Raw genomic sequence first — 57,671 nt, 5'->3', positions numbered from 1 at the left:
GTGTTGTTTTGATATTGTCGCCAACTGCTATTGGTATTTACCCACTCTTTAGACCAAGCCAAAATAATCTGTTTTTGTTCTTTCGATACTGAACCTAACCACCGTTCTGCACGCTCTTCAATTCTGCTTCGGTATCGCTCTCTCGAATCGTCATCGTTCAACGACAACCTTTCTTCATAATAGTCTTGCTGCTTTTCACGAAAGTTCTTTAAAAACTCTCTGTCTTGCTCAGGGCTAAGCTGCATACTCAAGGCGTAAATATCTGGAGCGAACTTATTGACGATTGAGCGAATATGCTCTTTAGTTTGTTCACTTTGACCCACAATAAAAGCGGGGGTCATATCCGACCGATCTACGTTTTGAATCGCTTCTAATTGCGAGATATACAGAGGTAGCTGAGTTTCTTTATGCCATTTCTGCAATATATCTAATCGCTCTTCAAGCTCGGATTCTTGGCTATTTGAGAGGGAGACAAAATCTTCTATATAGCTAACAACAAACCAACCTATATTGTTATAGGCGAACTTGGTCCCGCACCCAGTAAATAGAAAACAGATCACTAAAACTAACCACCGGCACTTTCTCATTCTACCCTCTCACGACATTCAACAAAGCCATAAACCGATTAACTCATCCCTTTAAGGTTAGCCCAGTTCTTATAACGCTAATTCTAGCTCTTATAAAAGTAGCCTTAATAAACAGTGGTCGTAAAAACTTTGAGATAAATTGAGACCCAAACTTGCTAATCTAGCTATTTAGGCAAATGATTAAACTAAAAATAATTAACAGCAGTGATGTAACTTGATTTTTATTACTCATTTGACGTAATACGACCCTTTAAAAGAGTTAGGGGAACGTATTTTCAAATGATTGATATTTGGGAGGGAAGCTATGGCCGCTATTCCTGATCATACAGGCGATTTAGAATATGAGCTTTGTTATTTTGACGATGGATCAATAACCACAATCACGATATTCGTTCACAATCGACAGGAAGCGATGACTTGGTATCTTAGCGAAGGAAAACATATCAACGATCTTTATTCGATAAGACCCGATGAATAATGCTTTGGTATAGAGGACTAGGTCGATAAACCTAAGAGAAGAAACTTAAGTGGCATTTTGTGGAACACCCTTTACTGCAATGCCATTAATTAGCAAAGTCGTTAATTAGACATATCGCAGCAAAGGGATTCAGTCTCGAATTACTTCAGGATTCGGGCGCGGAATTGACGACCCTTCATTTTACCTGATTCGATTTTGTTCAGTGCTTTCTTTGCCACAGATCTTTCTACCGCTACGTAAGCACGCATTGCAAACAGATTGATCTTACCTACTGATTTACCATCAATGCCGCCTTGGCCCGTCAGTGCGCCAAGAATATCACCAGCACGAAGCTTAGCTTTCTTACCGCCATCAATTTGGATGGTAACCATGTTTGAGTAGTACGGCTTAGCAATTGGTTTTGCTGGCAGTTCAGATGGCTCGATTGGCATGTCCATGTACTCATCGATTTGAGCAACACGGTACATCTCTTTTTCGCTAAAGAAGCTGATCGCTACGCCTTTGCTTCCTGCACGGCCAGTACGACCAATGCGGTGTACGTGAACTTCAGGGTCGCGAGACAATTCAAAGTTGAACACAGCATCTAGGTTATCAACATCAAGACCACGAGCCGCAACATCTGTCGCCACAAGAATCGAGATGGTTTTGTTTGAGAACTGAACCAAAGCTTGGTCACGTTCACGCTGTTCCATGTCACCATGAAGTTCGATAACGCTGAAACCACGATGGCTTAGCTCATCGTTTACGTTCTGCACTTCTTTCTTAGTGTTACAGAACACAACCGCAGATTCTGGTTGGTGATGAAGTAACAGCAACTCTAGAGCGTCATCACGAGCTTCAGTACCTTCAACCTTATAAAAGTGTTGCTGGATGCTTGAGTGATCGTGCGTTGATTCAACCTTCACCATTTCAGGGTTATTCATGATGCGGTCTGCAACAGATTTGATCTGTTTAGGGAAAGTCGCACTGAATAGTAGAGTTTGGCGTTCTTTTGGCGCTGCTTCAATCACAGCATCCAAAGCGTCTTGGAAGCCCATTTCTAGCATGCGGTCAGCTTCATCTAACACAAGTGTGTTCAGCTCAGACAGATCAATACGACCTTTCTCTAGGTGGTCAAGGATACGACCAGGTGTGCCCACAAGAATGTGTGCGCCATGCTCTAGTGAACCAATCTGTGGGCCCATTGGCATACCGCCACATAGTGTCAGCACTTTAATGTTGTGAATACCACGAGCAAGAGTACGAATCTCTTTTGCTACTTGGTCTGCAAGCTCACGAGTCGGACATAACACTAAAGACTGAACACGGAAACGCTTAACGCGTAGGTTCTGCAGCACGCCTAAACCGAAAGCAGCTGTTTTACCTGAACCCGTTTTACCCTGACCGATAACGTCCTTGCCATTTAGGATAGTAGGAAGACTTAACGCTTGGATAGGCGTCATTTCAGTATAACCAAGAGAATCTAACGTGTTTAGAAGCTCTGGTTTAAGGGCGATTGAAGAGAATTTTGAAGTGCTCAATGGAAATATCCAACTGGTGAAAAACAGAGTGCATTATGAGTGTTTTTGAAAATTATTCCACCTTAATCACATTTTTGGAGAAACATGTTAGGCGAACACAAAAAAGCCAGCGTTGTTAGCTGGCTTTGACTTCTATACGAATTGCTTTCTATGGCACACCGTGACCTTTAGATGCAACCCATACTCGATACCACTGTTCGCGCGTCAGCTCGATTTTTAGTGCATCAACCGCAGTTTTCACACGCTCAATCTTACCAGAGCCAATAATGGCAATTGGGTTAGACGGTAAACGACGAACCCAAGCGTAAATCACTTGGTCAATGTTGTCTGCACCCACTTCTTGACGAATCGCCTCTAGCTCATCACGAACGCGAACCGCTTGCGCTGAATCGCCACTAAAGATGCTACCACCACCGAGACAAGACCATGCCATCGGGCGAATACGGTTCGTCTGCAGTTGATCTAACGTGCCATCATGAGCCACTTCGAAGTTCAATGGGTTGATTTCAACTTGGTTGGTCACTAGCGGCTTACCGAGTCGAGATTGAAGCAGTTCGAACTGACGCGGTGAAAAGTTAGAAACACCGAAGTGCTTAACTTTACCTACTTTGTGTAGCTCTGCGAACGCTTCTGCTACTTCATCTGCATCCATCAATACGTCTGGGCGGTGAATCAACAATACATCGATATCATTAACACCTAAGCGCTCTAGTGAATTATTTACTGATTGGTAAATATGCTGCGCGCTGGTGTCATAGTGATTGATCTTACGATCAGGAGTGTGGTCACCACATAGGTTGATATCGCACTTGGTGACGATTTGAATATCATCACGAAGGCTTGGTTCAAGCACTAACGCCTCACCAAACAACTTTTCACATTGGTAGTTACCGTAAATATCCGCGTGATCAACAGTTGTGATACCAAGATCAATATGTTGCTTCAGGAAAGTCAGGCGTTGTTGCGGGGTCATGCCCCACTCTGCTGTACGCCAGTATCCTTGCACCAGCTCAGAAAGTTCTGGGCCTTGTGGCGCTACCGTTACTTTTGCAACCATGGGTTGTCTCCTTTATCAATACTGAACGTATCCTAAGCTCGTTTTACCGAAGGCTCAACGTATAACAAATGGCAAAGGTAAACGCTTACTAAAAATGTGAGAGCCACAGAAAAACGAACACTTAAATGAATTATAACTTGCTGTCTGCCCGTGAGCCGTTCTCCTGAAAGGTTTGTTTACTCTGATGAATGACGAAACCATCTATAAATTTGAGCAATTAAAAGCGATTTAGTTCAACCGTTAAGTTGTCACCATCACTATGTAACTGAATCCAAGGGGCTGAAGAACTAGAAGAAGATGAGGAAGAGCTAGGCACATTCCATACACTCATTTGCTCAGAGGAATGATGTGGTGAGTTGATGAATTCTACGAGTTGTTTATCTACCTTGTCGTAACCAACTCCCTCACGTTTCGCTTGTTCGAGTTGAGCGAGGACATCAAAATCATCCTCTCCAATGCGAATTGAACTGAGAGCAAAGCCATCTTGACGAAGATATGCCTGAAGCTTTGTGTACCTTAGGTTCGAATATGGCAGATTAAGGCGAACCACTTCGACGCTTGAGTCACCCAACTCCAGTTCAACATAAACATCCAAATCGTAATATTGGGTTAAGTCACTGCACAACAGAGTGCCTTCAACTTCGCCACAATCCATAAGATCGATATCGTTAATATAGTTTTGAGAACTCGGTTGAGTTGGGTTGCTATTGAATACCGTCCGTAACCACCAGCTTTCACTCGCCTGCGCAGAAAATGAAAGGGTATTCAGAGTCAATAACAAAGGTAGGATTAAGCTAGGAAGAGTTCTCATTATTTGTGCTTATTTCACGCGGTATGGAGCGTGCATTATACGTGACCAATCAACAAACAACTGCTCGATTTACATCTATAAAACTAAAAATATTGCTCAACGATAAGATTAACAAACTTGATACTAAGAAGAGTTGCACTCTGTTATATCTGTCGTCACACAATACACCCCATGAATGTGTCATAATGTTGAAATTAATGAATAATTCACAAGGAACGTCCATGACTGCAACGAACTATCTCAACCAATTGAACCAAAAGTATCTTGCGACTCATAAAGCGAAAGAAGACTTCTTTTGGGATACTTATATGGGGATCAGTGACGACCATGATGGCTCGACACTCGCGCAGACCCAATGGACTGAATTTCTTAGCTCTGCCGAGCAAATTGCTGCTATCGAAACGCAGCTAGCTACTATCGAAGAAATTCAAGACCCTCAAGAAAAAGAGAGCACGCTAACAGGCTTAAATGGTTGGTTAGCGACCTTTAGATCTCACGCTATTGAGTCTGAGCAGTCACAGAAGCTTAAGGCCGAACTCATAAAGTTTGAGGCTGAACTGTTTGAGAAAAAACAGAATCATGTAATGACTTACGTGAATGAAGCGGGCGACGACACTGAAGGGTCGTTACCGGTTCTAGGTTCAACAATAAGAACCAATAGTAATGAAAAAGTTAGGCTTTCAGCTCACCAAACACTACTAGGTTTAGAGCAGTGGCTGCTGGCTAACGGCTTCATTGAACTCATCAAAAAACGCAACCAGTTTGCTCAATCGCTGGGTTTCAAAACCTTTTTTGACTATTCCGTCGTTAAAACCGAGCAGATGACAACTGAGCAACTGTTTACAATTCTGGATGACTTTGAAGTTCGCACGCGAGATAACCATCAACAAAGCCTAGAGAGCTTAACTCAGAAAAAAGGTCAGAGCGCTCTAGAAGCCCATAATTTCACCTACTCTTTTGCAGGTGACGTCATGAATGACTTAGACCCTTATGTTCCATTTTCAAAGTCACTAAGGCGTTGGGTTGAGTCTTTTGGTCGTCTTAATATCGAATACTCACAAGCAGCATTGAAATTAGATTTGCTTGATCGTAAAGGAAAGTATCCAAACGGTTTCTGTCATGGGCCAGTTCCTTCTTTCTACGATCAAGATACTTGGGTAGCTGCACAGGTCAACTTCACGAGCAACGCCAAGCCCGACCAAATCGGCAGCGGTTATGATGGTATCAATACGCTGTTTCACGAGGGCGGCCACGCTGCACATTTCGCTAATGTTAAAATGAATGCGCCTTGTTTCTCTCAAGAATTTGCACCAACATCGATGGCTTATGCCGAAACTCAATCCATGTTCTGTGACAGCTTATTGAATGACGCCGATTGGCTAAAACAATATGCCCTGGATTCAGAAGGCCAAGCAGTACCTGATGAGCTAATCAAAGCCATCATAGATAACAAACAACCGTTCAGAGCCTACCAAGAACGAAGCATTCTTGTTGTTCCCTATTTCGAACGAGCACTTTACGAATTGGCGGATGAAGATCTGACACCTGAAAAGATCACTGCTCTTGCTCGTAGCAGTGAGAAAACGATTCTTGGATTGGCTTGTAGCCCTCGCCCATTAATGGCGATCCCTCATCTATTGTCGGATGAAGCCTCTTGCGCATATCAGGGTTACTTATTAGCTCATATGGCCGTGTATCAAACTCGTGCATATTTCACCGATAAGTTTGGTTACTTAACGGATAACCCGGAGATCGGCCCTTTGTTAGCTAAGCACTATTGGCACCAAGGAAATAGCGTGAATCATAATGGGACAATCGAAAGCCTGACTGGGGAAGGTTTTAATGCCAAGTACCTCGCTGACGAGTGCAACTTATCGCCAGAAGAAGCTTGGGCTATTGAAGATCAAAAAATCAAACAGCTGTCGACAAGAGAGCGAGCACCAGTCGCTGATTTGAATGCGAAGATATCGATCGTCGATGGAGCAACTGAATTAGCGAATAACGACAAATCAAATTCTCAAATGTGTGATGAGTTTGAACACTTTATCGTTGGGCAATACGGCCGATAGCGGGTGCTGAGCATCTGTAAGCAAGGTTGAACCAAAAAACTCAAACGAAAAAAAGGACGATATTTAATCGTCCTTTTTATTTACAGCATCGACCCTACACAGTGACACAATTTAAACGAGATTGAACATCAAAAATAATGTCGACAGAATCAAGGCTTCTTAGTGATTTCCTATGAATACCACATATCTGCCCTGTCAAAACAATATAAAACTTTTCTGTTTTGAGTAAATTCCAAGCTTCATCAAGAGATTCAGCATAAACCTTGTTCTTGAGATCTTGCGGGCGAGTACCTGCAACTCTTCCATGTTTACGCGCCAATTCAAATAATCCATTTCGATTCGGTTTACATGTAAACAGAGTGTCATTTCCGTAAATAACACCCTTGGCAGTAATGCTCTTAACCATTACATTCTCCAGATTATCATTCCACTCATAACACTGAGTGCCAAACCACATATCGGTTGGATACTTAAACGGCAAAACGAAGAGAACATGGTGTAACGACCGGGCATGCGACACACCATAGCAATCAGATTTAAAGTTCTTAAGCTCTCAAAGCTATTAAGCTATTAAGCTATTAAGCTATTAAGCTATTAAGCCATTAAGAGCTTAGAAGTAGTAGTAAGCTGCTGCGAATACGTGTGTTTCTTCGTCGTACTGTGCGCTAGTTGAACCCATGCGTGCACCATCAATATCTTGTTTGATATCAATACCCATGTCAGCGTTGTCTGCAATACGGTACATTGCCGCGATGTTGATGTAAGAAGCATCTACGTCCGCTTGGCCATCAAGTTCATTGCTGTTAGAGGCGTAACCAGCTGCAATTGTTAGGTCTTCAGAAACCGCGTAACCACCTGAAACGTAGTAACCCGTGTCTTTCTCAGAATCTGCGTCATCAATCCAAGAGTTCATACCTAGTGTTAGGTCACCAATTTTTACGTTACCAGTTACCGTGTAAACTTCGTAATTAGCTTCGTAATCACGGTTTTCGTAACCTGCGTATAGGTTGAATACTTCTTGCTCTAGACCGATGTAGCCGTTCACACCTTTGTCGAACTTATCATTGTTACGAGAATCTTTCGTTTCGAAGTAAGAGATACCGTAAGCGATACCGCTTGTTGCACCCTGGAACTTAACAACATTGAAGCCGTCAGAAGCATCACCAGCAGAAGCGCCAAACTCGTAAGTGTTATCACCAGCACCGTCAACTTTATCTAGTGCTGTATCATTTTCCCAACCGAATGAAGCGATACCGAAACCAGTGTCAAAACCAAGCCAAGCTTTGTCTACATCAGCAGCAGGGCCAGTATCGATGCCATTTGTCCACTTGTAGTTAACTGAATCATTCGCTGAAACGTTATTGTCTGTTGTGTAGTTCACCATCAAGTCTGTTTCGAAGTAACCAACAATACGGTTGTTACGGTAGTTTACTGCAAGTGTTAGGCCTGTAGCCCAGTCATCGTAGAATGCTTTAGAACCAGTGTCGTAGTAACCGCCAACACCCATAGCACCAGATACTGAGAATTGATCTTTATGCATTGAATCAAATGCGAACATGTCTTCATTCTGGCTGTTTTGGCTGCTTGTATTTACCGCGAAAGCTGAACTTGAAATGCTTGCAATCGCAAGTGCTACTAATGTCTTTTTCATAATAACCACTACCTATATATTGATTCGGCCTTGTTAGTCCGGCCTTTTGGAGTAGCGCTATTGTTCAAAAATTTGTGTTGTGGATATACCGTAAAACTACTGGAATTTTATCGTTGCGATGAATTTAATTACATAATGATATGTTGATATTACTTTTATATTGAGAAGCGCAACCCAATCGTAAACCCAATATCAGTGCTGTTATCCATATTGCGAATATTCTCTGTCATCAAGGCTTCTAAACTAAACCTATTGAATCGGTACCTATAACCGAGCACCACTTCATTAGACGGCTCTGAAAAATCTGGTTCATCCGTTGCCCACCCTTGATAATTTAAAGACTCAACTAACAAACTGTGCCGAGCATTAAACATATACTCATACCCTAATGCCCAACTTGCGCTGAACCCCTCTAAACTAACTAAGTAGTCATCACCGTTACGGTGAACCAAACCTACCGTTGAAAAAAAGTTATGCCTTAAGGTGATAAAGCTGTAGTTAAGTTGGACGCCTTGTTCGAAGCTAGTTCTGGCAAACCGGCCACTTTTTACGTTGTTGTAAAATAAAGAGCCACCAGCAGAGAGCGACATCGGCCCTCTAGAATGCAACAGAAGCTCATTGTAAAAAGTCAGCGCATTGGTTAAATCATCCCCCTCAAAATCAGACACATGAACCCCTGCATGATTAAAATCCATGGTGAACTGATCTTCAGCCACTTCATCACGGCCATTTTGTCCAATACCAAACAGATCGTGAAAACCCATCACAAAACTGTCTAAACCATTATCTTTTGCAGTCACAACTCGATAATCCAGCTCGGTTTTCCAAATTGGAGATGCTTGCCACTCAATCGCAATATTTGACTGGTTTTGATAATAGTCGAGCGAATACGCACTCGTGTGTGCCCATATACTGGCTTGGGTATAAGAGGACTTGAACTCAATAGTCCCCACCCTTTTGGGCTGAGCAGAACGAAGTTGTGTTGAAAGCACATTTGAATGAATAGGTGACTGCGCATAGACAAACATTGGGGATGCGTTCGCGCTTGCAGTAGGATGAAAAAAAGTCAGTATCGAGACTGAAATACTCAGTAACGCCCTTAAACTTATCACAGTGTTTACTCGGTTGTATAAATGCCCGATTTTATTAAAAAACACCGTTCAATTAATGCAGTAGATCTACCGCTTATCATCCTAACATTTAGATTAAAGAGTTATAAAAAAACGAAAATTAGAACCTCTCGAAAATGTAAACATCTTATCTTGCACTGTGCTTTACGAACGCATAGTCTTCGGTATATTAACCTGATGAATATATTGATAGAGGAAAGGTATGTCGGCTACTAACCTAAATTTTGAACAATTGTTGATGAAGCAATCGACGACTCTCATCAATAGCGATCCTCAGTGTTTTCAAGCTACTTGGTCAGAAGCGAGCTTTGACGTACTCGATTGGTTTGGGATGGATCGTTTAACACTCTACCCTAACTCAATGGTCTTACTGGAAGACGGAAAGACTTGTTCAGTATCGAAAGCGAACATACCCCCGGTCAATAAACAGAATCTCATTGGTGGCAACTATCTTGATTATTTAAAGCTGCTAAAGACCAAAAAAACTTATCTCGCGTTTTCGAAAGACGACCTCGAGAACACTCAGAATTACGTATTAAAGCAGTTATACAAAGAAGGGGGGCGATGGCACTGCATCATTCCTTTGCAACTCTTTAACCAACGCTGGGGAGCACTGTCTTTTACTAACTTTCACGACAACGATACCACTTTCGATCTCGAAGACATCCAGCGCTTAAAATTAGTCTGTGAGCTTTGGCTCTGTTATTGGCAGCACTCAACACTAGCCAGAACATTAAAGCAAAATGAGAATCGGCTAGAAGATGACAGTGACAAATTACTCTTACTCACCAAGAAGCAGACCAAAGTGTTGGCCCTTATTGCTCAAGGCCTAAGTGCAAAAGAGTGTGCGGAACAGCTCCATCTAAGCTCTCGAACTATAGAATCGCATAAGTACAGAATGCTTGGATTACTCGATTTGAACAACCACAATGACCTTCTTCAGTTCGCGTTGCGTAATGGGTTAGGTATTACAGAAAACCTGCACACAACGCGTTAAAGCAATCTGTTGACCCTGTAAATCATTCTGTGTTCGATGACCTTCAGCTCTTTATATCTCAAGGTTCTGTATTTCTTGAGTTTAAGGACACTGGTTACTCGTTACCTTCACTCAGAGCAAATTTAATTTCATCCGACGAAAAGCCTTTTCGACTTAGCATAGCGTAAGCTTTTGAGCGCTCTTTGTGATCGTTGAGGTCATAAGATTTCTTTTGTAGTTGTTCTAAACACGAAGAGTAAAAATCCAGTTGCTCTTCGTTAATTAACCGATCGACTAACGATGACAGTTCGCTCGTGTCTATTTGTCGCTGTCTAAGCTCTTGCTGAATAGCAGTCAAGCCTTTGCCTTTACGAGCATACTTAAGCACTTCTTTTTCCAAATCGGCTTTCTCTGCCTTAATTTGAATATTGCTCTTCAGTTCATGCGCTTGTGGGTGCTGGTCAATCGCTACCTTAACTTGTTGATAGCTAAAACCACGCTTTTGCAGCGTCGCAACCAGCTTTTCACGGCTCATGGTAAAGCTTGTGTAGTAATGGTTGATTCTGTCTATCAAGATAGTTTGTTCATCAATAGGCTTTTCGAAAGACACCTTATGGATAGCATCAGAAATCACTGAATCCATCAGGCCTTTCTTTTTCAATTTTTCAACAATATACCGAGAACCAAATTCACCTGAGAACGCTTGTTCTACGAATTGTTCAGCAAACACTTGGTCAGACTTGAGATACCCAAAGCCCTTCAAAGTATTCAACGTTTCATCGATCCATTCTTGATTGTCGGTTTTCACTTTCAGCTTCGCTACCAACTCACTTTCCGTCATATCCCTCTGAGTTAAATGCCACATCGCAGAGTTCATAACACTTTCAATTCGCGTCGCTTTTCTTACCGTTGTATTTCTACTATTCGTTTTTTGCTGTGAATCATTCATTCGCTTTCAACTGTCCAAACTAAGCCTACCTCATCATAACTTAATTCTAAGGCGGTTGAGTGACATAAAAGAATGAAGATCAACATAAGCGGCAGCCAATAAAAATGGACGCTTATTCAGCGTCCATTTGATATCACATTAAGTAGAAATCGACCTTAAGCCGTACTTAGTTTTTTTGGATTAGCTCTCTTCGTGATTGTAAACATGTACATCACGTTGAGGGAATGGAATCGTGATGCCCTCTTCATCGAAGCATTTCTTCACGGTTTCCGTCACATCCCAATACACTTCCCAGTAGTCATCTGTCTTAACCCAAGGTCTTACAACAAAATCAACTGAAGACGTATTCAAGGTGTGAAGCTTGATCATATGCTCTGGTTTTTTCAACACTAGAGGGTGAGCAAGAATGATGTCGTTCAATACCGATTTTGCTTTATCGATATCATCTGAGTAACCGATACCAAAAACCATATCAACACGTCTCACACGCTCTGCTGTGATGTTGTTGATCACGTCACCCCAGATCTTGTTGTTTGGGATCACCAAGCGTTGGTTATCGATGGTTTGAACGGTTGTCGATACTAAGCTCATGTCTTTTACAGTGCCTTGAACACCAGCGACTTTGACCATGTCGCCAACATCGTACGGACGGTAGATCAAGATCATCAAGCCCGATGCAAAGTTAGACAGCGTATCTTGCAATGCAAAACCAATGATGACACCCGCAACACCGAAACCCGTTAATAGTGGTGCTAGCTCAATCCCTATTTGAGACAGGGCGATCAGCAAACCAACAAACACGACCGCTTTAGATGCAATTGATACAAAGAAGTCCTGCATCAATACACTGAAGTCCATTTTAGAGTGCGAAACACTCTTACGAACGGTTTTACGAGCCACATTAGCAATAAGGCGAGTTACATACAAAATACCGAGGAAAAGCGCGAGTTTAACGATAAATGAAGGGGTATTTTCAAAAGCCCATGAACTGAATGAACGAAGCCAACCATCCAACAACTCCAGTGCAACATCAACATCCAATACATCAGCGTTAATGTCGCCGGTGGTCGCTAATAGAATACGCTTGTACGAGGTGACATCCACACCAAATGGCACCATCATGGAGATACTTTTCTCTAAGCTGGCAACCATAACGCTGGTTCGTTCTCTGAAACGTATTAATTCAGTTTTTATCGTCGCCTTTTCTTCTTCACTCACAAAAGACAAACGGCGCTCTAAATCTTGACGCTGCGTGTCTGTGTAGAGAATCGCATTTGTCAGATATTGCGAACGAGAAACTAGTGCGGTTTTTAACTGACTTTCCGCAGCCGATACATCAACGCCTCGATCTTTTGACCAACTTAAGGTCTTAGAAAGTTGCTGATAGTAGTCATCCATCATTCCGATACGTTTTTGAATCAACAATTCAAGACGCTTTTTTGCATCCCCTTCAGCCGAACGGTTGTCTTTGCTCATAGAGACAATTTTAACTTCGTTCAATGACAGTAAATGCTGTAAAAGCTCTACTTGCTGGGCAAGAACAGCGTCTAAGCCTTGCTTCTTATCAGATGATAATTGGGAGGATATCTCTTTGCGTAGTGCTTGGTTCTTTCTTCGCAATATGTCTTCTAGAAACGGCTTTTCAGCATCGTGCGCTGTTTCTAATGTGGCTAGGTCCAGCATTAGCTGGTCTTGTACTTCTGCTATTTTATCGACGCTTTGCGCAAAACTTCCAAATGCGACAAACGCCAACATTAACAATAGACAACGCCAAACCTTCATCATACTAATTCCTATTATTGTCTAAATTGACCCTATAAATAGTAGTAAAAAGAAGATGGATAACAAGCATTTAAACGTATGTTGTGTTAAAACTTTGCAAATTATCAGCCTGTATCTAATATTTGAGAGTTCCAATCCCCTCTTATGACCTGTAGAGTACGCAACCAACAAAGAACAACAGCCAATATCGTCATTTAGGTGCATGTACTAAATCGCCTTAAATCCTATGTTGGCTCACAGCAAAAGAGCATAAAAATGAACAACGAACTTGATGTTATTGAGTCTCTAGAAGAGCTAGAGCAATTCCTAATTTCAGTAGAAGCAGGGGGCTTAGGTCTTGAAGACGTTGAAGGCGTAGGTATGGCCACCAATAATTCTGATGGTCGTCATTTCGTTGCAGTATTCAACAGCAGTCACAAGGTTTTACTCGCTCGCTGGATCACTAAAGAAATCTTTGAAAATGGTAAAGACCTTGTGCGCAACGGTCCTCGCCGTTCTCACTAAATCTTTCCAATAGCACCAATGGTTAAAGCCCAATATGTCCATCTGCGATCTGTTGGGCTTTTTTGTATCTCCTCATGATGAATAGAGCATTCTATACAGGATAAATTAGCGATAACTTCCAGTTGTTGTGAACTTTATCTAGAACTCAATGTCGTATTCGCGTGAGTTGTTGTTTATGCATCGTGTATCTACGGTATATCGCGTTTATGCATCGTTTCACTTTAACAATTTCATGACTTGTGACTCGAAGAGATCTTATTTAAGCTAACCACAATTCAACAAGCTCGCTTGAGCGACTAACGACTAACGACTAACTGATTCGACTACTGACTGATTTGCTGAATACACCATTACTTTTCTTATCTCAACAGAACCGCCGACAAAAGCATTCGCTTTGGGCGCTGTTCCTTACCGGACTGGTTATCGTAACCTGTCTGGCGAGTACGCTTTCTACAAACAAAGTAACTTCTTCAGCTTCCTTAATTGGACAATCAATACTTGTCGGCGCAGAAACCAGCCCCCCACAAGCAATCGTCGCATCTTTCGATAAAATGTCTGAGCTCTATGCCAGCGTTTTTGGTTTAGAAGCTTCTAAAACTCTGTCAGCGCCAAACTCTAGCGCGTGCAGCCTAAGCTCCAAAATGCTCACATTCGCGACACCTAAAACAGGTTGGCTGATTCCTTTTATCCTGTTTATTGCTGTTGCGTACAGCCTATCACCGCACATATCGAGATTGTCTAGAGATAACCATCGCTCTTCTCGACCTACAAAACACCGCTTACATCTAAAGCACTGTATATTTAGAGAGTAAATAACCGGGCTACTACACCCTTTTATTTATTTTTTGGAGATACATTTGTGTACAACACACTACTAACTAAGTTTGTCGATTCGTTGGCATTCTGCATGCGTACATGCGCGAAAACGCTAGTCACTGCCCTTTTGGTTATGACGTCATTTACTGCTTTGGCACAGACGACGGGCTGGCTCAGCGTGCCTGAACATCCACCAGTCAAGATGCGAATGATGTCGACGGGTGAACAATCGGACGACGGCTCTAAGATCCAAACCGTGCTCGATGTCGTGCTCGACGGCGACTGGAAGACCTATTGGCGCAGCCCAGGCGAAGGTGGCATTCCGCCAAGCTGGGACTGGTCTGGTTCAACAAACATAGAGTCGGTAGAGTGGCATTGGCCGATCCCTAAGTACTACGAACAACTCGACGTGATGACGTTAGGCTACAAAAAACACGTCAGCTTTCCCGTTACGTTGACACTGAAAGACAACACGAAGCCAGCACTGTTCAAGGCGTCGTTCACCTTTCCGTCGTGCACCAATATCTGTGTGTTAACCGATTACGACATCGAATTGCCGATTGATCCGCAAACATTAGAGCTCGATGAAGAAGCGATGTTCTTGTTCAATCAAGGCATGAGCCAATCTCCACGAGAAGCTAACCGCACTTCAGTAAACGGCCTGTTCTGGGATAAAAGTAAGCAACAACTGGTGACTCAGCTAACAAGTAAGGAAGGCTGGGATAAACCGATGGTATTGATTGATGGGCAAGAAGTGCTTGATGACTTCTTCTCTCCACCAACCGTCCACATCACAGACAATACAATGACCGCGGTATTTGATGTGAGCAACTGGATAGGTGAAGTCGACTTAACGGACCGTACCGTGAGTGTCACCGTTTCAGACACTAATTTCGCCGAAGAGATGACGGCCCAAGTTGGCTCAGAACCGATCGCTTACCAAACAAGCAACAACGGCTTTTTGGCGATGATAGGCTTCGCTTTAATTGGTGGTTTGATCCTCAACATCATGCCATGTGTGTTGCCAGTATTAGGAATGAAATTAAACAGCATCATTCAAAACCAAGGTGCATCTAATCGTCATATCCGACTCTCATTCTTAGCTTCTGCTTCAGGTGTCATTACATCATTTGCGTTGTTAGCCCTAGGTATGACCGCTCTAAAAATGGGGGGTAATGCGATTGGTTGGGGAATCCAATTCCAAAATGTTTGGTTCATCGGATTCATGCTGATCATCACTTTGCTGTTCTCAATTAACCTGCTTGGGTTATTCGAATTCAGACTACCATCAGGTTTAAACACTTGGATGGCAACCAAAGGCGATGACTCACATTCAGGCCACTTTGTTCAAGGCATGTTTGCGACGCTGTTAGCTACGCCGTGTAGCGCGCCATTCCTAGGCACTGCGGTTGCTTATGCACTTGGAGCAAGTTACCAAGAGTTATGGGCTATCTTCATCGCGCTTGGTATCGGTATGAGTGCGCCTTGGTTGATCTTTGCGCTATTCCCAAGCCTAACCAAATTGCTTCCAAAGCCTGGGGCATGGATGTTCAAAGTTAAGCTGGTATTCGGCTTAATGATGTTCATCACCAGTCTGTGGTTAACAAGCCTGCTGAGCCCATTCGTTGGCAAGTTCCCAACCATCTTGTTGTCACTGTTTATCGTCGTTTCAGTGTTAATTTGGATTGGCATGAAATTAGGACGCAAGGTACTGATTCCTATCATGGCAACCACAACCTTGGTATTTGGTGCTGCATTGATCGTCGGTAGTGTTACTGCTGATAACTGGGCAACGCCAATTTTCGATAACCTTGATTGGCAGAAACTGGATGCGAAACAAATCCCTCAGTTGGTCGAGCAAGGAAAAACAGTCTTTGTCGACGTGACTGCTGAATGGTGTATCACCTGTAAAGCCAACAAAATTAGCGTCATTCTTCAAGATCCTGTCTACAGCCACCTACAACAAGAAGACATTGTTTTGATGAAAGGCGATTGGACAACACCAAGTGAAAGTGTCACTCAATACTTACAAAGTAATGGGCGATTTGGTGTGCCATTTAACATCGTCTACGGTCCGAGCTATAAAAGCGGTATTCCACTGCCTGTCATTCTCAACAGTGACACTGTCGTTCAAGCCATCGACGCTGCGAGATAATTGATGAAGACGCCCAACAACGAACAAAAGCCAAGCCGTCTTAAGAAGTGGGGAAAGGAACTCGTTTCAATGATACTGATCGTTGGCGTGGTTTCGTTTGCCATGGATTTTTACCACAGCAGAAGCATGCCTCAAGGAGACGCGATTCCAATCGTGGGTCAGTCGATCCAAGGGGAAGATATTGATGTTATCGAGCTAAGCAAAAACGGTAAGCCCGTTATTGTCTATTTTTGGGCGACTTGGTGTAGCGCGTGCAAATTGGTGAGCCCGACGGTTAATAGCTTCAGCGACTCCCATCAAGTAGTTTCTGTCGCACTTTCATCTGGCCCTGACGAACGTGTTCAGCGCTTCTTAGACGCCAAAGAGTATGACTTCCCTATTATCAATGATCTCTCTGGATCGATCAGCAGAAGTTGGGGAGTCAATGTCACGCCAAGTATTGTCATCATCAAAGATGGAAAGATCAGCAGCATCGCAACCGGCGTTACTTCCCCTATCGGCCTGTGGTTAAGAACCTACTTTGCATAACTCGCTCACTAAGAAAAACAGAGCAGAGCAAATGAACCGATTAAAGCCAATTTAACAAACAATAATACCGTGAGCGCGACCCAAAACGTGCTCACGATTATCAAGAATTAGAGAAAAACAACATGAAAAAACATCTGATTAGCACACTTATTTTAGGCTCACTAATGAGCACAAGTGCCTTCGCAGAGTTAAGCACAGAACAAACCCAGCAACTCGAAGAAATTAACCAGTTCCTGAAGGAGAATCCTTCTACTATTTCACGATTGCATACCAGTTTAGAGCAGTATGTCGCAGGCCAAGCGCAAGCAAAGAAAGATCAAGCTGAGAGTCACGACTGGTTATATAACAATGACGCTCACCCAATCACGGGCAACCCGAATGGCAAATCAGTAATCGTTAACTTTACTGACTACAACTGCCCTTACTGTAAGCGCTTGGAAAAAGGCTTGGTTCAATTAGCCTCTGAAAACAGCGACATTAAAGTGATCAACGTGTACTTGTCATTTAAGCAGCAACAAGTAGATGGCCTTGATACCAATGCGGCTCTATACGCGATGAAAGTATGGAAAGATAACCCAGCAGCCTTCCCTGAAGTCAACAGACTGCTGATGGCAAAAAGTGGTATTCACTCGAAAAGCTCACTAGAAGCCGTTGCCAAGAAGACGGGAACAGAGGCGGAACTAAAAACAACTCAAGAACAAAACCAGGTTCTAACCACTAACCACCAAACCTTCAGTGCACTCGGCTTAACGGGCACTCCAACCATGATGATGAACGGAGATGTTTTACCAGGATATGTGCCTTACGACCGACTTAAAGATATCGTGGATGACGCTTTGTAATCGTGCGTAGATAGAGATAAAGACTCGAAAGAGAAGTGAATAAAAGCCGACTCGCGCAACCCACAGTCGGCTTTTTCATTGTTTGAATAAAGTAGATATTTCATTTACCTTAAATTTAAAGGTGAGTTGAATCCTAAAAACGACCAAAGTTAAAACGCGTACATTCTTTTGTCCGTCGATAGTTCAAAACAGTACTCTGCGTGCTTTCTAAGGCATTCAAACACTTCTCGATCCAACTTATAACTATCAACTTGTTCCGTTAATATCGCTAGAGTTTCTTCCAGTGTCATACCTTTACGATAGGGGCGAGACTGGGTTAATGCTTGGAATACATCGACTACAGCAACAATTCTACTGGGTTGATCTAAATCTTCAGCCGTTTTACCCATCGGATAGCCTGAACCATCTAACCTTTCATGGTGATCGGAAGCCCACTGACACACCTGAGGCGAACTAAATAGCTCCTGCAGCGCGAATCGAGTATCTGTCGCATGGCGTTTAATACAACAGTATTCTTCGTCAGTGAGCAAATCTGGCTTATGAAGAATGTCACCAGGGGTTTGCAGTTTGCCAATATCGTGAACTAAACCAGCTAAATAGAGCTTTCTCTGCGTTGTGCGTGAATAACCAAGTTGTTTAGCTAGATATTCAGAAAGTTGCCCTACCTTCAACGAGTGCTTGAAAGTGAACGAGCTTTTCGTATCAACGACATTAGCAATAAACTCGGCAAAGGCGACTGTCTCATCCAGCGACATTTGCTGAGAGAAAAAGGGCACAGGTTCAAAGTTATCTCTCATATTCTCGATGTAAGGGGTCTCCATCGAGAACCAAAAATCATCCAGATCGACCAACTCACACATGTGCTGTACAAGATTGGTTTCGAACATCTCATCCGCTTGCTCAGTCAAACGTCCAATAATGCTCGCTTTACCGTCTGGGGTTAGGTTCCCATAACGATCAGAAGCTGTTATGCCATATAGATAGTCAACTCTGTCAGCAAGCATCACAACTGCAGCCAGTTCCTTTTCTAATTCACTGATATTCATAGTCTTTAGATCTAACCAAGGGGTATGATGATAAAGAACTGGCTTAGCAAATATAGAAAGAACAGGGCACTCCTTTAAAATTTGGTAGCCCTTTTGACAATGGTAATAAGTCGAGTCGGGAACAAACCCCGAATTCAGTCGACGTTGCTCGTCTATTTGCGACACTCCGCAGTCGTGAATTAGCCCTAACGAAAATGCGAGCTGTGCCTGCTCCTCTTCCCACCCCACGCTCAGAGCACATCGATACGCGATGTAACCCACCCTCTGTCCATGGTTTTTGCTTTCAAAACCGACGTTATCAAGCGCCTTAGCAATACCAAATAGAGCCTTTCTTAGGTCTACGGTTACCTCTTGGCAATGTTGAATCATTACTTAAGCCTAGTATTTTTATAGTTTTTATATATTTAGGCTGCTAATACTAATACATGACTAACGATCATACCCGCAATTATTATAAGGCTTAATGTGTTTCGTGATAGATCTAGCGTATCACGAATAATTCGTGCCACAAGTGGTTGCATATTCAAAATTGTGTGACATTATAACCTGCCGACCAAAAGACACTTAAATCATCAGCCAAAAGAAAAGGGAAAACATGTTTAAAACAGTTATCGATGAAGAGTTATCCATCGCTCTGGTTGAAGAGAACTTCGCATTTCATTACGCGGAAATTTCACAAAACCAAAATGAGTATCTTAGCCAATGGTTAGCATGGCCACCGCACTGCAAAACAGAGCAGGACTTTAGGATCTTCATCCAGCGCTCGCTACATGATTACGCGGAAGGCAAAAGCATGACATGTGCGATTGTGTACAAAGACAATATCGTCGGTAACTGTAGCTTTAACACCATTGACCACAGCAAACAGAAAGTCACGATAGGCTATTGGTTGTCTGAGACTTACCAAGGTAACGGGATCGTTACACGCGTAGTTGAGAAGCTCATTGATATTGCTTTCAATGAGTTAGATATGGAAAAGGTGGAGATATCAGCTGCAACTGGCAACCAGAGTAGTCGCAAGGTTTGTGAGCGCTTACATTTCACATTAGAAGGTATCATAACTCGTAACGAGAACTTAAATGGCCGTATCATAGATCATGCTATTTATGGCCTTCATCGTTTAAGCGCCAACAATATCTAAGCTTGATTTTCTACTTGGTAAATTTTGCCAATTGATAGTGAATGATAATTGGTAATTAGTAAGTTAATTAAATTAGTAAGCCACGATATTAAACCGTGGCTTTCATTTTTAAGAGTCTAATTGGTCTCTTACTAAAATCATTTACGTGATCTTTGGGATTAAGATACAGAACTTAGCACCACCGCGATTGCTATCGCAGATCCGAATGTCCCAAGAAAGCTTTTTAGCCGCTGAAATCGCGATCGCTAGACCTAACCCTAACCCACCAGTTGCTGATGCTCTGCTAGAATCTAAGCGAGAAAACGGAAGGAATACTTCTTCACGCCTGTCCTCCGGTATCCCAGAGCCATTGTCTTCAATCAGAACCAGCCAATTTTCTGAGTTCTCGTCCAGAGTTACCCAGACTTTGTCTTGTGTGTAATTCCCAGCGTTCTTAATCACGTTATCAAAAACCAAACGCGCCATCGAGCAATCACACTTAATTTTGCACTCTAGCTTTACTTTGGACTCAAAAATAACATTGTCTAACTCCGAGTAACGGATTCTATCTAAACAATACTCGCGAAGGTCAGCTTTCACTTTAACAAGCTCGAAGAAAGAATTATCCATGACATTCAACTTCGACAGCATGATAATTTCTGACGTGAGGTCGTTGATATCCCCGATGTAGGTATCAATATCATCGAAAAAAACCTGATGATGCTCTGGAGCTTCCCGCCTTAAGAGATCCGTCGCCAATTGAATACGGCTTAGCGGTGTACGGACTTCATGTGGAATCGCTTGAGCAAATATATGACTTTGTTTTACTTTGCTCTCAATCTCCTCAGCCATGAAGTTAAAACTTTTGGCTAGCTCAGACACTGGGTGTATATCATCTACGTCAGAGCGAGTACTCAGCTTCCCCTTACCAAACTGCTTCTGTTTCTCAACAAGTAACTCTATTCTTTCTTGAAAACGCCTAACAGGTAAGTAAACACTTGCGCCAATAGCGAAGATAACGGCCAACAAAAGCCCGATAAGAAAGTTTCTTTCTGAATCTTCATACCACTCAATTTCAGGTGAGAAGAAATCGCCTACCTCACTGAACGCAAAGCTAAACCTAGAATTTGGTAGCTGAAATACTGCCGAATAGAGATTATTTTCACTTAGGTATACCGGTACACCATTCAAGGTGGTAAATAACTCGCATCGTTGACACGGAGCCTCTCCCGACCAATTCTCCAACAGGCGTAAATTGAAAATATAAAATTGCTGGTAGCCTGTTCTGTCGAGTTCTTTATATAGCGAGTTTTCTCGGTTGTGTTGACGAACATACTGCTCAGAAAAGTAGATGCCATCATTAAGGAATATTTCGATCTGGGTACGCCGCATGTGCCCTTCACCAAGGTTCCAAAACAAAAATATCGTTGCCGACATCCCTGCCACAATTCCAAGGTACAAACGAGTAAACATAGAAACAGATCGAAGTTTCACCGCGATAGACTTATACAACCAGCATATACCCCTTGTTACGAACCGTACGGATCAACTGCTTATCTTTTGCATGCATACGCAGCTTCCGGCGCAACCCTGAAACGCGCATATCAATAGAGCGGTCGTTAAAGGCATAATCAATACCTCTAAATAGCTGGCAACATTGATCTCGAGTAACGACCTGACAAATGTTATTAACAAGAAGATTTAGAATTTCAAACTCGGCAGAGGTGAGCTTTAGGTTCTGTCCATACAGAGTGGCACTTTGAGCTGTACTGTTGATCACAATTTCACCTGGGGTTTCAGCGGTCGTGTCAGGCTCAGCAACAACAGGGGCTGCGCGACGCAATAGTGCTTCAATTCGTGCCAATAATGCATGACCACGAATAGGTTTTGCTACGTAGTCATCCGCGCCAAACTTAAACAAACTAACCTCACTCATTTCATCAGCAGAGGCAGTCAATACTAAGATAATCCCATTATAAAATTCGCGAGCCTGTCGGCAAATCTGTGCGCCGCTCATTCCTGGAAGCATCAAGTCCAACAGAACGAGATCGGGTTCAATACTGCGGATCGCTTCAATGGCCAAATCCCCTTCATGGACAACGCTAACATTGTAGCCTTCAGCTTCGAGGTAAAGCGTAGTTAAACGCGCTATCGCCTGGTCATCTTCGACAATCAGCACTTTGGTTTTCGACATTTCTATCACCAGCATTTATTAAAAGCGAGGGCAGTATATACTGTTCATATATCATCAATATTGTTATTGAAGTCACTAACTTACCGTACGCAAAACATATTAATCACTTTTGTACATACACGTTTACAAACCATCGTTCAGCAACAAAATCGCTCATTTATTGATTAATTTCCCGTCAAAAACGGAAAATCTAAACGCTTAAATGCTTACGTTTGCTTACCTTCTTACGCACACTTACATTAAAAGAATTTACAAAACTCATTCAAATAAACTTGCTAAACATTAATAACACAATAGTTAGTAACACTTCAAATCAACAAAATGACAGATTTTAAAACCGCGATCGTATTCTAAAAAATTGAAGAAAACGATTACTTAACCAATCAAATAGCATGTTCCATTATCAAGCTCTCTCCCCCTCTATCAAGTAAAGTCTTCTTCAAGTAACATTTATTCGGCTAATCATTAACTCAAATAATAAACAACGGTGACTTACTGATTAAACAAAAGTCACTTTGTCACAAGGCCACTTAAAGATGAACAAATCGCTTTTAATGTTACTGACCATAACCGCTTTGTTGGCAACACGAGTCACCGCTGCTCCTAATAAACATGAGGTGATGAATCAAATCAAAGCGCAAGTAAGCTCTTGGATAGATATTCAAGTCACACCACAAAATAGTATTATCCAAAAGATGGTCTTCAACTGTAATTTCTACCTAACAACCCCAAGCATTAAATCTCCAGATGGCAACGAAAGCAGCTCTGGTTCATATCGCTTTTATTCACATAATGGGGTAGTCGGCGCGATGACTGAACCTTTCACTACTCAACCCCTTCCAGAATTAACAATGTGCCTGAAAGAAGACTTCATCGTCACTAACCAAGATCAAGCCCAATTATTATTTGAAGCCATTGAGACGGTATACACAAATCATTCAATGTTTGACGATCGCTTCCCGAAAGAAATCGTCAAGACATCAATAGGTTGGAACTTCATCAACGGGGAAATTTTTGGGGACAATAAAGGCTATGCGATTGAAAGCACCCCGGAAGGAAAAGTAACCAAAATTATCCGTTCACTGAATCTTTAAACGCTATTTTTATCGCTAAATTCTTCTTTAACTCCTGATTTTTCTTAAACACATAGCTTCTTCATGACAGTTAAAGGTCAGAGTTCAATTTGATAGATGCACTGCCAAAGCACGACACCTGTCTGCATAAATCGATTAAAGTATGAGTTCCCCGAATTTATTATGATGACCAGCTACCAACCTTTCGAACATCTAAAGTGTCCTATCTGGATATATGACATTGATAATAAGCGAATAACCTGGGCAAACAGCAGTGCCCTCCCTCTTTGGGAGTCTGAATCTCTATTTGAACTGACCTCACGCGATTTTGGTATTGAAATGTCAAAAGCGATCGAAGCAACGCTTGAAGAATATCAGAGACAATTTCAGCGAAATCAAAGTGTAAAGACTTGGTGGAACTTCACCCCAAAATACATTTCTAAACGCGCACTATGTCTTTTCTCTGGAATCCCATTACCCGATGGCCGAACAGGGATGCTAGCGCAAGTCATCGCAGAAGAAGAGAGCTTAAAACGCGATCTCACATACTCTGATGGTTCCAACCTCTCTCTTTTATTCAACAAAGTGGGAAGCGTAGTGAGTGCAAACTCCGCTTTTTCTAAAAACTACGGCTCGCCGTTTAGTCGCCTATCCGATTTTGTTTCAAGCGAAGAAGTTGCAGACCAATGGTTATTTTCAGCTCGCAAAGGTCGAGACATTTTGGAGGAAGTCAGCTGTAAAATTGAAAATAAAACCCACCACTTTGATGTTCATGGAAAGTGGTTGTTTGACAAAAGTGAACTGCTATTAAACCTAACCTGTACCACCAAACAAAAAGAAAATTTGATTAAAGCTCGATATAACGCAGAGCACGACTGTCTCACTGAGCTCTACAACCGCCGCGGGATCACCAAAAGGCTCGAATCGAGTATTGCCTGTCGCTCGCCCTTTGAATTGATGTTTGTGGACCTTGATGGCTTTAAGTTGGTGAATGACACTTATGGGCATAGTGTTGGTGACCAACTACTCAAAAAAGTTGGCAAACGTCTTAAACAGATCCTCGACGAAACATGCACAATTGGTCGCTTTGGTGGTGATGAGTTCATCGTGATTGCTCACGCCCGAAAAAATCAAAATATCCCGTTACTCTGCTCTCGCATTATCGATTCTTTGAACAAAAGCTTCCAAATAAAAGGAATTGGCACCTTATCTGTAGGTTGCAGCATAGGTTCTGCTCATTTTCCAGATAATGCCACGGATAAAGAATCATTGTTAAAGCAGGCCGGAATGGCGATGCATGTTGCCAAAGCCAATGGTCGGAACCGCTTCCAAACTTTTACTCCAAATTTAGCGCAGATTCTACATCGGCAAGTAGAGATACGCCATAGGTTAACTCTGGCACTAGAAGGTGATGACCTCAATCTTCATTACCAACCGATAATGGACACCAATAGCAATAAAGTTAAAGGGTTTGAAGCCCTACTTAGATGGTCGGATAAAGATCTGGGCAACATCGAGCCTGATGAGTTTATTAGCCTAGCGGAAGAAACTGGACAGATTGTTCCACTCGGAAAGTGGGTCCTTAACTCTGCACTTAAGCAACTGTCGATATGGCACCGAAAATTTGATGATGAATTGGTAATGAGCATCAATATCTCGTGTATTCAGATGCACACTACTTTTGCAGAGCAACTATCGGCAATGCTCAACTTCTACAACATACAACCTAAAAGTATCGCCCTTGAGATCACTGAATCCTCAATGATCTTCAAACACGGTGAAGTCAGACAAGCATTAGACGATATTTCAGCGTTAGGCGTTGAGCTACACCTTGACGACTTCGGCACTGGCTACTCTTCTCTCTCTATGTTGCATGACTTGCCAATTAGTACCGTTAAGCTAGATAAAAGCTTCGTCCATGGCACCTATAAAGGGAGCGAAGCGATTGTCCAAGCCACCTATGCTATCTGTGAAAAATTGGGGCTTATGGTGGTTGCGGAAGGGGTCGAAACTGAAACACAAAAAGCTTTCTTAACCAGTTGCGGATATCAATATTTACAGGGATTTCTGTTCAGCAAACCTATCCCACCCGATGAAGTCGAAATGCGATTTTTGTCTAGTAGATAACTCGACTCTAAGGGGGTTACTTACTAAAGCAATTAAATTCCCCAAGCACAATATAATTATGTAAGTGGTAGATGCGAAAATGCTATCAACTATACCGCTTACGTAACTTTTACGTCATACCCAAGTCTAGATAATTTATACTTATACTATGCTCTGGAAAATAATGCTAGATATTACCTTTTCTTATAGATCGGGTAATCTTGAATTTATTTCCTTTATTTACATAAACTTAAATGACATTAAAATAAAATCAAACCATCCTTATAGAAACAATCCACTACAGAAGTAAAAACAAGTGCAATACAAATTAACATAGAAAATAAAACTATATTCTCAAAATTAACAATAAATAAACCATATCGAGATAATCATAAAAAACCGGGCGATCTGACATATAAATAATTTAATCATATAAAACCAAAAGCCAAATTAGCTTTCCAAAGAGGGAATGACAAAAATTACAGAACAAGACAAAAAGTAAAAATCCAGCCCCTAGAAATGGATAAATGCCAAAATAAATGGATAAATCCACTTTACCCCTTGTAAATCATCAACTTTTATTTATAAATTCAAGTTTTGGGTGAACATCTCTATAACCTGTTATTGACCCCAAAATTCTGCGATTAGTATCAACATCTTGAGAGAAATAGTGACATTAGTTATGTTATTTAGAAAGGACTCTTAGGTTGAATGAAAATCTCAGCATCACATATCAATCACGTAAATATAATAACTATCGCTTAGGAGTTAAGCTATGCATTGTTCTTTCAATATAAACAATAACTATGAGAGCTTGCAATTAATTTATAATGAAGAAAAAATATACATAAAAAGGAACAGTAATAAGATATCAGAGGAAAGTCTTAATAGTAAAGAAAGTTTTGTTTTCAAATATCTTATTGAGCATTCATCGATATCAAACCCTCAATCTGCTAGAGATGTTGAAAAGTCATTTAAATTACACTTCGATGAAGAGTTCAGCTTGTACGCTTTAAAGAACATTATTGCTTCGATAAGAAAAAAGTATAGGAATCTGTGTAAGAAAGCCAAAATTAACAATAATAGTGAACTTATCTCGAACCTTTATAAGGTTGGTTATTTTATCGACCTAGATAAAAGTACAACCAACCGTATAACACCAAAATACAACATCAACCAATTCAAGCTCAGCCATATCGAGATGTTGAAGCTGATGCTCAACACTTACCAAAAAGAGTTGATCAGAGGCTTTATAACCGTTTGTACCGTTTCTTCATTTTTTTTGTTCGTTGTCTACTTCTTCCAAATCCTTTATACAACGAAAATTGCAGATGAATACAGTAAAAACGCAAAGCAAATAGTAGAGGAAGTAATGAACTATGGCTGTGATAGCGAAGTTGCAGTGTACGCATTGAGGCACTCACTTAACCTTGATTCTGTTTTGATGACAACGCCATATGGTTCATGCTACATATCCAAAACACAATCAAAAATGGTTGAACTAGACCAAATTGAAAATTTTGACGATAGCCTAGATTTTGCTTATTCACGCTTCTCAGACCCCAAAGAGGACATCGAACTCATTGCGCGTATTTCTAAATGGTCTATTGAAGCTAGATATAAGAACTCATTACTCCCTCTTTTGGTTGATTCAGTTTCCATACAAAAAAATGGTCACTACATATTAAACCTAGGCGAAAACAGTCAGCCTATTTATCAAGCCCCACTTCCAACCGGTGCAACCATCACTTTCTACAGTGATGATATTGTGCTTCTGTGGGTCATTTTTTCTCTGGTGATCGCCACGCTACTTTATCGCTCATATATTCTTGGCTTTGGCATTTACCTGCTTCGTTGGCGACACATATCCTTCGAGGAAGAGCCCATAATCAACACTGACGACAATAGCGTTTTATATTACGAGTTATTGTCTAGAGTGCGTAACGTAGGCGTTCTGAGTTTCATCAACACCATGAGACGTACTAATTTGTTGACCTTTCATACTATTTTAATCATTGAAACAGTAAAAAAAGCGAAGTTAGACAATAGCCATGATATCTACGGTGTCAATGTGTGCCCGAGTGCGTTGGTGGGATCTAACTTTACAAAGCTCAAAGAGCATTTAGTCACGATGGAAGCGAATGAGTTTGTCGTAGAAATAACAGAGTATTCAAACATTGGCTATGGCTATGAGGTCATCGACAACATCAAAATGATCAAAGATCTTGGAATCACCATCGCGCTAGACGACTTTGGTACAGGTAACAACAACATTGAAATAATTAGTGCTATCTCTCCGACCTACCTAAAACTGGATCGTTGTTTTGTTAAAGACATTGAGTCAGGAGATTATCATCAAGGAGTATTGCTTAATATATCGGAGATTGGACGCTTATCAAACATCACGATGATTTATGAAGGTGTCGAGACGCGCAGGCAGCAATATATCTTATGTCAGTTAGGCTACAACCTACATCAAGGTTATCTGTACAGTAGACCTAGTCACTCGGAGGAGTAATTATCTACCACCTCATTTAAATATTGATGACCTCCCTTTTCTTGTTTAATTGCCATTGATCATACAACGACTTGAGAGCCCACAAGGAAGTCGGCTTCAAGCGTTCTCATAACCCAATACATTTCTCTCAAACATAAAAATATACTCTTCATTTTTATAAAAACCTTGCCAATCTGAATAAAAAGTTTAGTGTTATACACATGTATATCACCATGCAGTTTTAATTATGACCGAATGGAAAGACGACCAACCGATCTTTAGGCAGCTAGCGGCAAAGATCAGTGACCAAATTCTTCAAGGTGTTTGGTTAGAACAACAAGCATTGCCCTCAGTGCGTGCGGTTGCCGCCGATCTCAAGATCAACCACCTTACTGTCATGAAAAGCTACCAGTTACTGGTGGATGAAGGCTTGGTAGAGAAAAAACGCGGCCAAGGTATGTATGTCGCAGAAGGGGCACTTCAAAAATTGAAAGAGTCCGCACATCAATCATTCATCAACACACAGATCCCAGCCATCGCTGAGACGCTAGGCATCATTGATATGAGTGTCGAAGAACTCGTGAAACAGCTAGAACAACATATAAAGGACAAGTCATGAGTACTTTACTTTCAGTGAAAAACGTAACCAAAACCTATTCAAATCAAGTGGGTGTCGAGAACATCAGCTTTGAGTTAAAACCGGGGCAAGTGCTTGGTCTGCTAGGCCACAATGGCGCAGGGAAATCGACTCTGATCAAATCACTGCTTGGCGGACACAGCTATCAAGGTGAGATAGAAGTTAACGGCTATCACCCTATCCACCAGCATGCAGAACTCATGTTGCACCTGTCGTACATTTCAGATGTTAATGTGCTACCCGAGTGGATGACCGTTAAACAACTGCTTCGATACACCCAAGGCGTGCACCCAAGCTTCAACAAGCAAAAAGCAGAACAGACGTTAAGTAGCACCAACGTTAAGCTGTCTTCAGCGATCAAACAGCTTTCTAAAGGGATGAAGGTACAACTTCACCTTGCGATCATCATCGCGACCGACACTCAAGTGTTGATCTTAGATGAGCCAACGCTAGGTCTAGATCTGCTCTACCGCGATACTTTTTATCGCCACCTCCTAGAGTGGTTCCATGACGGCGAACGCGCGATGATCATCGCTAGCCACGAGGTTTCAGAGATTGAACACCTATTAACGGACGTATTGATTCTAAAACAAGGCCATTGTGTGCTGCAAAAGAGCATGGAAGACATCGAGAACGACTATTTCATTATCGATGTCGCAAACAACCACTCAAGCGAAATTCAGAAACTCAATCCACTGACCTCACAGCCAGGGCTAGGAACCACTAAGTGGTTATTGGAAGGTCAATACAAAGCGCAAGTTGAATCATTGGGTAACATCTACAACGTTGGTCTCGCAGACCTATTCCTTGCAACACAGACGGAGAAGGCATAATGCATCCAACTTTTTATATGCTAGAAAAAGAACTGATCGAGCACAAAATTAACACTCGATTGCCTCTGTTTATCGCGTTATGTGGTTTCTTGCTGTTCGTTAGTTTGTTTTTCAATGGCGCAGCGCAGCATGAGTTTTTCTTCCAAATGGAAGTGAATGGTGACGTAAGCGACATACACAGAGAGTTCGCACAAGACCTCAACTCAGTGATCTACTTTGGTGCTGGCCTTATTTCACTCATACTTTCGACGCTTTACATCCCTAAAACACTGCGTAAAGAGCGCCAAGAAGGCAGTTCGATGTTTTGGAGAAGCATGCCAGTATCCAATGCCATGACTCACGGCGTGAAGCTAGGCTTCGGTCTAGTGGTTATTCCGGCTATCTGCGCGCTATTAGTTCTATTCGCTGACTTCCTATTTTGGATATTGAACGTCTCAAGCGAACAACAATTGGCATTGATAGTAGAGCAGCAATCACTGTTTTATGTGCTGAGCAATTGGGTCGTGTTTTTTGGACGAATGATGTTAGTTGCACTGGTTTTATTGCCACTGGCAACCGTCACTCTAGCGATTTCGCAGCTGGTAAACTCTCCATTGCTTGTCATTTTCATCTCAAGCTATGCGATTAAGTTCCTCTCTGTCGCCGTGTTTGGGTTCTATGGCATCAATGACTTCCTATCTCTCATCGCGTCATTGCCAATGAATGTGCTCATAGCAAGCAACCCATTCAGTGCGATTGCAGAAGCGCCGATTTTATCTCTAGGTATTTACGCACTGATCGGTGTTGGTGGCTATCTGCTGAGCCTAAAGCTGAACCGAACCGATGATGTCAGTTTGAAGACGCTCTTCCAACGTTAACGCATTCGCTCCTGACGTTGGTGTTATCTCTCCCGAGCAGGTAACCACACCAGATATCAAAATCTAAATCAAAGCTTCTGAGAAATCGGAAGCTTTTTTTGATCACGACTTTGCCAAGACAGAGATGGGTAACAAGAACAAAGGTGCAAAGGGGTTTTAGTGAGGAGTAACAGAGTGAAGCAACAAGATAATCTAAGAGGAGGTATTAATGAGCTGACATTGAATGCATTGTTGTTAATGCCTGTCAGCTCTTTGGAGAATGATTTCTTTAGTCGCCGACCAGATGAAGGTCCTTGAGAGTGCTAATGAAATCGATTTGTTGCGTTTTACATTTGATTAAGCTTTTCAGCTTTTTTCTCTTAAAGCTTTACGATTTAAAGCTTATTTCTTTGAGGCTTCTTTCGCTGTGTCTTTCCAGTATTGGATGCGAACGCGATGAAGCTGTGCTCTTCTCATTTTTTTCATAAGGGATATTTCCTTTTCTTTAACTGCTCTTCATGAGCTATTTTTATTGCCAACCATTCGAATCTAACGGTGTTTGATGGCCAGATCAATGATACAAATCACAAAATTTATAGAGTTTTGAGTACCATTTACATCAAAGTATGACCTATATATCAACTATGGCTCAATTCAATCCTATGAGCCGCTCTTCAAAATTAAGGTTAGTTCTCTCAGATGACAAATTCATTTCAGTATCAATACAGTTCAATGATACTAATTTAATAGACCGGACCAATGCGGATTTAGTTCCAGCATCCTATCTTTTATTACTCGCCTTACTCGCAAGGTTACAGCGTAACCAATCCTATATTCAATGTGAACAATTAATCGCCACATTAGCCTATACGTCACAACATCAAAATGGGATTATGTTTGTAACGGGTAAAAAGCCGTAGCGGACAAAATTAAATAGACGTAATTAAATGGACGTGATCATGAGTAAAGTCATTCTACAAGGGCATATTCTTGTGCCAGACAACGACCTAGAAGCCGTCACACAAGCGCTGGTTGTTCATAAGGAACTCACACTCTCAGAACCCGGTTGTATCGTGTTTCGAGTCAGTCAAAGCTCACTTCAACCTAATCGTTTTGAAGTGTATGAAGAATTCACTAGCCGTGAGGCGTTTGAAGCGCACCAACAGCGAGTAAAAACGTCTGAATGGGGTGAAACCTCCAAGAACGTGACACGTCATTACCAAGTCACCGACGTTCCGACATCATAATGATACGTCCGCTAGCCAACCACATCGTCACGTTGATCAAACAAGATCCCTTACGAATGCAGGTTTTAGACTGTGTCGCTCAGCTGGATTTACCGCAGTGCTATGTCGCTGCGGGCTTTGTGAGAAACCTAGTTTGGGACGACCTACATGGTTATGCTTCCCCGACTCCACTTAATGATATTGATGTGATCTACTTTGATCCTATTGATACCTTCTACGAATCGGGTCTTAGATACGAGGCTCTACTTCAACAACGGTTGCCTGAATTAAATTGGCAAGTTCGCAATCAAGCCAACATGCATACTCGAAACGAGGATGAGCCCTATCAAAGCTCATTGGATGCGATGCGTTACTGGCCAGAGAAAGAAACCGCAGTCGCCGTCAAGCAAAGCCCGACAGGGGAAATCGAGTGCATTTCGGCTTTTGGTTTAGAGAGTTTGTTTGATTTAAAGATCACACCGAATCCCAATCGCAGCAGAGACGTGTTTGATCAACGAGTTCAGTCTAAAAACTGGTTAACTCATTGGCCGAAGTTAACTATTGGTTGTTTGAGTCTCAAAGGGTCCTTTGTCGCTCGTACTAATTAGTCGCAAGTTTTATACATTAATATGTTTAATATAAACTATGGTTAATATTAACTCACATCCATATAAGGTAGCTATTATGTCGATTTTACGTGCGTTACTGATACTTATAAGCTTAGTTATCATTGGGTGTGCTGATACACATAAACTTCAGGTTACGGATGTAAACTCGACAGCTAAATTTGAAACAAGTGATTCAGTTTTAATCGGCCGCTCAAAGAATGGGGAGTATGGGAAGCACTATTATTCAGGCTCAGGACTAATGGTGAGTAAAGCTCTTCAATCAGAGTTATTCACAAAACTAAACAACGTCGCAATCGCTAACCAAGCAGCTGACTACAATTTTGTCCTTGAATATGCGAAAAGCAATGAGTTCGACTACTTAATTTTTCCTACCATATTACACTGGGAAGATCGCGCGACTGAATGGTCAGCAAAGCCAGATAAAGTAAGCGTAAAAATTACAGTTGTTGATGTTAAAACAAAAGTAATTATTAAGTCTGGCATAATCGAAGGAAAAAGCGGGCTAGCTACCTTTGGCGGTGACCACCCACAAGATTTATTGTCAGAGCCGGTCAGCGAATTTATGGCTAGCCTATTAAATTAATTATCGTGGTGATTCAATAATTGAGCTCTATTGCGTAGACAACATCAACTCTACCTTATGACACCGTAGTTAGCATGGTTAACCTATGTCGAATCAAACTTTGCCTCTGTAAAACCATTGACTAAAAGCCCAATCAGATCGAACATGCCCCCACTTGCTTAGCTTATCAATTTATTAGCTTAGTAAGTTAGTAACTAACCAACTCATCAACCGCGCGTGGCGACTAGCAGCTACGCTCTCTCGTCATACTGAGTAACGACCATGAACCAACAATACATGCTGCAAGCACTCGAAGCTTCGCGCCAAGCCCTACCCGATTGCCAACCAAACCCGCCTGTGGGTTGTATTTTGGTGAAGAACGATAAGGTGGTGTCTGTTGGATATACGCAAAAGGTCGGTGGAAACCACGCCGAGGTTGAAGCACTGAATAGCTATGACAGCGAAACGGACGGAGAAATGGAAGGCGTTACCGCTTACGTAACTTTAGAGCCATGTTCATTTGTTGGCAGAACACCCGCTTGCGCCAATACATTGGTTAAAGCCGGTGTAAAACACGTGGTAGTGGCGATGCTAGACCCAGACCCTCGCAATAATGGTCGTGGTGTGGCGATACTTGAATCACACGGAGTGAAAGTGGATGTAGGACTATGCCAAGAACAAGTGAGCGCCTTTTTAACCCCTTACCTTGGTAAGTCCTAGATCTTAAACAACCAGTATTAGTTCAATTTCACTCGGTAAAGCGGATTGACTGGCTTATCGACAAAATACGACCAGATATGATCGTAGACGGCATGTTGGTTAGGGAATGGCGCCAACGCTTTTGCCTCTTCTAAATTGCACCAACGATACTCGGTATGCTCGTCATTCAGTTCAATCGCTTGGTTGGCCGGGCATAGCACTGCAAAGACCGGGATTAGCTGAATTACATTCACGTACGCCTCGTAAAACTGCTCCAGAAACTGCGCGTTATACAAAGCTTCCACTTTAATTTGGGTCTCTTCTTCAAACTCGCGCACGATAGCCTGCCAGCCTGTTTCACCCGCTTCAATCGAGCCCGCGACATGGCACCAAAACTCGCCCTTCACACGTTTCATTAGTAGCATTTTCATTTGTCCGTCGATCTCTGAAATAGCGACACCAGATACAATCGAAGTATTGAGTGGAATCATAACGTTACCTTAGGTTGAACAGGAGGGCGGCAAGGCTACCACCCTTCACTGGTTAAGTTACCTTCTCTGATTAGAAACGAGAAGTTACTCATCAATTAATGAAGTTCAAGCTATAACTCATGGGTTCAGTGTTAACCATCTCGCTTAGCTATCCTGTAATAGAACCATTTCTTATTTGAGGCGTATTTCGATAAAGAGTAGAATCGCCGCCTTGTACTGTGTTTAAAGCCTTTAAACATACACAGTAGACTCACAACCATTTATCACCACAATATAAGTATTAATACGACTATGCACTCATCAAAATCAACGCACGACTCAGAAGACAGCCATACTCCTGAGCATTGCTTCACTCGTTTTCAACAGCCGATCGAGTCATATTCGTTGCCTGAGCGTTTCACATTCCCGTTCTACTACGAACCGCACCCACTGTGTGAAATCGCCTCTCATCAGCTTCAACAATATCTAGAAACTCAAACTGACTGGCAGCATGACTTCGGACTGGATTCTGACGCTGGTCGCGGCAAAATGTTTGGTGTGTTACTGGTGAAAAGCCCTGAAGGTGAGCTTGGTTACTTCTCTGCTTTCTCTGGAAAAATCGCCGACCAAAACCTACTGCCTCACTTTGTTCCGCCCGTATTCGACATGTTGAGCAGCGACAGCTTTTTCCATCAAGACACGGCCGACATGATGGCTGTGAATGCGAAATTTAAAGCGCTGCAAGCAAACGCTGATTACCTTGAACTGTGCGAGCAACTGGCACAACAAAAAGCACAAGCTGAACAAGAGATTGAAGCTCAGCGTTTATTAATTATAGAAGGCCGAAAAACACGTAAAGAACAACGCGAACAAGGTAAAGAAAACCTTGATGAGCAAGCCTTCGAACAGCTAAATAACGAGCTAAACAAAGCCAGTGTTGCCGACAAGAATCAGCAGAAATATCTTAAGCTCAACTGGGAACAGATCCTAAACGAGTTACAAATCAAAGTTGATGTGTTCACTCATCAATTAGCTGAACTCAAAGAGCAAAGAGCACACCTTTCTCATCAGCTTCAGCACAAACTGTTTTCACAATACGCTTTCCAGAATGCGGAAGGTAACATTGAGGATCTCAACCAGATCTTTGAAGACACGCCAAACAAGATACCACCAGCAGGTTCTGGCGAGTGTGCCGCACCCAAGCTTTTGCAATACGCGTATTTAAACGGTTACACACCATTGGCACTGGCTGAATTTTGGTGGGGTCGTTCTCCAAAGTCGGAAATCCGCAAACACAAAACATACTACGCCTCTTGCCAAAGTAAGTGTGTACCGATTTTAGGCCATATGATGAAAGGCCTTGAAGTCGATCCCAACCCATTGCTAGAAAACCCAGCAGAAGGCAAAGACCTCGATATCTTATTCCAAGACGATCACATCGTTGTGGTGCACAAACCAGCAGGTTTTCTATCCGTACCGGGTAAAACCATCAAAGATTCAGCCTACACTCGCGTTCAAGAAATGCATCCCGATGCTGAAGGGCCATTTGTTATCCACCGCTTGGATATGGCGACCTCTGGCATTCTAATATTTGCGCTTACACGACGTGCGAACAAAAGCCTACAGAAGCAGTTCATTACTCGTGAAGTTGAGAAGCGTTACGTGGCAATGATTGAAGGCTTTCTAGCAGAAGATGAAGGCTATGTTCGACTGCCATTGCGTGGTGATTTGTATGACCGTCCTCGTCAGATTGTCTGCTTCGAACACGGCAAGCCTGCAGAAACCAAATGGGAAGTGATTGAGCGAAACGAGCAAACTACTAAGGTTTACCTGCACCCTAAAACAGGGCGTACACACCAGTTGCGTGTTCACTGTTCACACGAAGAAGGCCTTAACATGCCTATCGTCGGTGATGGCCTATATGGCAATAAAGCCGACCGGTTGCACCTACACGCAGAAAGGCTAGCACTGCACCACCCAGTCACCAAAGAGTGGATGGAGTTCCAGTTCGACGCCGAATTCTAAGCGTTAAGACTACTTTCTGCGTTAAGCCTATTTTCTGCGTTGAGCCTAGGAGATAAACCAGAGTCACAAACCATTTGTGACTCTGACTCCCTCTTTCTCCTACCCCTTTCGGATAATTCTCCACGCTTATTGCACTACATCAAGGTCCACTTTTTTGTGACGAGTAGCATGCGCCTCTTCTTCTTTCCTTGAGGCCTTTGATATGTCATCAGCTGCTTTGAATATACAACCCAACACAACTACGTCTTCCGTGATCACTTCGCAAGCACTAAGCTTGAAACCACTCACAGACAAAAAGCCAGACCTAAATTCAGCAATGCTGAGCCTAATTGAAGAAGTTAAAAACGAACTCCCACTTTACGAATCAGAGACGTTTATCTGTGGGCCAAAAGGAAACTGTTCGGGTTGCTCTAAAAAGCTACTAGAAATGGTCGACAGTGAGTTGATGTACTGGGAGCACAGTATTTCAATTGGCCAAGGCCCCAACTTCGAAGAACTGCGCCGTTTTGGTAAGCTATGCAGTAGCGTTAGACGCGGTTTAGAGCGTAATGGTTTAGTCGAAAAGCGACCAAAGAAAAGATAACAAGCCAACTCGATAATCATTACAATGTGTCGTTGGCGATCACAAGCCACCCTGCTACTAACTGATTGAACTCGTTAGCTATAAAAGTAATAATGTTTTGTAATACAATTCAGTGCGCAGACCGACTTCGTAGATTCGGACTCATAGAGATAAGTTCATCGATACTTTCACCATATTCTTGAACGACTCTATCCTTCTTGTCTGACGAGCCTTAACCTGCTGTATATCAATATCACATCAATTAGAAACCTACCTTGGACAACGGAGAGCCACCTTGAAGAGACCACAACCAGTACTGGGAAAGACCGGTATGCTATTTTTTCTCGTCATAATAAGTGCTTTCCCTCCATTGACCATCGACCTTTACTTACCTGCGCTTCCGCAGATGGTCGAGGTGTTTAATACTGACCGATCAATGGTCAACCTAACCCTGAGCAGCTACTTCGTTACTTACGCCATCGGTCTTTTGTTCTGGGGGCCGCTCAGCGAAAAATTTGGTCGTAAGCCGATCCTATTAATTGGATTAGCGGGTTATATGGTCGCGAGCATATTGTGCGCGATGACCAATAGCATCGAACAGTTGATTGGTGCTCGTGTATTCCAAGCCTTTGCGGGCAGTGCCATCACCGTTATCGCGACTGCCATTGTAAAAGATCTTTACGACGGCCGAGAACGTGAAAAGATCATGGCGACTATCATGTCACTGGTGATCATCGCACCAATGGTTGCGCCTGTATTTGGTGCCTTTCTACTGAAAATTGCGTCTTGGCGAATGATGTTTGTCACGCTCGCCATTTTTGGTGCATTTGCGTCAGTATTAGCTTGCTGCTACCGAGAAACACTCGAAAACAAATACCAAGGTTCTATATTCCGCTCATGGGGAAGAATGGGCGTGGTCATGAAAAACCGCTCGTTCGTCAAGCTGCTAGTCATTTTCTCTATCATACCGATGGCGTTGATGGGCTTTCTTGCGGCGGGTTCTTATATCTACATCGATCACTTTGGATTGACCGAACAACAGTTTAGTTACGCGTTCGCATTCAATGCACTGTGCGCCTCATTTGGTCCAACAATTTACATGAAGTTGTCCTACCGAATGCCGGTTCAAAAGGTCATCTCAGGATGTTTTGCTTTATTAGCGCTTGCGGGAATCTTCACCCTAACCATTGGCGACCTGTCCCCTTGGTTCTTCATGTTCATCGCTGCACCAGCGACATTAATGGCGATCATCATGCGAGTACCGGGCACCAACTTGATGTTGAACCAACAAGATCATGACACGGGCTCTGCCGTCGCACTGATACAGTTCTTTAGCATGATTTGTGGCTCGCTTGGCATGGTGTTGGTTTCAATACGCCCAGAGTCACTAATTGAAAACCTAGGCTTTATTCAATTATCCGTCGGTACGCTAGGCGGCCTGATGTGGCTGATGGTAAGAAACAAAGAGTTCGTGACTAATAAGCTGAATTAGGCACATCCAAAATAGCTAAGTTTGTACTCAAACACGATTTAGGGCGTCCTCAATCGTGTTTGAGGTCTCGCCCTCACTGGCTTTAGCGCATATTGGCTCCAATCACCTCAATTGGAGTTAAACCATGAAATGGATACATTTACTGTTCACATCCCTACTTTTCCTTTGCGCTTCATCCATCGCTTCCGATGTCGGATTCACTCAAGTCACCTTAACTGACGATCCTAATCGCCCGCTAAACACTGCCATTTGGTATCCCACACAAGATTTATCAGACACAACCTTGATTGGCGATAACCCAGCCTTCATCGGTACGCAAGTCATCAAAGATGCTGACATTCAATCAGGCACTTTTCCAGTAGTACTGCTATCACACGGATACCGAGGAAACTGGCGAAACCAAAACTGGTTGGCGACCGAACTTGCGAGTCGTGGCTACATCGTAGCGGCCACTGACCATCCGGGAACCACTTCTTTCGACCAATCCCCGAAGCAAGCAGCGAAATGGTGGGAGAGACCACAAGATATGTCACGCATTCTGGACTACTTGTTATCCGAAACCCCGTGGAAGCAATTTGCTAACGCTGAAAATGTTACCGCAATCGGGCACTCTCTAGGTGGCTGGACTGTAATGCAACTGGCTGGAGCTAAATTGGATAGACCAACCTTTGAGGCTAATTGTTTGGTATACCCGAACTCACGAATTTGTGGACTCGCTGTGGAGTTAGGGTTATCCAAAGTCCAAGCCCAAGAGCCAAGCAATAAAGACCTTTCAGACCCTCGAATTCAACGTGTAGTTAGCCTTGATCTGGGGCTTGCTCGCAGCTTCTCAGTCGGCAGCTTAAATGACATTACAGTGCCAACCTTAATATTGGCGGCAGGGATTGATATTGGGGATCTACCTCAGGCATTAGAATCTGGCTACATTGCTGAGCACATGCCTCTTAATTTAAGACGTTATAAGGTCTATGAAAGCGCTACCCATTTCAGCTTCATTCAAAGTTGCAAACCTGGGGCAGTACCGATGCTTGAAGAAGAAGTGCCAGGCGATGGCATTATTTGCAAAGATGGCATCGGTACATCACGCGACCAGCTACATCAATTATTCTTAAACGACATCGTTAGCTTTCTGAATTGATAAACGGAAAGTAAACACACTCAATCTAACACTTTTGGCGAACTTCGATACTCACTCGGAGTTTGCCCAGTTATCCTTGAAAACTCGCGATTGAAATTGGACTTGGTCTGAAAGCCTGAACTAAGGAAGATATCAGTTATCGCTTCATCACTTTGCATCAGGAGAGTCTTAGCGTGCTCAATTCGATAGGCGTTAATCACCTTTGAAATGTTCTGGTGGTGAGTTTGATTAACCGCAGACGATATTTTTCGAGCTGGGATACCTAGCTTTCTCGCCACTCGATTCAGGGACAAATCTGGATCTTTGAACACCTGATGATCCTTCATTAACGCATCAAACTTAGCGACGATCTGCGTGACTTCTTCATCCACTTTTAAGCTTGTCGACGATGCCGAAGATACATCAATTGCTTCAGGATAATGGTTTGACGTTGTCAGTTCACTCTGCTGTTGGTTTTGTTCCTGAATTGGTGCAGTGCTAGTACTCACAACGACTACAGCCCCAACAATTGCGGGAATAAGAACTAGGTAACCAATAGACAGAATTAAGTCGGTGTGTTGTGCGTTAAGCAGCAAAATATCATACGAAATAATGCTATCCACGAGAGCCGAAAACAGTAAGGCTATACCTGCCGTACGCTCAGCATACAAAACATTCGATACATCACTCAGCCTGACGTGCTCTGGGAAGTTAAACGATGATTTCAACAACAAGCAGCCATAGCTGAGATATAGCGAGATCAACAATAGATCAATCGTTCCACCCCAAATATACGAATAAGAAAAGGAGCCAACCAGAACAACGACTGGGCCTAAGCAATGCAAAAGAGACAAAGGTTTACTTCGATGAGCTCCCGCAAAGCAGAGCCATGCAGCCACCGGTACACTTGCCCCTAGAACCGGTTGTAAGAAACGGAACAGCGCAATATCAAACGTCCAACGTAGCCCAACGACAGTAATCATCAACGCACACAACATAATAAACCAAAACGGTTTTTGGCTTGTTTGTGGGTAACGATATCGAAGCAAAACAGCCGTGATAAATAACAACAGAGCAGCAACAAATGGCAGGGGAATGGCGAGCATCAAAGTTCCATTTTAATAACAGAGTATATAGCGTCGATAGCTCAATAAGTATCGATGATAACTTGAACTCATGGTAATTCATTCGCCATATATAATAAAGGCTCCTATTAAGGAGCCTTCTTATCAAAATCAGTGATAACTAAGTTTGGTCAGTTGCTATTAAGCGTTAGCCACTTGACGCGCCGGGTGTTTGATAAACACAGCAACTACAGCCACGATTGCAAGTGCGAAACAGTAGTAAGAGTTAGACACGATCTCTAGAGGCGATAGGTTAAACACAGAGCCCAATAGCAATACCTGAGCACCATAAGGCAATACGCCTTGAATCACACACGAGAAAATATCCAATAAGCTTGCAGAGCGACGTGGCGATATATCGTTCTCTTCAGCTAATTGACGAGCAACACTACCAGACACAATGATTGCGACCGTGTTGTTTGCCGTACATAGGTTCACCATTGATACCAAGCCTGCAATGCCTAGCTCACTTGCGCGGCCATTCGCTTGCTTAGAGTGAGAAGAACCAAATGCACGAATCAAACCGCTCACTAAGTTAGTCAGAAACGCTAATCCACCTTGGCGACGCATCAACTCACTCAAACCACCAATCAGCATCGACAGTAAGAAGATCTCTTGCATGTTGCCAAAGCCTGCGTAGATGTCTTGAGCGTAATCCGTCAAGCCGTAGTTCTCAACAGAACCTAGGCTCACTCCACCCGCTAGCAAGATACCAATCGTCAACACAACGAATACATTCATGCCCGATACCGCAAGGATTAGGATAGTGATGTACGGTAGTACTTTCAGCCACTCGATTGGGCCTGTTTCAGGCACCTGAGTTGCCGTGCTGTTGAAAGCAAAGATAACAATCGCGATAAGAGCAGCAGGAAGTGCAATACGGATATTCTCTTTAAACTTATCTCTCATCTCACAGCCTTGCGAACGTGTCGCGGCAATCGTGGTATCGGAGATGATAGAAAGGTTGTCACCAAACATAGCGCCACTTAGCACCACGCCAGCAGTCAGAGGAATGCTCATGCCAGCTGAGTCAGCAATACCTAGCGCAACAGGGGCAACAGCAGCGATAGTACCCATAGATGTACCCATTGCGGTCGCAATGAACGCCGAAATAAGGAAGATGCCCGGTAGGATCATGCTCGTTGGGATAGCAGATAGACCAAGGTTTACCGTCGCGTCCACACCACCAGAAGCTTTAGCCACAGCAGCAAAAGCACCCGCCAATAGGTAGATCATACACATTGCAATAATGTCTTTGTGACCCACACCACCTAAGAACTGCTCAATCGCACGGTTCAATTTATCTTTGCTCAATAGCAGCGCTAACATCACGGCAGGCAGAGCCGCAATCGGTGCTGGAAGCTGATAGAAAGCAAAATCGACGCCTTGTAGCGACAGGTATGTACCCACGCCAATAAACAGCGCAAGGAAAACGATCAGAGGGATAAGCGCCACTGCCGAAGGGGCAATTACCGCGTTAGAATTTTTTGAATTGGACATGGAACGACAACACAATAGAACAGGAAGGAGAGCAGACTAATGTCACACTTAGAACCTGTCAACGTCTAGACGTCTAAACGCCCAATTCAATGCAAAGTAATAAGCACGCCATTGAACATCACATAATAGAAAAGGCTATTTACTCACCAGTAAATAGCCTTTTGAGAACAGATCATGTAAGCAGAAAACTTTATAACTTTTGTTTAAATATCACTTCATATTCGCCTAGCTCGTCATAACGTACTGTCGTTAGTTTATCGAATTCGACTTCAACAACACCACAATATGACCCGGTAATAATGGCCTCCCCCGCTTCGAAGCTAACACCGCGTTGAGTCATGGTGTTAATCAGCCAATAGATAGGAGTTTGTGGTAGTGAGTTTGGGTGCTTACCAGTGAAGGCTTGCACTTTCTCATCTTGAGTAATAGCAATCTCAAAGTTCGCCGCTGCAAAAGCGCTCTCTTTACTAAGCTCAGGGCCAAGAAACAAACCTTGATTAGCTAAGCCATCGGCCAACACTTCATAGAACTCTACGCCACTATCATCGGCAAAGCGGGATTGAATAAGCTCTAAAGCCATGCGACACGAACCGATAGCCTCATTAACTTGATCTTCAGTGTAACCATTGGAATTTGCTGGTAAAGGCTTGGCCAAGACAAAAGCAATTTCAGGTTCAATACGAACTACTCCGTTATCCGAAAAAGCCTCGCATTCAGAACCAAACTGAACGCTATCTTCGAAAATAGGCGCAACGATCAACTTCTCTTCGCTCAATGGCAACAGGCATTTCCAACCACCGACTTTACTGCGGTGAAGGTCAACCATTGATGCTTGAATGTGTAAAGAATCTTCAAGGTTGTTCGGGCGAAATTGATCACTCATTCGCGCTGCTTTCATACCAGCAACTCGGTAGCTTAGTAACTCTTTTGCCGCTTGTTTAAACTTACTTTGCATGTCTTATCACCCTGAAATTATAGGGCTTTATAATACTGAAATTTATAGCTTGTGGGTAGGCATCCAATTACAGTTTCCACCATGCCTGAACAGGTACGGGCTCTGAGATCACCAAACGCTCACCCATCACAGGGCTCACCATCTGTATATCTCGCTCTTTGCTTATCGCCAGTGCTTGTTCCATTGGATCTTGCCAATCGTGCATAGAAAGGTCGAAGGTACTGTTGTGGATTGGCATCATCACCTTACCTTGCAGATCAATGTGCGCCTGAACACTCTGCTCTGGGAACATATGAATATCCGCCCAAAGTGAGTTATACGCGCCCGTTTCAACCATGGTTAAATCAAACGGCCCAAAACGGTCGCCAATCTCTTTAAAGCCGCTGAAGTAACCAGAGTCACCACTAAAGAAGACTTTCTTGTCTGAAGCCTTAATAACCCAACTCCCCCACAGTGTTTGGTCACGGTCAAGCAAGCCACGTCCAGAGAAGTGCTGTGTCGGCGTTAACGTGAACTCAATGTCTGAGGCCGTTGCCGATTCCCACCAGTTCAATTCGATGATCTTCCCTTTATCCACGCCCCACTTTTCCAATAGTGCGCCCACTCTTAATGGCACTAGGAACGTACCCACTTTGTCGGCGAGCACCTTAACGGCACCTTTGTCTAAATGGTCGTAATGATCGTGGCTGATCACCACCACATCAATATCGGGTAGGTCTTGAAGTGTGATTGGTGTCGGATGAAAACGCTTTGGCCCCATCCATTGCACGGGTGATGCACGATCACTGAACACAGGGTCAGTCATCACTAACTTGCCATCCAGCTTCATCATCACGCTTGAGTGACCTAAGCGGTAAGCAACGTCGTCTTGCTCTTCGATCAATTGCTCAGCTGTCATTGGAATCAAAGGTAATGCAGCGCGCGGCACTGGCTCATTCCTTTCCACTGTCACATATGCTTTCAAGATTGAAAAAATATCAGACATACCCGATTTGTATTCCAGCTCACTGTTAACAAACCTCTTCGGAAGCTTATCTAGATTGTCATTTGATTTTGAACCTGTGCTTACGATAGCGACCACGGCAAGTACTCCTAAAATCGGTAATAGATATTTTTTCATTGGTATCTCTTCATCGGTTGGGATAGACCCAACACATAAACTACACCGATTAGTTTACATGCCAAAGCAAAAAAGTAAACCAATGAGTGTAACTTTTAATTTATCTAGACGTAAGCGTGTCAAAGTCGATTTTGGAAAAACCAACTTTGGCAACGAGTTAACTTAGTTATTTAGTTAGGAAGAAAGGTTAATCAGCAGACCATACATTCTTGAAATCTGGCCATCCCCAGTTGGTGATGGCTACGTTTTTCAAAATACCTTGGAAACGCACGGTTTGTAGATGGTGGAACATAGGCACTAGCCAATAATCAGAAATCAACGTGGATGCAACGGGCTCCAACTCTGCCAAGTAATTCGGCAGTTCAACCGAGGCTTTATGATGATCTAAGCGCTGTTTGAGCCAATCACTGTTCATCTCACCTAGTGCCGAGTGCAAAACAGGGTCATTCATCAACCACGAGAACAGTGAAGATGGCGCATTGTCGTCTAGGTTCAAGTTACACAGCACCAAGTCTTCTTTTAAATCGCCACTTTGAGAGAGCTGCGCCAGTTCGCGAAAGCTATAAGTATTCACCTCCACTTCCACGCCATATCGCTTGAGTATGTCTGACACGCAGATAGCACATCGATGCAACGCATAATAGTCATAAACCGCAATACTCATCTTTTTCGGCAATTGTGTTTCTTTCGAAGGCGTTCGATACAATTTCTGCCAACTTGGTAGTATATTTTGAGCAAAAGAGACGCTGAACAAACCTTGATTTTGTTCCAATTGAGACAAGATATCTTGTGGATTAGCAAGCCCTGAAACGTACTTGCGTTGTTCGTCGCTTAACGGGTTCGCCGCTGAGTTCTGATTGAAAAGGATAAACAAACACCCATCCTCAACTCGGCTACGAAGGCCATCAGTTTCAGCCGACACCAGCTTCGCGTCGCTTTTTCCGAGTTGATGAAAACAAGACGAGTCTTCATAAGGTGACACCTGCATTTGGCTGTCATCAAAGCGAGCACTGCCCGTCATCGACTCTTCGAATTGCCAAATAGTCACCTCATCCGTTAGAGAGCGGCAACCATAATAGTGTTCAAATGCGGCAAGCTTGATGCGTTCGTTATTGGTCTCAACCACTTTGAAAGGGCCGGTTCCAATCACGGCATGAGACACAGAATTCAATGGCGATGGCTCACGAGTCACTTGCGCAGCAGGTTGAATCGAATACTTAACGCCAGCCAATAAGCCCGCGAAGCCAGTGTCTGCTTTGGTCAATTGGAAGCTGATCCTTAACGGCTGTTCACTGTAAACCAAAGCAACATGGGCTAACTCTGTCTGATAGAAAGGTAGCGGTTGTAAGGCGGTAAACAACGATACGAGCTGCTTGGCGTCAACGGGTTGCCCATCGTGAAAGGTTAGGCCTGGGCGCAAATAGAAAGTCCAAACTAATTTTTCAGCATCATATTCCCAATGGTGCGCCAGTTCAGGCTTCAACTTGCCCTTGCCATTACAAGTGACTAAGCAACTGAACACTTGCCTGATCAAAAATCGTTCGCTACTGCGGTGAATATGATGCGGGAATAGGTCTTCAAACTTACGTTTATAGGTTAATTGAACGTGCAGCAGCCCTTCACGCATCGTCGCGCCAGAGGTTTCTTGGAGGAGAGAGCCAAATATCGCGCGGTCGTTGTCTAAAATTGAGAGTGCTTTTTCGTATTTGCCCTGCTCTATCAGTTTACTAGCAACATGTTGAGTCAATTCTTGATTGCTAAAACGTAAAGTCAGATTAGAACGTTGATTCCTGCCGACTTTTGGCTCCCACACCAACCATTCAGCCTGATGCATCTTGCCTAACAAAGTTCGTGCATGGCGCAAGCTGGTGAACAGCTTGTCTGCCACCTCAGTTAAGGTAACCGAATGTGAGAGGTTAGGCTCAAACGAATCTAGCCTTGTGTAGTAACGCATCATGTTTAGATCAGACAAATAATGAACCTTTTTAGAAACAACCCTTCCTGATTAATCCCATTATAAAACACATCAGCCAAAAAGTAGCGCTAAAAGACAAAAACAGGAACAACTTAGTAAAAAGCCATCTGTTTATTACTTCCTATTAAATAACCATAATTAATGGGTCAACAAGGAACTTTGAGTTCCCACCAAAGCCTAATACAAGAGAAGTAATCATCATGAGAAAATACTATCTTAATAAGCTTAAAAGCACCTGTAGCAAGCTCGAAAGAGAAGCACTACGAACACTTATAGAGCTATGTAACTGGCGTTATTAGTACACTTTTAAGCACCGAGTTAACGCGAGTTGAGTACAACCTAATAGGCTCCTACCCCCAATATGAGTTAGGTCTCAACTCGCTTTTCTATTCAAAACGCCCTCTCAACCTAGTTGTACCAATCGCTCACACATTCGATAAATTTCTGTTGTCGACTCGACAAATTTAATTCGTTTTCTTAGTTAAACGAAAAGCCTTAAGGTTCGCCCCGAAGCAAGCAAAGAGCCTCAGAAAAACTGAAAGCTCAGCTAACAACTCATTTATTTGCAGTTACCAATCAGGTATTAACTAAGGAAACGCCATGCGTATCGCAATTCTTTCTCGCAACGAAAACCTATACTCTACTTCTCGCTTAAAAGCGGCTGGAGAAGCTCGTGGTCACCAGGTCGATGTTATCGACACGCTGCACTGTGATATAGATATCGCGAGTAACAATCCGAAGATTCGCTACATGGGTGAAGAGCTACCTCAATACGATGCTGTTATTCCACGTATTGGCGCTTCCATTACCTTTTACGGCACTGCGGTTGTTCGCCAATTCGAAATGATGGGCACTTTTTGTATCAATGAGTCAGTAGCTATCAGTCGTTCTCGCGACAAACTGCGCTCACTACAACTGTTGTCTCGTAAAGGTATTGGCTTACCAAAAACAGGTTTCGCTAGCCGCCCAGACAAGATTCAAGACTTGATCAAAAACGTAGGTGGCGCGCCACTGGTTATCAAGCTTCTTGAAGGTACTCAAGGCATTGGTGTAGTTCTAGCAGAAACAAACAAAGCAGCTGAAAGCGTTATCGAAGCATTCATGGGCCTAAAAGCGAACATCTTGGTTCAAGAGTTCATTGAAGAAGCTAATGGCGCAGACATCCGTTGTTTTGTTGTGGGTAACAAGGTTATTGCAGCAATGAAACGTCAAGCTGGTGAGGGTGAATTCCGCTCTAACCTGCACCGTGGCGGTACAGCTCAATTGGTTAAACTAACCAAAGAAGAGCGCGCTACAGCGATCAATGCAGCTAAAATCATGGGGTTAAACCTATGTGGTGTCGATATTCTACAATCTAAGAATGGCCCTGTTGTAATGGAAGTGAACTCTTCTCCAGGCCTAGAAGGTATCGAGAAATCAACAGGTAAAGATGTAGCAGACATGATTTTCGAGTTCATTGAAAAAAATGCAAAACCAAACGCTAACCGTACTCGTGGCAAAGGCTGATTAAACGCCGTTTACTCATGATTGGAAAAAACATGAACAATAAAATGATCATAGGGAATACAGAAGCACTTTGCTTACCAGAGTTAGGGATAACTGGACTACATACACGTGTTGATACAGGGGCTCAAACCTCTTCTCTGCACGTAGACAATCTACTATGTGTAAAAACAGACGGTGAAAACTTCGTTGAGTTCGATCTTCACCCAGACGTTTACCACCTAGAAGAGACAGTGCGCTGCAAGGCGAAGCTGAAAACAAGTAAAAGAATCAAATCATCGAACGGCGAAGTTGAACACCGTTGTGTGATTGAAACCATGCTAAAAATTGGCGGTCAGGAATGGCCTATCGATATCACACTAAGCAACCGTCAGGATATGACTTATATGATGCTGCTTGGTCGTCAAGGCATGAGTGACAAAGTGATTGTTGACCCAGCGGGCGAATTTCTAATTTCCCACTAATTGAACTGCTCCACAGCTCAAATAGTGAGTCAACAACGCACACTAATAAAGGCCAGTCTTTGAGACTGGCCTTTATTATTTATGGCGATTCTTTTTATCGTTAAACCCAAATCGCCAAACAGATTTTAGCAAACCTCTGAGTTTAATCTTAGTCACTCGCCAATGTGTTACTGGCCTTCTTGGCGCACTCATCAACAGATGTTCAAACGCTTGCTCACTCAAATTCACTTGTCCCCCATGCGCCACCAGCAAGGTGTCGAGCTGCATGTTATAAATACGGGATACCGACTCTCGATACTTATTGGGATGAAAAATTGGGAAAGGCGGAATCAGCTTCTTTTTGACCTCGACCATTAAATCCGCCACATAGGCGACACTGTGTGATGGGCAATAGACGGAAAGATCTCTGTCGGTATGGCCTGGCGTTTCCAGAACCAACCAGTCATCAAAACCCGGAATGCTGTCTCCATCCGACAGCTTGTAGTCCGGCTTTAACTTTCTTGAATACCATAGATTTGCTTTAGGCCTGCCCAATCGATTCGCCATCCATCGTGCCAACGCCAGATCGGTCAAATGCATCAATATACCATCGATGCCGTGGTACCAGTCTTTGTCTCGATCTGCTGCCACCAAATTACAATTCGTGAGCTTTCTGAGCTTGTGTGCTGCCCCTGCGTGGTCTGGATGCATGTGCGTAACCACAACCGTATGTAGATCAGCAAAATCACGCATAAGCCCTGTTTCGATGAAAGCCTTCAAATGCGGGATGTCGGCTCGACACGCACCATCAAGCAAGAGCAACCTGTCAGGGTACTCTACGAGATACATGTCTTGGATATAGCCTTTGATGGTATGAAGTTGCAAATCCACTCCTTGTGATAAAACAACTGGTCAGACCTATACAATAGCAAACCCACCATCAATTGTGATCATTTTGTTAAAAGCAACAATCTAAAACCGGATAGAGAACTCGAATCAAGATTTCCATTGGTATCCACTCAATTACTCAAATCCAACGTTACTCAAAACCAATGTTACTCAAAACCAATTTAACTCAGAATAATGAGGGCACATTCCAAAGATGACCATCAATTTCATCCGATATTTTTCAGCATTATCGAATGCTCACATCACCGAAAACCTTGCTCAACAAGCCTTGCGCTTTAAGCACTGAGCATCATTTGTCGTGACGACAAAACATGTGATTTGGTGACCTGAGTTATTCGGACTATATATGCGCCTCTAATTTATTGTCTGAGTGCTGTACATGAACCAACTTATCGATGCTCTTTCTACCCAAGGTTACTTTGTTTGGGATGACTTCTTAACTCACGAAGAAGTAGTGGCATTGAGGGATTGCATTCCAGAGAACTGGAAAAAGGCTAGGATCGGCCGTAACGATGATGTAGCACGAGAAGCAACGATTCGTAGTGACAAAATTCAGTGGGTACGCCGTGATATGGGCGAACCCGCATCTCTGTTCCTAGACAAAATGGAACAAATTCGTTTAGAAGCAAACAGAGCGTTCTTTTTGGGTCTGTTCGAGTACGAAGCGCACTTTGCTAAATACGAAAAAGGTGACTTTTACCAGAAGCACTTAGACTGCTTTAAAGGTAATGAAAACCGCCGCCTAACCACTGTGTTCTACATGAATGACGAATGGTCTGAGGAAGACGCAGGGGAGCTCGTGGTTTACGATCTAAAAGACAACCACATTGCGACCATTCCACCAAAGTCAGGCCGCTTATTTGTGTTCTTGTCTGAACAGTTCCCACACGAAGTGTTACCAACCAACACAGAGCGATTCAGTATCGCAGGTTGGTTCCGTATTAACGGCGTGAAAGACAACCAATTAGACATCGCGCACTAAAACTGTATCCACATCGAACCTTATTCTTAGCCTCTCCATCGAGAGGCTTTTTTTTGGTCAGAAAAACGTCTTGAAAGCCAAATACATCAAATCCATCAATAACTTTTCTCTTAAATAAAATCGAAATGAATCTTTCACATCAGTGAAACGCTTTAGCCACGTAAGTGAAATATACCCTGTTCAAGATAGCTTCAAACGATACCCCTACCGTCTCGTTAATACTCAAATTCAATACCTCTACATCGATTTCATCCAAAAGGAAAAGAAGATGAATAAGCTAATTTTGGCAGGCGTTCTTTCTGCGACAGCAGCAATGCCGGCGTTCGCAACGACTCAAGTTACTTGGTGGCACGCAATGGGCGGCCAACTTGGAGAAAACGTCAATAAGATTGCGACTGACTTTAATGCGTCACAAGATGATTACAAGATCACGCCAATCTATAAAGGTTCATACACAGAGACCTTAACAGCGGGTATCGCAGCATATCGAGCTGGCGAAGCTCCTAACATTCTACAAGTCTTCGATGCCGGTGCTGCAACCATCATGAACGCTAAAGGTGTCGCGAAACCGGTACAGGATATTCTGGTTGAATCGGGCTACAACTTTAATTCGAATGATTACCTAGCGGGCGTTCGTAACTTCTATGCCGACAACCAAGGCAAGATGGTTGGTATGCCTTTCAACAGTTCGACGCCGGTTCTTTACTACAACAAAGACCTTCTCGCAGAAGTGGGAGCCGAAGCGCCTAAGACTTATGAAGAACTCGAAGTGGTTGCTAAGAAACTGAAGGCCGAAGGACACATCGCGTTTTCTCAATCTCTGACGCCGTGGATCATGTTTGAAAACTTTAAGTCTCGCCACAATCTACCGGTCGCGGACCAAAACAACGGCTACGATGGCTTGTCCACTAAGATCATGTTCAACACCAAAGACATGATGATGCACGTTAGCAAGATGAAAGAGTGGTCAGATCTAGGTTACTACAAGTATTACGGCAGCGACTGGGACGCGAACCAAACACCTTTCGAGCGCCAAGAAGTGGCGATGTGGATGGGTTCTTCAGGTTCATTCGGTGGTTTACGTAACCGCGTACCTTTTGAGTTAGGCACAACTTACCTTCCATACTGGAAATCAGTTAACCCAGATGCTGGCTTAACCTTCATTGGTGGTGCAGCTCTGTTTGCACTCAATGGCCATGACCAACAACAAGACAAAGGTGTGGCAGCATTCTTTGACTACCTGACTAAGCCTGAAACTCAAGTGTACTGGCACAAAACAACAGGCTATGTACCTGTAACAACCGCTGCATATGAACTAGCGAAAGAGTCTGGTTACTACAAAGAACAGCCAGACGCGGAAGTGGGCGTAAAGCAGCTAAGCCTTAAATCGGGCGAGTGGACTAAAGGCTACCGCCTAGGTTATTACCCGCAGATCCGTGAAGTGATGCACCGTGAGTTCGATAACATCTTCGCAGGCCGCTCTAGTGTCGAGAGCAGCCTAGACAAGGTCGAAGATGAGAGCAGCAAACTACTAAAGCGCTTCGCTCGAACGATGAACTAGATCGGTTAATAACTAGATCGGTTAATAACTAGATCGATCAGTAAACTGGATCGATTAATGAAACGAAACTGTTCACAAGCTTAAGGCTTAACGAATCAGAGCCGTTCATCACTCCTCACTACTTGTCACTGCGTCGCTAAAAAACGCTATGGCAAGGCGTGAGGAGACTCTTCCCTAGCGCCATTTCTTGCTCCAACAATGATAACTCAACGGGATGCATACCTTGATATCGCGCTAGTGGTAACAGCCGCTCATAGTGGCCACTGTAATTATTTTTAGGGATTACCCTGTGGAACGACGTCAACAATTCTTTCACTCTCCGCTGCCTTACCTATTTTTGGCACCTCAGATACTCATCATTGCGGTTTTCTTTATCTACCCAGCGGCAAAGGCGGTTTACCTTTCATTTATGCTGGAAGACCCTTGGGGAACCTCATCGATATTCGTATGGTTTGAGAACTACCAAATGCTATTCGAATCGAGCGAGTACCTGAACTCGATTGGATTTACCTTGATGTTCGCGATTGTGGTCTCTTTCCTTTCGCTTGCCTTAGCTCTGCTGCTCGCGGTGAAAGCTGACAATATCATTCATGGACAAGGCGTATACAAAGTCACACTCACTTGGGTTTATGCGGTCGCACCCGCGATAGCAGGCGTTATCGGCGCTTTCTTGTTTAACCCGCACATTGGTGTATTTACCGAGTTATTTTCCGTTGTGGGTTGGGACTTCAGCTTTCAAACCAATCCTGTTGATGCCACGTTTGCTCTGATTTTGGTGTCCGTGTGGAAACAGGTTTCGGTGAATTTCATCTACTTTCTGGCGGGACTCCAATCAATCTCTTACGCCGTAAAAGAAGCGGCGATGTTGGATTGTGTCAGTGACTCAAAACGTTTCTGGACCATCACTTTCCCACTACTCGCACCTACAGGCTTCTTTCTTCTGGTCATCAACCTCACCTACTCGTTCTTTGAAACCTTTGGCGTGATAGACACCATGACCAATGGCGGCCCAGGTGGCAGCACAACGTCGTTGGTGTACAAGGTCTATCGAGACGGGTTTGTTGGCGCAGATTTAGGCGGCAGCTCTGCTCAGTCAGTTGTGTTGTTGCTACTGGTACTCACTCTTACATTTATCCAGTTTCGCGTTGTAGAAAAGCGTGTTCATTACTAGCCCACGGCAGCTAGGTTTTAACGCGACAGGAGTTATTTATGAAAAGTAATAAGGTCTCTGACCACCTAATTTTAATTGCTGGGATGCTGTTTATGTTGGTCCCTATCTGGCTAATCTTCGCTAGTTCTACGCATAACCCAAACACCATTGTCAGCGAAGGTCTGCAATGGCTACCGGGCGATAACTTTACGGCCATTTATAGCGAAGCTTGGAACAAAAGCATGGGCTTTAGTGGCGAAGTCACCGCCAGTAAAATGATCACCAACTCGATGATCATGGGGCTAGGTTTTGCGATCGGTAAGATCATCATTTCGATGATGGCCGCGTTTGCTTTGGTCTACTTTAGACTCCCTTACGCCACGGCGTGGTTTTGGCTGATCTTCGTGACGCTGTTACTGCCATTAGAGGTTCGTATTATCCCTTCCTATGAAGTTGTCGCTGGGCTTGGTCTTCTTAATAGCTATACAGGGTTGATTCTGCCTTTGATCGCATCAGCCACCGCGACGTTCTTTTTTAGGCAATTCTTTAAAACCATCCCCGATGAATTGTTAGAAGCCGCACAGTTAGATAACGCAGGTCCATTTCGATTCTTTGTCGATATCTTGCTGCCTCTATCTAAAACCATGATCGCCGCGATTTTCATCATCATGTTTGTGGTGGGTTGGAACCAATACTTATGGCCGATCATGATGACCACCGACGAAGGCTACAACACCATCGTGATGGGCATCAAACAAGTACTCAATAATATCAATGAAACCAGTTTACCGCGCTATGACTATGCTTTCGCCATGGTGATTTTAGCCATGTTGCCACCCGTACTAGTGGTGGTTGTATTTCAGCGTTGGTTTGTAAAAGGGCTAGTAGAAAGTGAAAAATAATAACGACACAACTCAAATGAACAATAACCGCATTCAATCACTCGATGAGTATAAGACGACTCACCTGCCTTCTCACCAAGCTATCCACAAAAATACAGAGGACACCCCGATGCCAAAGCTAAAACAAACGTTAGCGCACAACCAAGCCATTCACGATCGTACGCGCAAAGCTCCCATCATGCTGGGTATCAAAAACTTGGTAAAGACGTATGAAAACGGCCATCAAGCCGTCAAAGGAGTCTCGCTTGATATCGATGAGGGTGAGTTCCTTGTTTTGGTGGGTCCTTCTGGTTGTGGCAAGTCTTCTATCCTACGTTCCATTGCGGGTTTGGAAAGCATTTCTGGTGGCGAGATTCACTTAAGTGGTCGTCGTGTTGATACAGAGAAACCAGCCCTGCGTGATATCGCGATGGTCTTCCAGAATTACGCGCTCTACCCGCACATGTCGGTTTACAAAAACCTCGCTTATGGCTTAAAGAACCGAGGTGTTAGTCAGCACCTTATTGAAGATAAAATTGAGAAAGTCGCCAAAACACTCAAAATCGAAGAATACCTAGACCGCAAGCCAGCCAAGCTTTCGGGTGGTCAACGTCAACGTGTTGCTATGGGACGAGCGATCGTTCGCGATCCACAACTTTTTCTGTTTGACGAACCTTTGTCTAACCTAGATGCCTCACTGCGTGCTCACATGAGATTAGAGATCAAAAAACTGCAACGCGAACTTGGCGTGACCAGTGTTTACGTGACTCATGACCAAGTCGAAGCCATGACACTGGCTGATAGAATCGTGGTGCTCAACAAAGGCCAGATAGAGCAAGTCGGGACGCCACGAGAGGTCTACCACCAGCCAGCCAGTACTTTTGTGGCGAGCTTCATTGGCAGCCCAGCGATGAATTTTTTACCAGCAACACTCGATGACGGATACCTTGAGATTGGTGATCAGCAAATGTACTTACCCGAGTACGCCCACGTAAAAAATACAGCCATCACACTTGGTATTCGTCCAGAGCACTCTGAAATTGGTTCAGAATTGATGATGAATACCTTGCCTCTTGAACTGCGTATCAGTGTGGTTGAGCCTTTGGGTCCAAATCAATTGGTTCATGGTCTGGTGAACGAGCAGCCCTTCATTGCAGTAACACCCGAAACGACACTGTGCCAAGCCGTCCCCCTAGGGCTAAGAATCGATAAATCCAACCTGCATATTTTTGACAATCATGGCAAACGCATTCACCCAAATAATTTTACATCACAGGAGCCACACGAAGATACGACAAGCTTAACGACGGCTCTCGCTTAATCGAGTACACTGATATTTAATGCGTTTTTACGGTGCGTCTTTAAGAAGGATTAATTATGTCGTCTATCATCGTAGGTCATCGGGGTGTAGCAGGTACTCACCCAGAAAATACCAAAGCAAGCATTGAACAAGCGGCGAAACTCGGTTTGAAATGGATTGAAGTTGATATTCAGCCCACTCAGGATGATCAACTTGTGGTTTGTCACGACCACACGCTTGAGCGCTGCAGCGATGGCAAGGGTCGTGTCGACGAACATACCCTTGCAGAACTGCGTCAGCTTGACTTTGGCAGTTGGAAGTCGGAGCAGTTCGCGGGTGAGAAAATACTGACGCTGGAAGAGTTGCTCGCGCTTGTTGAGCAGTATGCTCTCAGCGTCAACCTAGAGGTCAAAGTCGATAGCCGACATCAAGCACCTCATGTCGTTGATTTGCTGCACACCGAGTTGATTCATTCAAATCTAGACACCGACAGAGTTTTGCTTTCAAGCTTCAGCCATCAAGTCGTTGCTGAAATGGCTCGTCATTTGCCTAGATACCGTGTCGGTGTGATCACAGAGCAACTGACTCAAGATGATCTTATGCTGATTGATGAGGTTAAAGCGTTCAGCTGTCACATGAACTACGAGCATCTGAAGCAGAGCGATCTTGATACACTTGGTGAAGCAAACATTCAAACATGGTGCTACACCGTCAATGATCCGTCTCGCTTCAAATTTCTCTCAAAAGTAGATGCTGTATTTACTGATTTTCCGAATCAGTTCAATCCTATAAATTGAGCTCGTAAATACCGCAAAAATAGCCCCGATAAACTTTAAATAAACTCCCGGGATGCCTTAAAATTAATTCTCGGGAAACCATTAAATTAAGTAGCAAACACAAGTGAGTAGGAGTACATTCCGCTACTCACTTGGTTTCATCGCTCGCTCTATTTAGACAGCTTCATTGGTTACTTAATTTATGGATCTCATTTTTAGTCCAACCTTCCCAATTTTGGGTGCTATCTTCATTTTTGCCGCTATTGTTCGTGGCTTCTCAGGTTTCGGTTTTACCTTAGTGGCACTGCCATTGAGTGCGTTATTCGTGCCTGTTATCGAACTGGTTCCCGTTTTCATGCTGATCGACCTGTTAGGCAATATCCAATTGCTGCCGAAGGTTAAACATCACGTAAATTGGCGATGGGTTTCAAAGGTATTCATCCCTTGTTTGGCCTTCACGCCCGTCGGCTTGCTGTTACTCAAATCCGTTAGCCAAGACACGATCATCTTGATCATCAGTGCCTTCATTTTTGCGTCAGCAATCATGATCTACAAAGGGTTCCAATACAAAAGCGAACCTAGATTTGCTCCCTATATTCTAGGCAGCCTTGCGGGGATAATGAATGGCGCAGCTTCCATGTCTGGCCCTCCGGTTGGCACGCATGCATTGGCAAGTCCTGTCGCACCACACATTGCCAGAGCAGGCCTGATTGCGTTCTTTGTACTAGCTGATTCCAGCGCCTTTGTTACGGCTTCTATCGCAGGGTTAGTCGATCGTGATGTGGTCTGGCTTACTCTAGCACTCTTACCAAGCAGCATGTTTGGCGGTTATGTGGGTTCTAAACTATTCGAGAGATTTGGTGGAGCGAAGTTTAAGCCAGTCACCATTGCGTTGCTGATCGTAATTGCGATATTCAGTGCAGGTCGAGTCATACTGTAACTGACTTTAGCGGTTAATTTCGGAAGTTGGTTTCACGAATTGACTGCGCTAATTGCCTGCGCGAATAGATTCCGAAAGTGACTAAGAAAATGGGGAACCAATGACTACCATTCGATATGGATAGGGGTACCCATTTTTACAAGTTGGAGAAACTCATCCATATCTTGATTGGTTAATGCGATACAGCCATCCGTCCAATCAAAGCTTTGAATAAAGCTCGGTGAACGGCGCTCACCATTTTTAATACCGTGGATCTTGATGTTCCCTCCAGGGTCGACATCATTTTCTTCAGCCCACTGCATATCCGAAGGTTGCGGGTAGCTGATATGCACCGAGCGGTGAAAATCCGATTCTTCCATCACATAATCGAGCTGGTATTCCCCTTCAGGTGTTCGGTTGTCTCCTTCAAAACGTTTATGCCCTTTCGGTTGTTTCCCTAACGCAATACGAAACTCTTGAATGACCTCATCACCCTTAAGTAGGTACATTCTACGTTTCGATTTATCAACTTTGACTAAAGTAACCACTTGCGACAGAGAGTCTGCCTCAGAAAAGGGACCGGTTAGAGTGTAAGACTGTTGAGAAGAGCTTTGAGGGGGACGTTTAGATGAACCTTGAGACAGCTGGGCAACTTGTTCGCCAGAGTTACTGCTAAGAACATCATCCACAATAATCACATGTTTGGAATTTGAGATCACTGAAGAGGTTGAGTTAGAGGAAGACGTTGAGACACGCTGAGAGTGAGCCGGTTTCGACTCGAATACAATGGTTTCGATTGCCGTCGCGTCAGAAATTATCTTTTCAACCACAACCTTTTCAGCTTGCACACTCGAAGCTACAAACAGTAAACACAGTGATAAAGGCAAAAATAGGCGCACCTTTAGTTCTCCTCAAAGCGCATGGACATGGTTCGTGATTGAGTTTCCATGCCTAACGATTCATAGAAACCCTTAGCTTGCTGATTAAACTCCATCACTTCTAACCTAAGCTCAATAGCACCACTCGCTTGCGCCCACTGATTAAACGACTTCATCAACGCTTTGCCGACGCCTTGGCTCTGAACCTGATCGTTTACCACAATCGTATTCACTCGCGCTATTTTGTGAGACTGAATGAAGCTTACCCCTTTATTCTGCGTTACCTTCCCCACCAAGAAACCAACAACCTGTTGAGCGTCAACCGCAACTAAGAAAGTGCCAACCGGATCAAGCATCAATCCCAACCAATATTCTTCACTATCAGCTAAGCCATGAGAAGCGGGAGCAAATACCATAGGGGCACCAAGATGATGTTGACGATTTATTTGCATAGAGAGCTCTAAGATCGAGCTAATATCAGTTACCTTAGCGTTCCGGATTTGCATATCACTACCTTTTTAAATTCAATAACACCTTAGCAAAAATAGCTTAGCTGTGCACCGTCCTACTCTTTTAACAAAACTTTCGAGCTAGAGCTTGATACCACTAATTACATGACACGATAACGAAGAACAGCTCCCAATTGGGAGCTGTTCTTATAGGCTTTGTTGCGTAATTAAATTTAAAGATAGAACAACCCCGTTTCGCGTATTTCT

53 protein-coding genes (1 of these 53 running past the window's edge) are annotated in these 57,671 nt (G+C 43.3%); 32 read left to right on the top strand and 21 right to left on the bottom strand.

Annotated elements, in window-relative coordinates; translation table 11 throughout:
* Positions 1-587: the 5' portion of a DUF6279 family lipoprotein gene (locus tag AB6E08_RS10020; RefSeq protein WP_372063680.1), read on the bottom strand. It extends 250 nt beyond the left edge of the window; the window shows 587 of its 837 coding nt (coding positions 1-587); it begins with the start codon at positions 585-587; its stop codon lies beyond the left edge, outside the window.
* Positions 588-891: 304 nt separating this feature from the next.
* Between AB6E08_RS10020 and AB6E08_RS10015 the strand changes: the two genes are divergently transcribed.
* Positions 892-1,065 (top strand): RNA helicase, encoded by a 174-nt coding sequence (locus tag AB6E08_RS10015; RefSeq protein WP_372063678.1) that lies wholly within the window; start codon positions 892-894, stop codon positions 1,063-1,065.
* Positions 1,066-1,205: 140 nt separating this feature from the next.
* Here the strand turns inward: AB6E08_RS10015 and dbpA are convergent, their stop codons facing one another.
* From dbpA to AB6E08_RS10000, 3 genes are all read right to left on the bottom strand, one after another.
* Positions 1,206-2,585: an ATP-dependent RNA helicase DbpA gene (gene dbpA / locus AB6E08_RS10010; RefSeq protein WP_372063676.1), complete on the bottom strand. Its 1,380-nt coding sequence runs from the start codon at positions 2,583-2,585 to the stop codon at positions 1,206-1,208.
* 148 nt (positions 2,586-2,733) lie between these two features.
* A complete protein-coding gene (locus AB6E08_RS10005) occupies positions 2,734-3,642 on the bottom strand; it encodes an aldo/keto reductase family oxidoreductase (protein ID WP_372063674.1) in 909 nt (302 codons plus the stop codon).
* A 217-nt stretch (positions 3,643-3,859) separates the two neighbouring features.
* Entirely contained in the window at positions 3,860-4,453 is a 594-nt protein-coding gene (locus AB6E08_RS10000) for a hypothetical protein (RefSeq protein ID WP_017102462.1), read from the bottom strand.
* A gap of 221 nt (positions 4,454-4,674) precedes the next feature.
* Here AB6E08_RS10000 and AB6E08_RS09995 point away from each other — a divergent pair, with 221 nt between their 5' ends.
* Positions 4,675-6,522, top strand: coding sequence for a M3 family metallopeptidase (locus tag AB6E08_RS09995; RefSeq protein WP_372063672.1), 1,848 nt, complete (start codon positions 4,675-4,677; stop codon positions 6,520-6,522).
* A 94-nt stretch (positions 6,523-6,616) separates the two neighbouring features.
* On the opposite strand, the gene AB6E08_RS09990 is transcribed toward AB6E08_RS09995, so the two are convergent.
* The 3 genes from AB6E08_RS09990 to AB6E08_RS09980 all read right to left on the bottom strand — a co-directional run bounded on the left by AB6E08_RS09990 (position 6,617) and on the right by AB6E08_RS09980 (position 9,201).
* Positions 6,617-6,928, bottom strand: a complete 312-nt coding sequence (locus AB6E08_RS09990; RefSeq protein WP_029222827.1) for a hypothetical protein — start codon at positions 6,926-6,928, stop codon at positions 6,617-6,619.
* Between the two features lie 204 nt (positions 6,929-7,132).
* On the bottom strand, positions 7,133-8,173 hold the full coding sequence (locus AB6E08_RS09985; protein ID WP_009844765.1) for a hypothetical protein: 1,041 nt from the start codon (positions 8,171-8,173) through the stop codon (positions 7,133-7,135).
* A gap of 155 nt (positions 8,174-8,328) precedes the next feature.
* Positions 8,329-9,201, bottom strand: coding sequence for a DUF3187 family protein (locus AB6E08_RS09980; protein WP_371703128.1), 873 nt, complete (start codon positions 9,199-9,201; stop codon positions 8,329-8,331).
* 304 nt (positions 9,202-9,505) lie between these two features.
* Between AB6E08_RS09980 and AB6E08_RS09975 the strand changes: the two genes are divergently transcribed.
* Positions 9,506-10,300, top strand: a complete 795-nt coding sequence (locus AB6E08_RS09975; protein ID WP_017099777.1) for a response regulator transcription factor — start codon at positions 9,506-9,508, stop codon at positions 10,298-10,300.
* Between the two features lie 94 nt (positions 10,301-10,394).
* Here the strand turns inward: AB6E08_RS09975 and AB6E08_RS09970 are convergent, their stop codons facing one another.
* Both AB6E08_RS09970 and AB6E08_RS09965 read right to left on the bottom strand, forming a co-directional pair.
* Positions 10,395-11,228, bottom strand: coding sequence for a RecX family transcriptional regulator (locus AB6E08_RS09970; RefSeq protein ID WP_372063669.1), 834 nt, complete (start codon positions 11,226-11,228; stop codon positions 10,395-10,397).
* 180 nt (positions 11,229-11,408) lie between these two features.
* Positions 11,409-13,013, bottom strand: coding sequence for a mechanosensitive ion channel family protein (locus AB6E08_RS09965; RefSeq protein ID WP_372063667.1), 1,605 nt, complete (start codon positions 13,011-13,013; stop codon positions 11,409-11,411).
* Between the two features lie 252 nt (positions 13,014-13,265).
* Here AB6E08_RS09965 and AB6E08_RS09960 point away from each other — a divergent pair, with 252 nt between their 5' ends.
* The 5 genes from AB6E08_RS09960 (at position 13,266) to AB6E08_RS09940 (ending at position 17,855) form a co-directional block, all read left to right on the top strand.
* Positions 13,266-13,514, top strand: coding sequence for a hypothetical protein (locus AB6E08_RS09960; protein ID WP_009844760.1), 249 nt, complete (start codon positions 13,266-13,268; stop codon positions 13,512-13,514).
* 335 nt (positions 13,515-13,849) lie between these two features.
* Positions 13,850-14,326 carry a hypothetical protein gene (locus AB6E08_RS09955; RefSeq protein ID WP_372063665.1) on the top strand — a complete coding sequence of 159 codons (477 nt, stop codon included), beginning with the start codon at positions 13,850-13,852 and terminating at the stop codon, positions 14,324-14,326.
* Positions 14,327-14,421: 95 nt separating this feature from the next.
* On the top strand, positions 14,422-16,485 hold the full coding sequence (locus AB6E08_RS09950) for a protein-disulfide reductase DsbD family protein (RefSeq protein ID WP_372063689.1): 2,064 nt from the start codon (positions 14,422-14,424) through the stop codon (positions 16,483-16,485).
* A gap of 3 nt (positions 16,486-16,488) precedes the next feature.
* Positions 16,489-17,013, top strand: a complete 525-nt coding sequence (locus AB6E08_RS09945) for a protein disulfide oxidoreductase (protein ID WP_029225344.1) — start codon at positions 16,489-16,491, stop codon at positions 17,011-17,013.
* 122 nt (positions 17,014-17,135) lie between these two features.
* Complete coding sequence (locus tag AB6E08_RS09940; protein WP_372063663.1) at positions 17,136-17,855, top strand: DsbA family protein; 720 nt, start codon at positions 17,136-17,138, stop codon at positions 17,853-17,855.
* A 149-nt stretch (positions 17,856-18,004) separates the two neighbouring features.
* Here the strand turns inward: AB6E08_RS09940 and AB6E08_RS09935 are convergent, their stop codons facing one another.
* The gene (locus tag AB6E08_RS09935) at positions 18,005-19,270 is read right to left on the bottom strand and encodes an HD-GYP domain-containing protein (protein WP_017099770.1); all 1,266 of its coding nucleotides are present in this window, start codon (positions 19,268-19,270) and stop codon (positions 18,005-18,007) included.
* 226 nt (positions 19,271-19,496) lie between these two features.
* Here AB6E08_RS09935 and AB6E08_RS09930 point away from each other — a divergent pair, with 226 nt between their 5' ends.
* Complete coding sequence (locus AB6E08_RS09930) at positions 19,497-20,042, top strand: GNAT family N-acetyltransferase (RefSeq protein ID WP_017099769.1); 546 nt, start codon at positions 19,497-19,499, stop codon at positions 20,040-20,042.
* Between the two features lie 141 nt (positions 20,043-20,183).
* Here AB6E08_RS09930 and AB6E08_RS09925 read toward each other — a convergent pair whose 3' ends face one another.
* Positions 20,184-21,533 (bottom strand): HAMP domain-containing sensor histidine kinase, encoded by a 1,350-nt coding sequence (locus tag AB6E08_RS09925; protein WP_017099768.1) that lies wholly within the window; start codon positions 21,531-21,533, stop codon positions 20,184-20,186.
* Positions 21,526-22,215: a response regulator transcription factor gene (locus tag AB6E08_RS09920; RefSeq protein WP_029222829.1), complete on the bottom strand. Its 690-nt coding sequence runs from the start codon at positions 22,213-22,215 to the stop codon at positions 21,526-21,528. Before AB6E08_RS09920 ends, AB6E08_RS09925 begins: the two co-directional genes overlap by 8 nt.
* A 536-nt stretch (positions 22,216-22,751) precedes the next feature.
* On the opposite strand from AB6E08_RS09920, the gene AB6E08_RS09915 reads away from it, so the two are divergent.
* The 10 genes from AB6E08_RS09915 to AB6E08_RS09870 all read left to right on the top strand — a co-directional run bounded on the left by AB6E08_RS09915 (position 22,752) and on the right by AB6E08_RS09870 (position 33,334).
* Complete coding sequence (locus AB6E08_RS09915) at positions 22,752-23,309, top strand: hypothetical protein (RefSeq protein ID WP_017099767.1); 558 nt, start codon at positions 22,752-22,754, stop codon at positions 23,307-23,309.
* A gap of 162 nt (positions 23,310-23,471) precedes the next feature.
* The gene (locus AB6E08_RS09910) at positions 23,472-25,415 is read left to right on the top strand and encodes a putative bifunctional diguanylate cyclase/phosphodiesterase (RefSeq protein ID WP_371708378.1); all 1,944 of its coding nucleotides are present in this window, start codon (positions 23,472-23,474) and stop codon (positions 25,413-25,415) included.
* Positions 25,416-26,169: 754 nt separating this feature from the next.
* Complete coding sequence (locus tag AB6E08_RS09905; RefSeq protein WP_012601022.1) at positions 26,170-27,912, top strand: EAL domain-containing protein; 1,743 nt, start codon at positions 26,170-26,172, stop codon at positions 27,910-27,912.
* A gap of 226 nt (positions 27,913-28,138) precedes the next feature.
* On the top strand, positions 28,139-28,510 hold the full coding sequence (locus AB6E08_RS09900; RefSeq protein ID WP_012601023.1) for a GntR family transcriptional regulator: 372 nt from the start codon (positions 28,139-28,141) through the stop codon (positions 28,508-28,510).
* On the top strand, positions 28,507-29,361 hold the full coding sequence (locus AB6E08_RS09895) for an ABC transporter ATP-binding protein (RefSeq protein WP_017099765.1): 855 nt from the start codon (positions 28,507-28,509) through the stop codon (positions 29,359-29,361). Before AB6E08_RS09900 ends, AB6E08_RS09895 begins: the two co-directional genes overlap by 4 nt.
* On the top strand, positions 29,361-30,218 hold the full coding sequence (locus AB6E08_RS09890) for a hypothetical protein (RefSeq protein ID WP_017099764.1): 858 nt from the start codon (positions 29,361-29,363) through the stop codon (positions 30,216-30,218). Before AB6E08_RS09895 ends, AB6E08_RS09890 begins: the two co-directional genes overlap by 1 nt.
* A 938-nt stretch (positions 30,219-31,156) precedes the next feature.
* Complete coding sequence (locus tag AB6E08_RS09885; protein ID WP_032555117.1) at positions 31,157-31,444, top strand: putative quinol monooxygenase; 288 nt, start codon at positions 31,157-31,159, stop codon at positions 31,442-31,444.
* Positions 31,444-32,031 (top strand): nucleotidyltransferase family protein, encoded by a 588-nt coding sequence (locus tag AB6E08_RS09880; protein ID WP_017099762.1) that lies wholly within the window; start codon positions 31,444-31,446, stop codon positions 32,029-32,031. Before AB6E08_RS09885 ends, AB6E08_RS09880 begins: the two co-directional genes overlap by 1 nt.
* Positions 32,032-32,107: 76 nt before the next feature.
* Positions 32,108-32,635, top strand: coding sequence for a DUF4823 domain-containing protein (locus AB6E08_RS09875; RefSeq protein ID WP_009844743.1), 528 nt, complete (start codon positions 32,108-32,110; stop codon positions 32,633-32,635).
* A 261-nt stretch (positions 32,636-32,896) separates the two neighbouring features.
* Entirely contained in the window at positions 32,897-33,334 is a 438-nt protein-coding gene (locus AB6E08_RS09870; RefSeq protein WP_017099760.1) for a bifunctional diaminohydroxyphosphoribosylaminopyrimidine deaminase/5-amino-6-(5-phosphoribosylamino)uracil reductase RibD, read from the top strand.
* Positions 33,335-33,351: 17 nt separating this feature from the next.
* Here AB6E08_RS09870 and AB6E08_RS09865 read toward each other — a convergent pair whose 3' ends face one another.
* Positions 33,352-33,804, bottom strand: a complete 453-nt coding sequence (locus AB6E08_RS09865) for an NUDIX pyrophosphatase (RefSeq protein WP_029225342.1) — start codon at positions 33,802-33,804, stop codon at positions 33,352-33,354.
* Between the two features lie 291 nt (positions 33,805-34,095).
* On the opposite strand from AB6E08_RS09865, the gene AB6E08_RS09860 reads away from it, so the two are divergent.
* The 4 genes from AB6E08_RS09860 (at position 34,096) to AB6E08_RS09845 (ending at position 39,000) form a co-directional block, all read left to right on the top strand.
* On the top strand, positions 34,096-35,808 hold the full coding sequence (locus AB6E08_RS09860) for a pseudouridine synthase (protein WP_372063657.1): 1,713 nt from the start codon (positions 34,096-34,098) through the stop codon (positions 35,806-35,808).
* Between the two features lie 202 nt (positions 35,809-36,010).
* Complete coding sequence (locus AB6E08_RS09855; protein ID WP_017088689.1) at positions 36,011-36,391, top strand: hypothetical protein; 381 nt, start codon at positions 36,011-36,013, stop codon at positions 36,389-36,391.
* A 310-nt stretch (positions 36,392-36,701) separates the two neighbouring features.
* A complete protein-coding gene (locus tag AB6E08_RS09850; RefSeq protein ID WP_065682284.1) occupies positions 36,702-37,862 on the top strand; it encodes a multidrug effflux MFS transporter in 1,161 nt (386 codons plus the stop codon).
* Positions 37,863-37,986: 124 nt separating this feature from the next.
* Positions 37,987-39,000, top strand: coding sequence for an alpha/beta fold hydrolase (locus AB6E08_RS09845; RefSeq protein ID WP_108118133.1), 1,014 nt, complete (start codon positions 37,987-37,989; stop codon positions 38,998-39,000).
* Between the two features lie 20 nt (positions 39,001-39,020).
* Here AB6E08_RS09845 and AB6E08_RS09840 read toward each other — a convergent pair whose 3' ends face one another.
* The 5 genes from AB6E08_RS09840 to AB6E08_RS09820 all read right to left on the bottom strand — a co-directional run bounded on the left by AB6E08_RS09840 (position 39,021) and on the right by AB6E08_RS09820 (position 45,650).
* A complete protein-coding gene (locus AB6E08_RS09840; protein WP_102446852.1) occupies positions 39,021-40,088 on the bottom strand; it encodes an AraC family transcriptional regulator in 1,068 nt (355 codons plus the stop codon).
* A 156-nt stretch (positions 40,089-40,244) separates the two neighbouring features.
* Positions 40,245-41,603, bottom strand: coding sequence for a Na+/H+ antiporter NhaC family protein (locus tag AB6E08_RS09835; protein WP_372063654.1), 1,359 nt, complete (start codon positions 41,601-41,603; stop codon positions 40,245-40,247).
* A 190-nt stretch (positions 41,604-41,793) separates the two neighbouring features.
* Positions 41,794-42,558 carry a fumarylacetoacetate hydrolase family protein gene (locus AB6E08_RS09830; protein WP_372063652.1) on the bottom strand — a complete coding sequence of 255 codons (765 nt, stop codon included), beginning with the start codon at positions 42,556-42,558 and terminating at the stop codon, positions 41,794-41,796.
* Between the two features lie 67 nt (positions 42,559-42,625).
* On the bottom strand, positions 42,626-43,678 hold the full coding sequence (locus AB6E08_RS09825) for an MBL fold metallo-hydrolase (protein ID WP_372063650.1): 1,053 nt from the start codon (positions 43,676-43,678) through the stop codon (positions 42,626-42,628).
* 187 nt (positions 43,679-43,865) lie between these two features.
* Positions 43,866-45,650, bottom strand: a complete 1,785-nt coding sequence (locus tag AB6E08_RS09820) for an SgrR family transcriptional regulator (protein WP_372063648.1) — start codon at positions 45,648-45,650, stop codon at positions 43,866-43,868.
* Positions 45,651-46,253: 603 nt separating this feature from the next.
* Here AB6E08_RS09820 and rimK point away from each other — a divergent pair.
* The gene (gene rimK / locus AB6E08_RS09815; protein WP_012601042.1) at positions 46,254-47,159 is read left to right on the top strand and encodes a 30S ribosomal protein S6--L-glutamate ligase; all 906 of its coding nucleotides are present in this window, start codon (positions 46,254-46,256) and stop codon (positions 47,157-47,159) included.
* 32 nt (positions 47,160-47,191) lie between these two features.
* Positions 47,192-47,620, top strand: coding sequence for a RimK/LysX family protein (locus tag AB6E08_RS09810; protein ID WP_004733090.1), 429 nt, complete (start codon positions 47,192-47,194; stop codon positions 47,618-47,620).
* Between the two features lie 75 nt (positions 47,621-47,695).
* Here the strand turns inward: AB6E08_RS09810 and AB6E08_RS09805 are convergent, their stop codons facing one another.
* On the bottom strand, positions 47,696-48,484 hold the full coding sequence (locus tag AB6E08_RS09805) for an MBL fold metallo-hydrolase (protein WP_372063645.1): 789 nt from the start codon (positions 48,482-48,484) through the stop codon (positions 47,696-47,698).
* A 403-nt stretch (positions 48,485-48,887) separates the two neighbouring features.
* Between AB6E08_RS09805 and AB6E08_RS09800 the strand changes: the two genes are divergently transcribed.
* The 7 genes from AB6E08_RS09800 (at position 48,888) to AB6E08_RS09770 (ending at position 56,098) form a co-directional block, all read left to right on the top strand.
* Entirely contained in the window at positions 48,888-49,490 is a 603-nt protein-coding gene (locus tag AB6E08_RS09800; protein ID WP_104211075.1) for a 2OG-Fe(II) oxygenase, read from the top strand.
* A gap of 268 nt (positions 49,491-49,758) precedes the next feature.
* Positions 49,759-51,051 (top strand): extracellular solute-binding protein, encoded by a 1,293-nt coding sequence (locus tag AB6E08_RS09795; protein ID WP_372063643.1) that lies wholly within the window; start codon positions 49,759-49,761, stop codon positions 51,049-51,051.
* Positions 51,052-51,340: 289 nt separating this feature from the next.
* Positions 51,341-52,222 (top strand): ABC transporter permease subunit, encoded by an 882-nt coding sequence (locus AB6E08_RS09790; protein WP_372063641.1) that lies wholly within the window; start codon positions 51,341-51,343, stop codon positions 52,220-52,222.
* A gap of 38 nt (positions 52,223-52,260) precedes the next feature.
* On the top strand, positions 52,261-53,103 hold the full coding sequence (ugpE, locus tag AB6E08_RS09785) for a sn-glycerol-3-phosphate ABC transporter permease UgpE (protein WP_009846304.1): 843 nt from the start codon (positions 52,261-52,263) through the stop codon (positions 53,101-53,103).
* Positions 53,093-54,403 carry a sn-glycerol-3-phosphate import ATP-binding protein UgpC gene (locus AB6E08_RS09780; protein WP_372063638.1) on the top strand — a complete coding sequence of 437 codons (1,311 nt, stop codon included), beginning with the start codon at positions 53,093-53,095 and terminating at the stop codon, positions 54,401-54,403. Before ugpE ends, AB6E08_RS09780 begins: the two co-directional genes overlap by 11 nt.
* Before the next feature lie 56 nt (positions 54,404-54,459).
* Positions 54,460-55,179, top strand: a complete 720-nt coding sequence (locus AB6E08_RS09775) for a glycerophosphodiester phosphodiesterase family protein (RefSeq protein WP_372063636.1) — start codon at positions 54,460-54,462, stop codon at positions 55,177-55,179.
* A gap of 181 nt (positions 55,180-55,360) precedes the next feature.
* Positions 55,361-56,098, top strand: coding sequence for a sulfite exporter TauE/SafE family protein (locus tag AB6E08_RS09770; RefSeq protein WP_017101751.1), 738 nt, complete (start codon positions 55,361-55,363; stop codon positions 56,096-56,098).
* Positions 56,099-56,202: 104 nt separating this feature from the next.
* Here AB6E08_RS09770 and AB6E08_RS09765 read toward each other — a convergent pair whose 3' ends face one another.
* Together AB6E08_RS09765 and AB6E08_RS09760 are read right to left on the bottom strand one after the other, a co-directional pair.
* Positions 56,203-56,976 carry a murein L,D-transpeptidase family protein gene (locus AB6E08_RS09765; RefSeq protein ID WP_017101752.1) on the bottom strand — a complete coding sequence of 258 codons (774 nt, stop codon included), beginning with the start codon at positions 56,974-56,976 and terminating at the stop codon, positions 56,203-56,205.
* A 2-nt stretch (positions 56,977-56,978) separates the two neighbouring features.
* The gene (locus AB6E08_RS09760) at positions 56,979-57,461 is read right to left on the bottom strand and encodes a GNAT family N-acetyltransferase (RefSeq protein WP_017096483.1); all 483 of its coding nucleotides are present in this window, start codon (positions 57,459-57,461) and stop codon (positions 56,979-56,981) included.
* Between the last annotated feature and the right edge of the window lie 210 nt (positions 57,462-57,671).

The organism is Vibrio sp. 10N.247.310.24 (assembly GCF_041467175.1).
GTDB classification, from domain to species: domain Bacteria; phylum Pseudomonadota; class Gammaproteobacteria; order Enterobacterales; family Vibrionaceae; genus Vibrio; species Vibrio tasmaniensis_A.
The sequence above is the reverse complement of the archived record's forward strand: the minus strand, read 5'-3'. Positions and strand labels throughout refer to the sequence as shown.

Excerpts from the sequence above, each read along its gene's own strand:
- AB6E08_RS10015 (WP_372063678.1), top strand. The coding sequence starts at position 892 with ATGGCCGCTATTCCTGATCATACAGGCGATTTAGAATATGAGCTTTGT.
- AB6E08_RS09935 (WP_017099770.1), bottom strand. The coding sequence starts at position 19,270 with ATGATTCAACATTGCCAAGAGGTAACCGTAGACCTAAGAAAGGCTCTA.
- AB6E08_RS09975 (WP_017099777.1), top strand. The coding sequence starts at position 9,506 with ATGTCGGCTACTAACCTAAATTTTGAACAATTGTTGATGAAGCAATCG.
- AB6E08_RS09775 (WP_372063636.1), top strand. The coding sequence starts at position 54,460 with ATGTCGTCTATCATCGTAGGTCATCGGGGTGTAGCAGGTACTCACCCA.
- AB6E08_RS09850 (WP_065682284.1), top strand. The coding sequence starts at position 36,702 with ATGCTATTTTTTCTCGTCATAATAAGTGCTTTCCCTCCATTGACCATC.
- AB6E08_RS10000 (WP_017102462.1), bottom strand. The coding sequence starts at position 4,453 with ATGAGAACTCTTCCTAGCTTAATCCTACCTTTGTTATTGACTCTGAAT.
- AB6E08_RS09825 (WP_372063650.1), bottom strand. The coding sequence starts at position 43,678 with ATGAAAAAATATCTATTACCGATTTTAGGAGTACTTGCCGTGGTCGCT.
- AB6E08_RS09770 (WP_017101751.1), top strand. The coding sequence starts at position 55,361 with ATGGATCTCATTTTTAGTCCAACCTTCCCAATTTTGGGTGCTATCTTC.
- AB6E08_RS09915 (WP_017099767.1), top strand. The coding sequence starts at position 22,752 with ATGAACAAATCGCTTTTAATGTTACTGACCATAACCGCTTTGTTGGCA.
- AB6E08_RS09870 (WP_017099760.1), top strand. The coding sequence starts at position 32,897 with ATGAACCAACAATACATGCTGCAAGCACTCGAAGCTTCGCGCCAAGCC.
- AB6E08_RS09830 (WP_372063652.1), bottom strand. The coding sequence starts at position 42,558 with ATGCAAAGTAAGTTTAAACAAGCGGCAAAAGAGTTACTAAGCTACCGA.
- AB6E08_RS09980 (WP_371703128.1), bottom strand. The coding sequence starts at position 9,201 with ATGTTTGTCTATGCGCAGTCACCTATTCATTCAAATGTGCTTTCAACA.
- AB6E08_RS09855 (WP_017088689.1), top strand. The coding sequence starts at position 36,011 with ATGTCATCAGCTGCTTTGAATATACAACCCAACACAACTACGTCTTCC.
- AB6E08_RS09900 (WP_012601023.1), top strand. The coding sequence starts at position 28,139 with ATGACCGAATGGAAAGACGACCAACCGATCTTTAGGCAGCTAGCGGCA.
- AB6E08_RS09950 (WP_372063689.1), top strand. The coding sequence starts at position 14,422 with ATGCGTACATGCGCGAAAACGCTAGTCACTGCCCTTTTGGTTATGACG.
- AB6E08_RS09875 (WP_009844743.1), top strand. The coding sequence starts at position 32,108 with ATGTCGATTTTACGTGCGTTACTGATACTTATAAGCTTAGTTATCATT.
- AB6E08_RS09890 (WP_017099764.1), top strand. The coding sequence starts at position 29,361 with ATGCATCCAACTTTTTATATGCTAGAAAAAGAACTGATCGAGCACAAA.
- AB6E08_RS09895 (WP_017099765.1), top strand. The coding sequence starts at position 28,507 with ATGAGTACTTTACTTTCAGTGAAAAACGTAACCAAAACCTATTCAAAT.
- AB6E08_RS09940 (WP_372063663.1), top strand. The coding sequence starts at position 17,136 with ATGAAAAAACATCTGATTAGCACACTTATTTTAGGCTCACTAATGAGC.
- AB6E08_RS09860 (WP_372063657.1), top strand. The coding sequence starts at position 34,096 with ATGCACTCATCAAAATCAACGCACGACTCAGAAGACAGCCATACTCCT.
- AB6E08_RS09810 (WP_004733090.1), top strand. The coding sequence starts at position 47,192 with ATGAACAATAAAATGATCATAGGGAATACAGAAGCACTTTGCTTACCA.
- AB6E08_RS09965 (WP_372063667.1), bottom strand. The coding sequence starts at position 13,013 with ATGATGAAGGTTTGGCGTTGTCTATTGTTAATGTTGGCGTTTGTCGCA.
- rimK (WP_012601042.1), top strand. The coding sequence starts at position 46,254 with ATGCGTATCGCAATTCTTTCTCGCAACGAAAACCTATACTCTACTTCT.
- AB6E08_RS09835 (WP_372063654.1), bottom strand. The coding sequence starts at position 41,603 with ATGTCCAATTCAAAAAATTCTAACGCGGTAATTGCCCCTTCGGCAGTG.
- AB6E08_RS09880 (WP_017099762.1), top strand. The coding sequence starts at position 31,444 with ATGATACGTCCGCTAGCCAACCACATCGTCACGTTGATCAAACAAGAT.
- AB6E08_RS09910 (WP_371708378.1), top strand. The coding sequence starts at position 23,472 with ATGATGACCAGCTACCAACCTTTCGAACATCTAAAGTGTCCTATCTGG.
- ugpE (WP_009846304.1), top strand. The coding sequence starts at position 52,261 with ATGAAAAGTAATAAGGTCTCTGACCACCTAATTTTAATTGCTGGGATG.
- AB6E08_RS09845 (WP_108118133.1), top strand. The coding sequence starts at position 37,987 with ATGAAATGGATACATTTACTGTTCACATCCCTACTTTTCCTTTGCGCT.
- AB6E08_RS09795 (WP_372063643.1), top strand. The coding sequence starts at position 49,759 with ATGAATAAGCTAATTTTGGCAGGCGTTCTTTCTGCGACAGCAGCAATG.
- AB6E08_RS09800 (WP_104211075.1), top strand. The coding sequence starts at position 48,888 with ATGAACCAACTTATCGATGCTCTTTCTACCCAAGGTTACTTTGTTTGG.
- AB6E08_RS10005 (WP_372063674.1), bottom strand. The coding sequence starts at position 3,642 with ATGGTTGCAAAAGTAACGGTAGCGCCACAAGGCCCAGAACTTTCTGAG.
- AB6E08_RS09985 (WP_009844765.1), bottom strand. The coding sequence starts at position 8,173 with ATGAAAAAGACATTAGTAGCACTTGCGATTGCAAGCATTTCAAGTTCA.
- AB6E08_RS09930 (WP_017099769.1), top strand. The coding sequence starts at position 19,497 with ATGTTTAAAACAGTTATCGATGAAGAGTTATCCATCGCTCTGGTTGAA.
- AB6E08_RS09920 (WP_029222829.1), bottom strand. The coding sequence starts at position 22,215 with ATGTCGAAAACCAAAGTGCTGATTGTCGAAGATGACCAGGCGATAGCG.
- AB6E08_RS09960 (WP_009844760.1), top strand. The coding sequence starts at position 13,266 with ATGAACAACGAACTTGATGTTATTGAGTCTCTAGAAGAGCTAGAGCAA.
- AB6E08_RS09905 (WP_012601022.1), top strand. The coding sequence starts at position 26,170 with ATGCATTGTTCTTTCAATATAAACAATAACTATGAGAGCTTGCAATTA.
- AB6E08_RS09970 (WP_372063669.1), bottom strand. The coding sequence starts at position 11,228 with ATGAATGATTCACAGCAAAAAACGAATAGTAGAAATACAACGGTAAGA.
- AB6E08_RS09760 (WP_017096483.1), bottom strand. The coding sequence starts at position 57,461 with ATGCAAATCCGGAACGCTAAGGTAACTGATATTAGCTCGATCTTAGAG.
- AB6E08_RS09885 (WP_032555117.1), top strand. The coding sequence starts at position 31,157 with ATGAGTAAAGTCATTCTACAAGGGCATATTCTTGTGCCAGACAACGAC.
- AB6E08_RS09945 (WP_029225344.1), top strand. The coding sequence starts at position 16,489 with ATGAAGACGCCCAACAACGAACAAAAGCCAAGCCGTCTTAAGAAGTGG.
- AB6E08_RS09990 (WP_029222827.1), bottom strand. The coding sequence starts at position 6,928 with ATGGTTAAGAGCATTACTGCCAAGGGTGTTATTTACGGAAATGACACT.
- AB6E08_RS09995 (WP_372063672.1), top strand. The coding sequence starts at position 4,675 with ATGACTGCAACGAACTATCTCAACCAATTGAACCAAAAGTATCTTGCG.
- AB6E08_RS09865 (WP_029225342.1), bottom strand. The coding sequence starts at position 33,804 with ATGATTCCACTCAATACTTCGATTGTATCTGGTGTCGCTATTTCAGAG.